Genomic DNA, 43043 nt, shown 5'->3' with positions numbered 1-43043 from the left:
ACGCCACGCTTCTCCGCGACCGACACAACACATCCCCTTCAGATCTGTTGCACTCACCCCCTGAACTCGCGCGCAAAACCGGCCGTGAGCCAATCCAATTGCTCACGGCCGGCAGCGGCGTTGACGCGGCGCTCAGTCCTCGGCGAGGGTGACCTCGAGGCCACCCATGACGGTGGCGGCCAAGTTGTACAGGAATGCGAACAGCGTGGCCAGCGCAGTGATGATCACCACGTTGATGGCCGCGACGATCGCGGAGAAGCCCAGGATGCGGTTCACGCTCAGGATCTGGGTGACGTCGAACTCGGTGTCCTGATCCCCCAGCAGCTGGTTCAGCAGAGTGTTGACGTACTCCAACGTGCCGACACCGGCCAGGACCGACCAGATCACGAAAGTCGCCACCACGAGCATGATCCCGAACGCGATCGCGAACAGGAACGTGGTCTTCATCACCGACCACGGGTCGATGCGCGCCAACCGCAACCGCGCCTTGCGCGTGCGGCGCGGGCGTCGGGTGGTGCGCACGGGAGCAACGGCGCCCTTGTCGACCTTTCGTTCGGCCACCTCGTTGAGGGGGAGCGGGTCCACGTCCTCGAGTTCGGCGGCGCTACGGCGCCCGGCGGGCGCGACGGTGGCCCCACCGACCGCAGGGCCGCCCAAGGGTGCAGGAGCCGAGCCACCCGTCGTCGGCACCTTCGTGCTGCCGGTCTTGGCGCCAGGCGGAGGCACTGGGACGGGGCGCGACGACGCGGGGCCGGCGCCGAAGCCGGGCGTCACCGGCATCGAGGCCCACTCCTGGGCGGTACGCGCCGCGCGCTCTGCCACGCGGGGCGCCACGGGGCCGGGCTTGCCGTCGTCGCCGTGCTTCACCGGCTCCGACGCCGAACCCACCGGCCGCTGGGCCCGCGTGTCCTGCTCGGGCGCCGACTCAGCCGACTTCGTCGGCTCGGCCGGCTTGTCAGACCCGCGGTACGGGGAGAAGTCCAGGCCTGGGCGGCCGTCGGCTCCGGGCCAGCGCGGCGCATCACTCATCGGCGGTCTCCTCAGGGCTCACTTCTTCCACGGCGTCCTCCGCCGCAGTTTCCCCTACGGTATCGTCTGCCGACTCCTCCGCGGCCTCGTCCTCTTCCGCAGCCTCGGATTCGGGGTACAGCGCGATCACGCTGACCTCGTCGTCGCCACGGACGCCGACGAACTTCACGCCCATGGTGTCGCGGCCCTTGGCCGGCACGTCAGAGACGGCGGAACGGGTCACCTGGCCGGAGACCTTGATGGCGATGACCTCGTCGTGCTCGCCGACGATGAGGCCACCGACGAGCTTGCCGCGGTCCTCGTTGAGCTTCATCGCCTTGATGCCCAGGCCGCCACGGCCCTGGACGCGGTACTCGTCGACGGCGGTGCGCTTGCCGTACCCACCGTCGGTGACGGTGAAGACGAACTGGTCGGACTGGTCCTCGTCGGCGCGGAGCACCGCCATGGACAGCAACTCGTCGCCGGCGCGGAACTTCATGCCCGTCACGCCCGACGTGGCGCGGCCCATCGGGCGCAGCTGCTCGTCGTCGGCGGTGAAGCGGATGGCCTGGCCCTTGCGCGAGATCAGCAGGACGTCGTCGTACTGCGACACCAGCGCGGCGCCGATCAGCTCGTCGTCCTCCTCACGGAAGTTGATCGCGATGACCCCGGCCTGGCGCGGCGAGTCGTACGCCTTCAGGTCGGTCTTCTTGACCAGGCCGTTCTTCGTGGCCAGCACCAGGTACGGCGCGTCCTCGTACGAATCGATCGTCAACACCTGGGCGATCCTCTCGTCGGGCAGGAAGCTCATCAGGCCGGCCACGTGGCCGCCCTTGGCGTCACGGCCCGCCTCCGGGAGGTGCCACACCTTGGCGCGGTACACGCGCCCGAAGTTGGTGAAGAACAAGATCCACTGGTGGTTCGTCGAGGTGAACAGGTGCTGCACCTCGTCGTCGGCACGCAGCGACGCGCCACGCACGCCCTTGCCGCCACGCTTCTGCACGCGGTACTGGTCTGCCCGGGTGCGCTTGGCGTAGCCGCCGTGCGTGATGGTGACCACCACGTCGTCATTGGGGATGAAGTCCTCTTCCGAGAAGTCGCCGTCGGCCGCGACGATCCGGGTGCGGCGGTCGTCGCCGTACTTGTCGACGATCTCCTGCAGCTCGGTGGCGATGATGCGGCGCTGGCGTGCCTCGTCGGCCAGGATGTCCTTCAGGTCGGCGATCCGACGCTCGAGCTCCGCGAGCCGGTCGATGATCTTCTGGATCTCCATCGACGCGAGGCGGCGCAGCTGCGTGTCGAGGATGAAGCGGGCCTGGACCTCGTCGATGTCGAGGAGCTCCTGCAGCCCGTGGTTCGCCTCGTCGGCGGTGCGGCTGGCACGGATGAGCGCGATGACCTCGTCGAGCATGTTGAGGGCCTTGACCAGACCGCGGTCGAGGTGCGCGGCCCGCTCGGCCTCCTCCAGCTGCCACTGGGTGCGGCGGCGGATGACCTCGAGCTGGTGCTTGATCCACAGCGAGATGAACTGGTCGAGGCGCAGGGTGCGCGGCACCTCGTCGACGATGGCCAGCATGTTGCAGCCGAATGTGTCCTGCAGCGCGGTGTGCTTGTACAGGTTGTTCATCACGACGCGGGGCTGGGCGTCGCGCTTCAACACGATGACCAGCCGCTGGCCGGTGCGCGCCGACGTGTCGTCGCGGATGTCGGCGATGCCGGTGAGGCGGCCGGAGTTCACCAGGTCGGCGATCCGCTGCGCCAGCGTGTCGGGGTTGCACATGTAGGGAAGCTCGGTGATCACCAGCATCTGGCGACCCTTGGCGTCCTCCTCCATGTTGATCACCGCGCGCATCGTGACCGAGCCGCGACCGGTGCGGTAGGCCTCCTCGATGCCGGAGCGGCCGACGATCAGTGCGCCACCCGGGAAGTCGGGGCCCTGGATGCGCTGCATCGCGGCCTCGAGCAGCTCCTCGCGCGACGCCTCCGGGTTCTCCAGCGCCCACTGGACGGCGTCGTTGACCTCGCGCAGGTTGTGGGTGGGGATGTTGGTGGCCATGCCGACGGCGATGCCGGTCGAGCCGTTCACCAGCAGGTTCGGGAAACGCGACGGGAGCACCGTCGGCTCGAGCTCACGGTTGTCGTAGTTGGGGCGGAAGTCGACGGTGTTCTGCTCGATCTCGCGCACCATCTCGACGGCGGGGTTGGCCATCTTGCACTCGGTGTACCGCATGGCCGCGGCCTTGTCGTTGCCCTGGCTGCCGAAGTTGCCCTGGCCGGCGACCAGCGGCAGGCGCATGGCCCACGGCTGCGCGAGGCGCACGAGGGCGTCGTAGATCGCGGAGTCGCCGTGGGGGTGGTACAGGCCCATGACCTCGCCCACGACGCGGGAGCACTTGTTCCAGCCACGATCCGGCCGGTAGCCGCCGTCCCACATCGCGTAGAGCACACGACGGTGCACCGGCTTGAGCCCGTCACGCACGTCGGGCAGCGCACGCCCGACGATGACGCTCATCGCGTAGTCGAGGTAGGAGTTCTGGATCTCGACCTGCAGGTCGATGGGGTCGATGCGGCCCAGCGCGGGTGCCTTGAGTTCGTCCTTGTCGACGTCGTCAGCCATGCGTCAGTGAACCTTTCGGTGGGATGGGGAGGAGTGTTGAGATGTGGGGCCCTTCGACCGATCGCGCTCCTCGTTCCTCGGAGGCGTCCGGCTCAGGGAACGCGCAGGCGCTAGATGTCGAGGAAGCGGACGTCCTTGGCGTTGCGCTGGATGAACGTGCGGCGCTGCTCCACGTCCTCGCCCATCAGGATCGAGAACATCTGGTCTGCCATCGCGGCGTCGTCGAGGGTGACCTGGAGCAGGATCCGGTTCTCCGGGTCCATGGTGGTCTCCCACAGGTCGTCGGCGTTCATCTCGCCGAGGCCCTTGTAACGCTGGATGGGGTTGACCTGCGGCAGCTTCTTGCCGTTGGCGAGGCCCTCCTCACGCAGCGCGTCACGTTCGGCGTCGTTGTAGGCGAGCTCGTGCGCGGCGTTGGTCCAGCGGATCCGGAACAGCGGCGGCTGCGCGAGGAACACGTGGCCGGCGTCGATCATGGGGCGCAGGAAGCGGAAGCAGAGCGTCAGCAGCAGCGTGCGGATGTGCGCGCCGTCGACGTCGGCGTCGGCCATGAGGACGAGCTTGTGGTACCGCAGCTTGTTGAGGTCGAAGTCCTCCTGCATGCCGGCGCCGAGCGCGTTGATGATCGCCTCGACCTCCTTGTTGGCGAGGATGCGGTCGATGCGCGCCTTCTCGACGTTGAGGATCTTGCCGCGGATGGGGAGGATCGCCTGGGTCCGGGGGTCACGGCCGCCTCGGGCCGAACCGCCTGCCGAGTCACCCTCGACGATGAACAGTTCGCATTCTGCGGGGTCCGTCGACTGGCAGTCGACCAGCTTGCCGGGCAGGCCGGAGCCGCCGAGCAGGCCCTTGCGGGAGCGGGCCATGTCGCGCGCCTTGCGGGCAGCGATGCGGGCGGCCGCGGCGGCCTGCGACTTGCGGACGATGTCCTTGCCCTCTGCCGGGTTGCGCTCGAACCAGTCGCCGAGGCGGTCGTTGAGGACCCGCTGGACGAAGGTGCGGGCCTCGGTGTTGCCCAGCTTGGTCTTGGTCTGGCCCTCGAACTGCGGCTCGGAGACCTTGATCGACACGATGGCGGTGAGGCCCTCGCGGATGTCGTCGCCGGAGACGCGGTCCTCGCGCTTCTTGATCAGGCCCCACGTCTCGCCCCAACGGTTGACCGTGCCGGTCAGCGCGGCGCGGAAGCCCTCTTCGTGCGTGCCGCCCTCGTGGGTGTTGATGGTGTTGGCGAAGGTGTAGACGCTGCTGGCGTAGGAGGTGTTCCACTGCATGGCGATCTCGACGCCCATGCCCTGCTCGGGCGCGTGCGCCTCGACGGCGATCACCGTGGGGTGGATGGCCTCCTTGCTGCCCGAGAGGTACTTCACGTAGTCGATGAGGCCCTCGGTGTAGAGGAACTCGTCGTACGGCGTGTCCACCTCGCCCTCGTCGCCCGTGGCGACCTGGCGCTCGGGGCGCAGGTCCATCAGCGACAGGCGCAGGCCCTTGGTGAGGAACGCCATCTCACGGAAGCGGGTGGCCAGCGTCTCGTAGTTGAAGACGGTGGTCTCGAAGATGTCGCGGCCGGGGAAGAACGTGATGGTGGTGCCGGTCTCCTCGGTGGCCTCCATCCGCTCCAGTTCGGTCACGGGCACGCCGTACTCGAACTCCTGGTGCCAGCGGTGGCCGTCCCGGCGCACGTCGACGATCATGCGCTCCGACAGCGCGTTGACGACGGAGGAGCCGACGCCGTGGAGGCCGCCGGAGACCTTGTAGCCACCGTCGCCGAACTTGCCGCCGGCGTGCAGCACCGTGAGCACCAGGGTGACTGTGGGGATCTTCTCGACCGGGTGCTCCTTGACCGGGATGCCGCGGCCGTTGTCCTTGACGCGGACGCCGCCGCCCTCGAGGAGTTCGACCTCGATGGAGTCGCAGTAACCGGCGAGGGCCTCGTCGACGGAGTTGTCCACGATCTCGTAGACGAGGTGGTGGAGGCCGCGCTCACCGGTGGAACCGATGTACATGCCGGGGCGCTTGCGCACCGCTTCGAGTCCTTCGAGGACGGAGATCTGATCGGCGTCGTAGGATCCGGAGACGGTGATGTCCGCTGAATCCTGGAGTCCCTCCATCCGTTCCTGGGGGGTGAGGTCCTCGTCGATGGTCACTTCGTCCGACACAATGCTCCTGTCCACACAAAGTGGCGCCGGGGTGTCCCAGCGCCGTTGAACGTGCCAATACTACCGCGACGGCGCGCAAAACCACGTATCTCCGATGGGTGGAATGCCGTTCATTCGCTTGTTTTGCACGTTTGGGCGTGACGACGGGGGCCGAGCCATGGTCCCCTATCCCTCCGGGGGCCTCAGGGCCGCAAATCGCCACGCGGCCGGCCGTCGAACTGGGCGAGGGGCACAATCGGGGCATGCGAGATTTCCCCCTTCCTGCGGCCGAGTTCTACCGCGAGCTCGAAGAGGACAACAGCCGCGAGTTCTGGCTGGCCAACAAGCACCGCTACGACACCGAGGTGCGCGGCCCGCTGGTCGAGGTGGTGGCGGCGCTGGCCGAGGAGTTCGGCGAGGCCAAGGTGTTCCGCCCCCACAAGGACGTGCGGTTCTCGAAGGACAAGGCGCCGTACAAGACTCACCAGGGCGCCTACGTCGCCATGGCGCCGGCCTGCGGCTTCTACGTCGAGGTCAACGCCGAGGAGGCGTTCGCGGGCGGCGGCTTCTACCGCGCGGAGCCGGACGCCCTCGCCAGGTTCCGGGCGGCGATCGACGACGAGCGCTCCGGCCGGCAGTGCCAGGGCCTCGTCGAGGGGCTCGAGGCCGACGGTTGGCTGATCGTCGGCGACGCGCTCCGCACGGCGCCGCGGGGCTTCCCCAGGACGCACCCGCGCATCGGGCTGCTGCGTCACAGGTCGCTGACCGCGATGCGTGAGGTCACCGCGACCGGCGTGGAGGCGTTCGCGGAGCAGGTGCGCGAGATCTGGCGGGGGTCTGCCCCGTTGGTCGACTGGCTCGCGGCCCGGCTGGACGACAGGTCCTAGAGGAGGGTTTGCGTCTTCGCCTCGATGCCGCCGAATGCGACGGCATCGACACACAAGCCCAAGGTGGGAAAAGCGCCTCAGGCCGACTCGACCACGGTGGGCGAGGGAGACGGCTCAGCCGACGGGCTCTCGGGTGCCGCGCTCAGCGACTCCGTCATGGTCTGGACCGGCGACGGCGGCTCGGACGGTGACGGCGACGGCGACGGCGAAGGACTGGGTGAGGCCGACGGGGTCGGCGACTGGGTCGGCGTGGGCGACGGGCTCGGCGACGGCGGCTTCGTCGTCGGCGCGACCGACGGACTGGGCGCGGGGCTTGTCGTGCTCTTCGTGGGCGACGGCGAAGGCGAGGTGCCGGGCACGCTGGGCAGGTCGACGGGGCCGGTGCCGGGTTCGGGCGCCGCGGGCGGGTTCGTGTCCGTGCCCGTCGGTGGCCGCGAGGGCCCCGGTCCGGCCGCGGAGGTGTCGCCCGGCTCAGGCGCGGCCGGCGGCTCCGTGGTGCCCCGTGACGGCGACTGCCCCACCGTGGGCGAACCGGTGACGCTCGGCGAGGCCGACGGCGACAGGCCGGGCGACGACGGGCCGGTGGGCACCACCGACATCATCTTCGACAGGTCGACGATGCCCGGCTTGCCGTTGAGCCAGGGGAGGGGATCTGTGAACTGCCCGTTCACGATCACCTCGAAGTGCAGGTGACAACCCGTGGAGTACCCGGTGCTGCCCACGCGGCCGACGCCCTGCAGCGCCGAGACCTTCTGGCCCACCTTCACGCCGATCGACGACAGGTGGTTGTAGGTGGTCACCACGCGGTAGCCGCCCAGCGTGCCGTGGTCGATCTTGACCTGCACCCCGTTGCCGCCCGCCCAGCCCGTGCCGACGACGGTGCCGGCCGCCGCAGCGCCGACGGCCGTGCCACAGGGGGCCGCCCAGTCGTGGCCGGTGTGGAGCTTGTAGACGCGCAGCACCGGGTGGAACCGCATGCCGAACTTCGACGACGACCGCCCCCGCACCGGCTGCGACAGCAGGGCGCCGGGCTTCTCCCTGCCCACGGATTCGACGGTGGTCACGGGGATGCTGGCGGGCGCCAGCGGCAGCGGCACGACGACGGGCTGCAGCGCCTCTTGGCCGTCGGGCTGGATCACCTCGGGCGTGGGGGCGTTGTACGGGTCGAAGCCGAGGTCCTCGTCGCCGGGCACCACCCAGGTCTCGTAGCCGCCCGTCATGGAGTAGACGCCCAGCGGATCAGCGAAGTCCTCGCCGAACGCCTCGCGCATGGCGTTGCGGGCGTGGCCGATGCCGGGGGCGGGCGCTGGGGGACTCTTCACCACTGCGGGAGCGGGAACCGCCTCGATGACCTGCTCCTCGCTGCTCGCGCCGACCATGGCGACGAGACCGACTGCAACGGCGGCGGCCAACACCGAAGTGGTGCCTCGCAGTTTCATCTTGCTCCCAGCCCCCCAAGCTGTCATCAATGACTTACCAACCCATCGAATCACGTTCCCGGGCCAATTGATAGGGGAAGGTGAGAATGCCTCCTGTGTGATTCGGCGCATTTCCAGCGCGCGCGTCCGAGATGTGGTCATAATGCTGGCCCCAAGCGGCCCGCTCGGCCCGCCCGACGTCGTCGCCGCCCGTCATTCCGGTTGCGCGAGTGCGCTCCAACGTCTCCCAGCGAGCATCCCACGAAGGGAGCGAGCATCCCACGAAGGGAGCGAGCATCCCACGAAGGGCCGGCACGAACGGAGGCGGGTCGTGCAGCGTTGCGCTGCACGACCCGCATCCATGTTCACGCGCGCCCACCTAGGCTGGCCCCATGCCGGTCTCGCTGGTGATCATCGCCGACACGCACCTGCCCAAGCGCGCCCGCGACCTGCCGCCCGCGCTCTGGGCCGACGTCGAGGCCGCCGACGTCGTCATCCACGCCGGCGACTGGGTCGACCCCCGCCTCCTCGACGAACTCGAGCGCCGCACCGGTGGGCGCTGCATCGGCGTGTGGGGCAACAACGACGGCGACGAGCTCCGGCGGCGACTCCCCGAGGTCGCCCGCGAGGTCATCGACGGCGTGCGCATCGCCGTCGTCCACGAAACCGGCGCGGCGGCGCGGCGCGAGCGGCGGATGGCCGCCGCGTTTCCCGACACCGACGTGCTGGTCTTCGGCCACAGCCACATCCCCTGGGACACCGTCTCGCCGGGCGGCCTGCGGCTGCTGAACCCCGGCTCCCCCACGGACCGGCGGCGACAACCAGTGGGCACCTACCTCACAGCCCGCATCGACGACGGCGAACTGCGCGACGTCACCCTCGTGCCGGTCGACCCCGCTTGGCGCGCCGCGCCTCAGCCGTAGGTGTCGCGCGGGCCGAGCCCCTGCACGGAGCGCAGGCCCTTCTTCCAACTGGGCGGCTTCGGACCGCGGAACTCCACGCGCAGCACCGTCTGGTCTCCCAGTGCCGCGTTGAGCTTGGCCACCAGCTGCGAGGCCGCGTAGCGCATCGCGGTGGCCCAGGCCGTGGAGTCGCAGTCGACGACGAGCACGCCCGCGTCGTAGTGCACCGGCCTGGAGTGCTCGGCGTTGGCCTCGCCCACCAGTTCGGGCCAGCGGCGCAACACCGTCGACAGGTTGATCCGGCGCTTCCAGCCGCGCTGGCGCACCACCTCGTTGAGCACGTCGCCGATCTGCTGCGGGTCGCGCTCGTCGGGGTGCGCGCCGCTGCGCTGCTGCTCGAAGACCCGCTTCGGGCGGCGCGGTGTGCGCGGTGGCGCGGGCTCGGGCAGCACGACGCCATACTCTGAGGCCTCGACGGTGGCGCGGGCGATCTCCGACGCCAGCTCGAGCCCCGTGGGATCGTGCGGCTCGGACATGGGGCCAGCCTAGTCCAGCGTGTTCTCCGCCAGGCCGGCGAGCCAGTTCGGCTGCGGCACGGCATCCGCCGCGGAGCCCGCGGACTGCAGGACCAGCACCCGGATCTTCTCAGGGCCCTCGACATAGAACGACAGGCCCAGTTCGCCGGGGGCCGAGCCGCCCTTGAAGCCGATGTACACCGCGCCCGGTACCTCGATGCCCGGGTAGGCGGCCATGATGCCGCGCACCGGCTGGCCGGCCTCGGTGCCGGCGCGCTGCTGCAGGGCCACCTGCGCGGCGCACAGGTCCCGGGCGGTGGCGTACCAGTCGAGGCCCTCGTCCCACGCGGGGTCGGCCAGCGTCTGCTCGTCGTAGCCGAGGTCCCACTCGGGGAGCCCCTCGAGGACCGCCCGCTGCGCGTCGGAGGCCTCGGCGGTGGCGTCGTCGAAGCCCTCCGAGGCATCGGCGAACTTGGCCCGGAGGCCGGCGTCGGCGGCCATCTGGAACGCCTCGCGCGTGGTCAGGAACGGCCGGTTCAGCTCGGGCGCGTGGTGGCCCATCGCCTCGAGTTCCTCCTCGACCGCCTCGCGGCCCACCGCCCCGATCAGCAGGTCCGCCGCCGTGTTGTCGCTGTTCGAGATCATCTTCAGCGCGGCCTCCTCGACGGTGACCTTCGTACCGTCGGGCTCGTTGCGCAGGTCCCCGCTGGGCAGGGAGCGCACGGCGTCGGTGATCGTCAGTTCCTGGTCCCAGGTGAGCCGGCCGTCCTCGACGGCGGTGACCACTGCGCCGAGCACGTAGAGCTTGAACATCGAGCCGATGGGCAGCACGGTGTCGGCGTCGCGCTCCTCGATGGGCGTGCACTCGGGCACCCCTGCGTTGCGCGTTACCTCGGCCAGCAGGAACGACGACCGCTCGGCCGCGCCGGCCAGCGCCCGGGCGGCGTCCGCCGGCGCATCGACCTCGGGGGCCTTCTCGTTGGGCACGAACATCAGCCCGTCGATCCTGTCGTCCTTGAGCGCCAGCATCATCAGCACCGGCGTGCCGGGCGAATCCAGCTCCGCGGTGCCCTGCGTCTCGGTGCCGTCCCAACTCACGACGGTGAACGGGCCCTCCCTGCGGAGCTGGTCGAAGACCTGGACAACCTGGTCGGCGGGCACCTGGCTGAGGAACTCCTCACCGAACCGCGCCTGGGCCTCCTCTGCGGTGGGGCCGGAATCAGCGGCCAGCAGGTCCAGCACCCAACGGGCAGCATCGCCGACGGCGGTGTCGGGCAGCTCGACTGGCGCCGCGTCCGTGGGTGTCGCGTCAGCTGCGGTGGCCGCGGTCTCCGTGGGTTCGGGCGCGGGTGCCGGCGTCCCCGAACAGCCGGCCAGTGCGAGGGCGAGGACGGCGGCGAGTGCGATGCGGCGGCGGGGCATACGTCATGAATACCACGGGCCCATCCGGGCATCGGCCCCGCCCCGTGGGGGTGGGCCGAGAGTGTGCAGGCTACTTGGCCGAGTCCTTGCGGCCCCAGCGGAAGTAGGCCAACGGCAGCAGGCCCATCGAGTTCACGGCGCCCAACGCGGGCATCCAGACCACCTTCGGGCCGTTGAGCTCGTCGTCGTCGCGCTTCGCGAGGTCGATGAGGGCCGCTGCCCGCAGCACCACGTCTGCCGCGCCGCCCACGACGGTGAGGGCCCTCACCCAACCGGGGAGATCTTCAAACTTCTTCTTGGCCATGTCGCTGCCTCCTGACCACAGGCTAACCCCCGGCACAGTCACCGGGGGCGGCTTCAGGTGGTCAGGCCACGCGCAACTTGCCGACGGCCTTCAGCACGCGGCTGGGGCCCTCGCTCCACACGCCGGGGAGGTGGGCGTCGCTCGGGAACGCAACCACGAACCAGCCCGGCTTCAGGGTGACGGTGACGGTGGCCGGGCCCTCGTGGAGCCCGAAGTCGGTCTCCTCGTCGAACTCGGTGGCCGGGGTCAACGCATCGAGCGCCGCGAGCTTGATGACCTCCTCACCCTGGAGCACCACGTGCACGTCGGCGAAGACGCGGTGGGCCTCGAACTGGGTCTTCACCTCGGGGTCAGCGGCATCGTAGGAGAAGATGTTCACGGCGCCGACCTCCTCCTCAAGGTCGATCTGGCCGGGCTCCACGTCGGTGCCGAGGCCGATGATGGTGTCGAGGATCGTCGCCAGGCCGGGGATGTCCGCGTAGCGGTCCCGCTGGTCGAGGGTGTCGATGATCATCGTGTCTGCCTTCCCGCTGGGCGCCCGCCCAACACTGCGAAAAAGTTACTCCCGGGTCTCGGCTCGGCACGATTCCTCAGGCCATACAGACAATCCGGACTGCGCACGGCGGGCTCCACGCGCCCGGGGCCGGGCCGCAGATCAGGGTTGCGGCCGTGTCTGCTGAGGACGGCAGACTTATCTCTACCCAGGCAGCGGTGAGATGTGGATTATCCACATCTGTTGCTCTATTTCGGTAGGGATAAATTCAGACGTCGGCGGGGCCGACGGTGCCGGAGTTGACCGTGAAGCGGCGCTCCGCCGGGAAATCCGGCACGTCCGCGCCCACGGCTGCCGTGATGAGCACCTGCTCGGCGTCGGCGATCGCGGCCCCGAGTCGGTCGCGGCGCGCGACGTCCAGTTCGGCGAACACGTCGTCGAGGACCAGGACCGGCTCCGTGCCGTCGTCACGCACCAGCTGGAAACCCCCGAGCCGCAACGCCAACGCCAAGGACCACGACTCGCCGTGCGACGCGTAGCCCTTCGCCGGCAGCGCGCCGATCGACAGCTCCACGTCGTCGCGTTGCGGCCCCACCAGCGTCATGCCCCGCTGGAGTTCGTCCCTGCGGAGGCCCTCCATCGCGTCGAGCAGCCTGCGTTGCAGTTCGCCGCGCACGTCTGCCGCGGCGGCCACGCCGTCGAGGTCCAGGCCGCTGCGGTAGACGGCGTCGATCTGGTTGTTCTTCGGCGCGATCGTCTCGTAGGCGCCCTGGGCGTAGGGCAGCACGTCGGCCAACGTGTCGAGCCGGGCGTGCAGCAGTTCGGCGCCCAGCGCCGCCAACTGCTCGTTCCACACGGCCAGCGTGACGTCCTCGTCCCCGCCCTGCGGCACCTGCGAGCGGCCCGACATCGACTTCAGCAGCGCGTTGCGCTGCCGCAGCACCCGGTCGAAGTCCTGCTTCACGCCCGCCATCCGCGGCCACCGCGTCACCACCAGCGAGTCGAGCCACCCGCGGCGGTCCGACGGGTCGCCCCGCACGATCGAGATGTCCATGGGCGAGAACACCACGGTGCGCAGCGCGCCCACGAGGTCGCGCGGGCGCTGCAGCGGCGCCCTGTTGAGCCTTGCCACGTTGGACTTGCCCGGCACCACCTCGAGCTCGAGCCAGATCAGCCGGTCGTCGTCGCGGGCGGCTTGGACCCTGGCCCGGATGATCGCGGATGCGGCACCCGCCCGGATCAGCGGCCCCGTCGTCGACACCCGGTGCGACGACATGGTCGACAGGTACTCGATGGCCTCGACCAAGTTGGTCTTGCCCTGCCCGTTGGCGCCGACGAAGACGGTGACGCCGGAGGTCAGCTCGAGGTGGGCCTCGTGGTAGTTCCGGAAATCAGCAAGCGTGAGCTCAGTGACGAACACGTCAGCTGGGCAGGCGCATCAACATGATCACGTGGCGGTAGTCCGCCAGCGGGTCGCCGTCGATGCTGGACAGGCCCATGATCAGGCAGGGCTTGCCGGGCAGCGTGAACGAGAAGTGCGCGTACGGGGCGTCGAGCGCGGTGAGGGCATCGAGCAGGTAGTGCGGGTTGAAGCCCGCGTCCGTGATGGACTGCTCGTCGCCGACGATGTCGACCTGGGCGTCGATGGCCTCGACCGCCTGCGCCTGGTCACCAGTGGCGGCCTCGAGCGTGATGTGGTCGTCGTTGATGCGCATCCGCAGCGGGGTGTTGCGCTCTGCCACCAGGGCGACGCGCTTGACCGCGGCCAGCAGGTCTGCGGTGTCGACGCGGACACTGACGGAGGCCTGGACGTCCATCAGGTGTCGCACCTTGGGGAACGCCTGGCTCAGCAGGCGCGTGGTGGCCTCGCGGGAACCCTTCGAGCCCTCGCCGACGAAGCCGGCGAGGCCCTCGCCCTCCGCCTCGGTGGTGGACAGCGAGATCGTGACGGTGTCGCCGGAGGTCATCGACTTGGCGGTGTCCGCCAGCACCTTGCCGGGGACGAGCACGTTGCCCTCGAGGCCCGGGCTGGCCGGGTTCCACGTGAGCTCCTTGAGGGCCATGCGGTAGCGGTCGGTGGCCAGCAGCGAGAGGTTCTCGCCGTCGATCTCGACCTTGACGCCGGTGAACACGTTGAGCAACTCGTCGCGGCCCGCGGCGACGAACACCTGGCCGACGGCCTTCTCGAACGCGGCGGCATCGACCGTGCCGGTCTGGGTGGGCATGTCAGGCAGCGTGGGGTATTCGTCGACGGGCAGGGTCTGCAGCGTGAAGCGGGCAGAACCGCAGGTCAACTCGACCTTGCTGTGGTCGGCGTTGAGGTCCACGGGCTTGTTCGGCAGCGAACGCGCGATGTCGGACAGCAGGCGGCCGGAGACGAGCACCTGGCCCTCGTCGCTGACCTGCGCGGGGAGCGTGACCTTGGCGGACGTGGTGGAGTCGAAACTGCTCAGCGTCAGGCCGTCGGCGTCCGCCTCCAGCAGCATGCCTGCCAGGATCGGAGCGGTGGGGCGGTTGGGGAGGCTGCGTGCCACCCATGCCACGGCGTCGGCAAGCGCCTCGCGTTCAACTCGAATCTTCACGTGTCACACCCTTGTCGTTTCTGCCCAAAAGGCTCGTCGCCAGCATCATACCCAGACGGCGGTTAGGCCCGCGACGATAGGAGTGGGCCGAGGTGGAGGTTGCCCGCCCCAGCCACCCAACGCCCCGGTCCCTGATCGTGACGCGTGCCGGTCCCTGATCGTGACGCGTGCCGGTCCCTGAGCGTGACGCGTGCGAGGAACGAGCACCGTGTCACGACGAAGGGCCCCCGCAGCCCTGCATCCCTGGGCGATTTCGACACGACCGCGCTCCTCGTTCCTCGGATGCGGTCGGCTCAATCAGCGTCGGAGGTGGCCGGCTCAATCAACGTCAGTCGGTGGCGATCGACTCCAAGACGGGGAGGCGGGAGGCACGCCGCGCCGGGGCCACTGCGGCCAACACTCCGACGGCGGCCGCGACCACCACGAACACCACCAGCTGCACCCACGGTAGGACCAAGGTGTCGATGCCCTGGTCGCGCAGCAACGTCACGAGCGCGGAACCGAACACGACGCCCAGCACCACGCCGAGCACGGCGCCGAGGGTGGCCACCAGCACTGCCTCGAGCGTCACCATCCGCCGTACCTGGCGCCGGGTCATGCCCACCGCCCGCAGCAGGCCCACCTCACGCACCCGCTCCATCACCGACAGGCCCAGCGTGTTGACGATGCCCAGCACCGAGATCACCACCGCCAGCGCCAGCAGCGCGTAGAGCACCGCGAACACCTGGTCGAACTGTGCCACGCGGCTCTCGACAAACTCGTGCACGTCCGAGACCACGACGGTGGGCACCTCCTTCGTCGCCTCCTGCAGCCCGGCCTCGACCTGCGCAGGGTCCGCGCCGTCGTCGGTGAACACCACCAGCTGCTGCACCATCGACGCGTCGGTCAGCGCCGCGAACGTCTCCTCGGTGACCACCACGTCGCCGGCGGGGATGGCGGCGCCCTCGTCGTGCAGGCCGGTCACGAGCACCGGCACCGTGCCGTTGGGCCCCACCAGGTCGATGACCTCGCCGAGCGTGAACCCGTGCTCGCGCGCATAGTCGGCCGCGAGCACCACCGGCGCCTCGCCGCCCTGTTCGTTCAGCGACCCGACCACCACGTCCAGGTTCATGCCCCGCTCGAGGCCCTCCTTCGAGACGCCGAACATCGACGCCGGCTCGTCGCGGCCCTCGACCTGCACGGCGCCGCGGTACATCGCGTACACCTCGGCCACGCCCTCGACACCCCTGGCGGAATCCGCCAGCTTGGCGTCGAACGGCTGGTACGACACGGGCGAGACCACGAAGTCGCCGCGCTGGTCCTCGGTGAGTTGGTTGCGCACCGACGTGGTGGTGCTGGCCGCCAGGATCGCGACGGTGGACACCAGCGCCAGGCCGATCATCAGCGTGGCGGCGGTGGCGGCGGTGCGGCGGGGCTGGCGGGCCGCGTTGAGCTGTGCGAGCTTGCCCACCTCGCCGAACAGCGCCCGGAACACGCGGCCGAAGGCCCAGTTCAGCGGCGACCCGACCACCGCCGCCGCGATCACCATGCCCACCAGCACGGCCGCCGCCCCGGCACCCAGCCAGACCAGCGGCTGCGGCACGTCGAGCCACACCGCGATCACCATGGCCGCAACGCCGACCTCGACCATCGCGATGCCCACCAGGGGCAGCCCACCGAGGCGTTCGGGCCCCGATTGCGCGGCGCTAGCCAGCGCCTCCACCGGCCGGGTCTGCGAGGCGCGCCGGGCCGGCAGCCACGCGGCGATCAGCGTGATGACGATGCCGATCCCGTACGACGCCACCACCGCGGGCAGGGTGATCGACGGCGTCACATCGCCGGGGTCGATCCCGACTGCCCGCATCGCACCGAGGATGCCCCAGGCCAGGCCGTAGCCGACGGCCAGGCCCAGCGTCGCCCCGATCAGGCCGATGAACAGCGCCTCCAGCAGCACCGCGCCGCTGACCTGACGGCGGGTCGCGCCGATCGCCCGGAACAGGGCCAGTTCGCGCTGCCGCTGGGCCACGAGGATCGAGAAGGTGTTGAGGATCAGCAGGGCCGCGACGAGCAGCGCGATGCCGGCGAACACCAACAGGAAGATGTTGACGAAGCCCAGGCCGACGCCCAGTTGCTCCTCGATGCCGGCGGCCAACTCGTCACCGGTCTCGGCGACGAAACCGTCGGGCAGCACGTCCTGCACCTGGGTGGCCACGGCGTCGGGATCGGCCTGGGGCGTGGTCTGGATCCACAGGCCGTACGAGCCCGGCCGGCCCTCCTGCACGATCTCCTGGATCTCCGGCAGCGTGAAGAACAGGTAGCTCGCGCCCACCGTCGCCCCTGTGCCGTAGGTGCCGGTGCCCACCAGCGTGTAGGGCCGGACGCCGGAACGGGGCGTGGCCACGTCGACGGTGTCGCCCAGCTCGTAGCCGCCCCGCGCCACCGTCGACGGGTCGAGCACCAGCTCGTCGTCGGCGGTGGGGGCGCGGCCCTCGATGATGCGGGCGCCCGCGGTGCCGTCGGCCGACGTGGCGTCGTGCCAGTTCATCCCGATGCCGGGCGCGCCGGCGAAGGCGAACACCCTGCCGTCGTCGTCCAGCGGGAACACCTGCGTGTTCGACACCACGGCCTCGACGCGCGCCACCCCGTCGATGGCCTCCACGGCGGCCACGTCGTCGTCGGTCAGCAGCGCGGCGGGGATGCCCGGGTTGTTCTCGAACCCGGAGATGCCCGTCGCCTCAGGCGACACGTTCACGTCGGCGAGGGAGCCCTTCACCAGCGAGTCGAAGCTCGACGACAACATGCTGGTGAAGATCAGCGACCCGGCGACGAACGCCACGCCCAACACGATGGACAGGGCACTCATGAACAGGCGCACCTTGCGCGCCCAGACGGATTTCAGCGTGGCCCGCAGCATGGGTCAGTCCAGGAGGGCGCGGCGGGCGATCGAACGCTCCGCCGTCGACTCTTCGGCGATCTCGTCACCGACGACGGGTGCCCGGTTCGGCGCAGTGCCGCCGTCGCGGTAGACGACGGGCCCGGCCCCGTCGAGGTCGTGGCGCGGGTACAGCTGGGCCATGGCGCCGAGGAGCTGGTCCTGCGTGGCGCCGCGCATCTCGTGCACGATGCGGCCGTCGGAGAGGAAGACGGTGCGGTCGGCGTAGCTGGCCGCATGCGCGTCGTGGGTGACCATGACCACCGTCTGGCCGAACTCGTCGACCGAGCGGCGCAGGAAGGTGAGCACCTCCGCCGCCGACGTGGAGTCGAGGTTGCCGGTGGGCTCGTCTCCGAAGACGATGTGGGGCCGGTTCATCAGGGCCCGCGCGCAGGCCACCCGCTGCTGCTGGCCGCCCGACAACTGCGAGGGCTTATGGCTGAGCCGGTCCGCCAGGCCGAGCACGTCGACGATGCGGCTGAACCACTCCCTGTCCACCCTGCGGCCGGCGATCGACAGCGGCAGCGTGATGTTCTCGCGTGCCGTGAGGGTGGGCACCAGGTTGAACGCTTGGAAGATGAACCCGATGCGGTCGCGCCGCATCTCGGTGAGCGGGGTGTCGGCGAGGGTGCCGACGGCGGTGTCGCCGATCCAGACCTCCCCCGCGGTGGGCGTGTCCAGGGCCGCCAGCAGGTGCATGAGCGTCGACTTGCCCGAGCCCGACGGCCCCATGATGGCGGTGAACTCGCCCTCGTGGACCTCGAAGTCGACGTCGTCGAGGGCCGTCACGACGGCAGAGCCCGACCCGTAGATCTTGGTGAGGCCCTCGGCCCGCGCTGCGATGGTCACTCGTCGAGGTTAGCGCGGATGGCCGTGATCCCCGAGGGCGAGGGCGAGTGCCGCGATCTCCTCCGGGGACTCGGCGCCGCTGAGCACCGCGTCGGCCTGCATCCGCCAGCCTGCGGTGTCGTAGGCGACCTGGGCCTGCTCGGCCTCCGACGGGTACACCTGGGTGGCCTCGGTGCTGTCGATGATGCGCGCGTACCAGCGGCGCTTGGCGTACAGGGCGAAGTCTGCCGCCACGTACTGCTCGCCGGTCAGCCACACCACGTCGTACTCGTCTGCGCGCTGGTCGAAGTGGTCCTCCAGCCGCCAGCGCCAGTAGCCGCCGATGTGGTCCGACGCCGCCACCGGCCGGTCCCGGTCACCGGCCAACGCGACGGCGGCCCAGGCCGGAAGGGCACCCGGGCCCGTCGTCGTGCCAGGGGCGCCGAGGTCGGCCACGAAGTGCTCGCGGGGCCCCGCCCCGGGCCGCCGCACCGCCGTGACGAGGTCGACGGCCAGCCCGGCCGTGTCGGGCAGCGTCGGCTCCTTGTGGTGGCTCACGATGAGCACGCGGGTGACCCCCGGCTCCCGCCGCGCGTCCGTGGGTTGTTGCGGGGCCACGACGTCGATCAGTGGCGTGGCCGGGAGTTCCCCGAACGGCTCCTTCCAGCGGTTCGCCAGGTCTGTGAGGGCCTCCGGGTGCGGGGCGAACAGGCCCTCGTTGGACAGCATGCAGGCGGCCGCGGAGGGGGTGTGCAGCGGCGGTGCACCGTCGATCCAGACGCCGAACGGCCAGCCGCGCGAGGCCTTGGCCCACAGCGCCAGCTCCGCGGCCCATTCGTCTGGCGCGACGACGAGCATGGGCTGGTGGATATGCTTCTGCAGCCAGTTGAGGAGGTTGTCCCAGCCGCCGACGGTGGCGGCGTCGAGCGAGCCGTCACCCACGCTGAACGGCAGGGGCGGCAGCGCCAGCGTCTGTGCGTGGTCCAGGCCGGCGAACCGCAGGAGCTGGCCGTCGCGGCGCAGCACCTTCCAGCCGCGGGCACCGGCCAGGTGGCCGGCGACCGGGTCGTCGGAGATGAGGACCGGGGTGCGGTAGGTCATGCGGCCAGGCCTCCGATGAGGTCGATTTCGAGGTCGATGGTGGCAGCCCGGCCGCACTGTTCGCGGACGCGTTCGGCGGCGGCGGCCGAGAGGCCGGGCATCAGGTCGCGGTGCTCCAGCAGGTGTCGGATCGCGCCGGCGAAGGCCCACGGGTCCTCGGCGCGGGGCAGCAGGCTGCACGACTCGTCGGTGAACTCGGGGATGGCCGCCACGGGGTTGGTGACGGTCACCATGCCGCTGGCCATGGCCTCACCGAGCATCACGCCCTGCGTGTCGAACCGGGTGGGGCACAGGAACACGCCGTGGCGGTGGTGCGCGGCGGCCATCTCGATGGGCGAGGAGTAGCGCTCCTCGATGACGACGTTGCGCAGCCCCCGCAGGCTAGCCGTCTCCGTGGCGAAGTGCCGCCCGAAGCCGCGGATGGTCACGGTGAGCTCGTCGAACCCGGGCTCACCGGCGAGCAGTTCCAGGGCACGCAGGGCGATGTCGTTGCCGTAGTTGCGTTCGGAGAAGCTGCGCAGCAGCAGCAGGCGGGTGGCCTCCTCCGGCCCGCGGACGCGTGCCAGGAAGGTGTCGCCGTCGATGTGGTTGGGGATCACCCTGGCGTTGCGGGCAGCCACGCCCACGTCCTGCGCGGCCAGGTCGCGCTGGAACTGCGACACGAACACGACGGTGGCCGCGTCGTCGTCGAACAGCCGGCCGGCCGCCTCGAAGCGGGCCCGGTTGAGCTCGTCGCGCGACGTCCGGATGGAGGCCAGCTCGCGCGAATCGTGGTTGCCCGCCAGACGGCGGTAGTCGCGCACCTCGTAGCCGTGGAACCACACCGCCAACCGGTTGGTGGGCACGCGGTCGAGCAGCGCGTCGATGGTGGTGGGTTCCGGTGAGTGGGCCAGCACCGGCAGGCCGGCGTCGGCCGCGACGTCGAGCACCCCCGGCAACCACTCCGGCGCGATGGCGAGCACCGGGATGTCGCCGTCGGCTCCCTGTTCGGGGCCGGCCCCCGCACGCAGCGAGGTCTCGACGACGGCGACGCCCAGCCCGGCCGCTGCGTAGGCCCGGGCGCGGGTGCGCACGAATTCCCGGCCGGGACGCCAGGGCTTGGGGTAGGACGGGGTGAGGAGGACGAAGTCGGCGTCGGGGAGGATGGCCGTCGCGTCCGTCATCGCTTCACCCGGCGCACGACCTTGCGGACCGCGCGTTCCGTGAAGCTGGCCTGGCCCTCGAGCTTGGCGATGCGCGCCGTGAGCGTGGCCACCTGCGCCTGACTCTCCTCGAGTCCGTTGCGGGCTTCGAACAGCTCGTCGCGCATCTTGGCCAGCGCCGCCAGCGCCGACTCGTGTTCGGCCTCCTTCGCCGTGAGACGCTGGGCCACGGCGAACAGCTCTGCCTCCACGCGGGCGGCGTGCGCCGCCGCCCTGGTCAGTTCGTCGCGGGTCGAGGCGAGTTCGGCCTCCATCCCCCGCTGGAGATGGTCGTCGATGCGGGCACGGTCGTCGTCGGTCACGCAGGTGAGTGTAACCGCGGGTGCCGGATTGTTCCGGTGGTTCGGAGGACTGGTGCCCGACCTGTCCACACCCCGTGCTTTGAAGATCTTCTTGTAGTTACATCCCAGATGTACTCATAGCGCCTGTGGAAGCTGTGGACAACAACCATCGTGGCTTGTCATCGGCCCAACTCTCATGTGGACCGGCTGTGGGCGAATCCCAAATTACACGTGGAGTATTTGTTGATGAATCGGGGGTGTGGAGTTATCCACACCCCCGTCCACAGCCTTGGACAGCGTGGCGTCAACAGGTTGTCCCCAGCCAACGGGAGGCTGCGGAACACGCCGCCTCAGCGGCCGAGGAGGCGACCCAGGAGGCCGGTGCGCTGTTCGCCCGGGTGCTGTCCGTCGCACCACTGGGCGGCCGGGACGCCGCGCTTGACGTCGGCGACGTGCTGGCCGCACCCGGCCCAGGTGGTCTTGCCGCAGACCTTGCAGTTGACAGGTCGACACATGGTTGGAAGTCCTTTCGAGGAGGGGTGATCGCCGTCCGGTCGATCACGTCCCCTGAACGGTAGCACATACCCCCGGGGGTATTGGTGTAGAGTGGTCCACCGTGAGAACTGTGATTGTTGGAGGGGTCGCCGGCGGCATGAGCGCGGCGACGAGGTTGCGACGGCTCGACGAGGCCATGGAGATCGTCGTCCTGGAGCGCAGTGGATACGTGTCGTTCGCGAACTGCGGACTGCCGTACCACGTGAGCGGAGTGATCGAGCAGCGCTCGGCGCTGTTGCTGCAGACGCCGGAGTCGCTGTGGGAGCGGTTCCGCATCGACGTGCGGGTCGCGAGCGAGGCGGTGCGGATCGACCGCAGCCGCAAGTCCGTGGTGGTGCGTGACGTGGCCACCGGCGAGGAGTCCGAACTCGGCTACGACAGGCTGGTGCTCTCCCCCGGTGCCCGTCCCGTGCAGCCGCCCATTCCGGGCATCGAGCGCGCGTTGACGCTGCGCAACGTCGAGGACACCGACGCGATGGTGGCGGCCGTGCGTGACGCCCGAACCGCCGTCGTCATCGGGGGCGGGTTCATCGGGCTCGAGGTGGCGGAGAACCTGCTGCACCGCGGCATGTCGGTCGCCCTCGTCGAGGCCACCGACCAGGTGATGGCCCCGCTCGACCCCGAGATGGTGGCGCCCGTGCACGACAGGTTGCGTGAGCACGGCGTCGACCTGCGGCTCGGCTCGGCGGTCACGGCCATCGGCGAGCATGACGTGACCCTGGCGGACGGCTCGACGCTGCCCGCCGACGTGGTGGTCGCCGCCATCGGCGTGCGCCCGGACGTGGCCCTGGCGCGCGAGGCGGGCCTGCAGATCGGCCCGCTGGGCGGCATCGCGGTGGACTCGCGCAACGTCACCTCGGACCCGTCGATCTACGCCGTCGGGGATGCCGTGGAGAAGGACGACGCGCTCGGCGACGGCGACCTCCTCGTCCCCCTGGCCAACACGGCGAACCTGCAGGGCCGGCGCGTGGCCGACGACATCGCGGGGCGCGGCGTGCCGACCCGCCCGGTCATGGGGACGGCCATCGTGGGCGTGCTGGGGCTCCAGGTGGCCGCCGTCGGGTGGAACGAGAAGCGCCTGCGGGCGATGGGCAGGGACTACCTGGCCGTCCACACGCACCCTGCGTCGCACGCCACGTACTACCCCGGCGCCGCCGCGATGGCGCTGAAGCTGCTGGTGGACCCGACCGACGGCACCATCCTCGGCGCGCAGGGCGTCGGCGAATCCGGCATCGACAAGCGCATCGACGTCATCGCCACCGCGATGGCGGGTGGGCTGAAGGCGCCGGATCTCGCGGAGCTCGAGTTGGCCTATGCCCCGCAGTTCGGCTCGGCCAAGGATGCCGTCAACATGCTGGGCTTCGTCGCGGAGAACCGGTTGAGCGGCCTGGAGCGCTCCGTCCAGTGGCACGAGGTGGAGGCGATGCAGGACGCCGGGGTGACCGTCGTCGACGTGCGCACGCCCGCCGAGTTCGAGGCCGGGGCCATTCCCGGGGCGATCAACCTGCCGCTCGACGAGCTGCGCGACCGCTCAGCGGAGATTCCCGACGGCGAACTCATCGTCCACTGCGGCGTCGGCATCCGCAGCCATGCGGCGGTGTTCATCCTGGGTGACCGCAGGGTCCACAACCTCGACGGCGGCTACACCACCTGGAGGGCCGGGACGGCGGCCTGACGCAATGCGAAGAGCCGGGCGCTGGGCGCCCGGCTCTGGTGTCCTCAGGCCAGGGAGAGGAAGAGCTTCTCCATCTGCGCCTGGTCCATGCCCCCGTCGGGCTGTTCCATGCACTGGCGCAGGCCCACCGCGATCGTCGAGAAACCGGCCCGGTCCACGGCCTTCGAGACGGCGGCCAGCTGCGTGACGATGTCGTCACAGTCGCGGCCCTCCTCGATCATCCTGATGATGCCGCCCAGCTGCCCTTGGGCACGCTTGAGCCTGCGGACGACGGATTCCATCTCTTCGGGGTTCAACTGCACGGCGGCCTCCTGGTTCGGCGCCCAGTATACCCCCAGAGGTATGGATCAGGCCTGCTTGATCTGGTTGGTCAGTTCGGTGACCTGGTTGTACAGGTCACGGTCGACGCCGATCTTCTCGCTGATCTTTCGAACGGCGTGCAGCACCGTCGAATGGTCGCGGCCGCCGAACTTCGAGCCGATCTTCGGCAGCGACAGCTCCGTCATCTCGCGGCACAGGTACATCGCCACCTGACGGGCCGAGGCGATGGTCGCCACCCGGCTGGCGCCCGTGAGGTCGTCGTGGGTGATGCCGTAGTAGCCGGCGGTGGCCGCCATGATCGTCTGGGCGTCGACCGGTGCCGCGTCCTCCGGCATCAGGTCGTTGAGGACCTGCTGCGTGAGCTCCTCAGTGATCTCCTGCGCGTTGAGGCTGGCCAGGGCCGCGACGCGGGTCAGTGCCCCCTCGAGCTCGCGGATGTTGGTGGGGATGCGCGAGGCGATCAGCTCCAGCACCTGCGTGCCGGCCGTGAGCCGCTGCTGGACCACCTTCTTGCGGAGGATGGCGATGCGGGTCTCGAGGTCCGGCGGCTGGATGTCGGTCATGAGGCCCCACTCGAACCGCGAGCGCAGCCGCGGCTCCAACGCCTCCAGCAGCTTCGGGGGCCGGTCCGACGTCATCACGATCTGCTTCTGCGCGTTGTGCAGCGTGTTGAACGTGTGGAAGAACTCCTCCTGCGTCTGGATCTTCGACTCCAGGAACTGGATGTCGTCGACCAGGAGGACGTCGACGTCGCGGTAGGACGAACGGAACTCCGCCGTGCGGTTGTTCGAGATGGCGTTGATGAAGTCGTTGGTGAGTTCCTCGGTGGAGACGTACTTCACGCGGAGGTTCTCGTAGTAGCTGGTGACGTAGTGCCCGATGGCGTGGAGCAGGTGCGTCTTGCCCAGGCCGGAGGGGCCGTAGATCATCAGCGGGTTGTAGGACTTGCCGGGGGTCTCCGCGACGGCGGCCGCAGCGGCGTGCGCGAAGCGGTTGGAGGAGCCGGCGACGAAGGACTCGAACGTGTAGCGCGGGTTGAGGCGCACCTCCTGGGGCTTCGAGCGCGGCAGCATCGGCTGCGGCGGGAGCTCCTCTGGCACGGCCGGTGCGGGCGCCGGTTCGTCGGGGACCAGCTCAGGGCTGATCATCACCGCGAGGTGGGTGGGTTGGCCGAACAACTCGCTGAGCCGGTCCTCGATCTGGGGGCGCAGCTTCGTCTCGAGGCGCTCACGGGTGGGTTCGTCGCCGACGGCGAGCATCAGGGTCGAGCCGTGCATGTCGACGGGCCGGGTGCGACGCAACCAGGCGCGGGTCGGGAAATCCGCGGACGTGATCACGTCCTCCCACAGCACCGCCAGGTCCGGCGTCGGTGATTGAGTCACCTCACCCACTTCCCGGCGGTCCGCCCGCCTCACGTAGCCTTCATCCACAGGGTTGTCCACAAGAGGGTATAAGTCACCCCGAGCCGAACCCAATGGTGCCTCACCTGTGGATAACCGGGAGGCAGAGATATGAAACTAGTGCCCCGACAAGGATCTCGCAAGGAGAATCGGCGTGTTGCTGGTGTGTCGGATGGACTACAATCATGTAGTTTGCTTGGTTGCCTTGGCGGGCTGCCCCGGTTTGGCTAACCGGGGGTTGTCCACGTATCGTTGACCAGTCGCCATCTCGGCGGCCACTTCCCCCTGCCCGGGCCACGGGCAGCGTCAACCTTCGAACCTGAGGGAGTAATCCCATGAGCAAGCGCACGTTCCAGCCGAGCAACCGTCGTCGCAGCCGCAACCACGGCTTCCGCGCCCGCATGCGTACCCGCGCCGGCCGCGCCATCCTGAGCGCCCGTCGCCGCAAGGGTCGCGTCGAGCTCTCGGCCTGACCCTGTGCTGCCGAAATCGCAGCGCCTCAAGAGGCCCGGCGACTTTGGCATCACCGTCAGACACGGCTCGAGAGCGGCAACGCCGACAGTAGTGGTGCACGTGAGGCACCCCCAGCAGAATCCACCCGAGTGCACCCGGGTGGGTTTTGTTGTCTCCAAGAAGGTGGGCAACGCCGTCACCCGCAACCGCGTGAAGCGACGGCTGCGCCACCTCGCCATGGGGCTGACCAGCCCGTTCCCCACCGACGTCGTGGTCCGGGCGCTGCCCGGGGCCGCCGTCGACGAGGAGCGGCTGGGCGCTGACCTCGCCGACGCCTGGCGTCGCGCGTTCCGGAAGGCCGCCCCATGCTGAAGTACCCGCTGATCTGGTTCGTGAAGGGCTGGCGACGGTTCGTCTCCCCCATGTACGGCGATGTCTGCAAATTCCATCCGACGTGCTCGGCCTACGGGCTGACCGCGTTGGAGACCCACGGTGCCCTCAAGGGCTCCTACCTGACCATCCGTCGGATCTTGCGCTGCCACCCCTGGTCGCAGGGCGGAGTCGACTACGTTCCCGGCACGCCACAGGCAGCCGCATGGGAACACGAGAATTCGCGTAGCACGGCGCCCGGTGGGGCGTCGCATGTAGCTGAGGTGGCTTGATGCTCGAACTGTTCGTCTCACTGAACCTGTGGGACAGCTTCTATGGCCTGTTGTCGGCGATGATGCAGCCCATCTACTGGGTGGTGTCCGGCATCGTGGTGTTGTTCCACCAGCTGCTGGCACCCGTCTTCGGCGCCAACTCCGGCGTCACGTGGACGCTGGCCATCGTGGCGCTGACCGTGGTGATCCGTACCCTGCTGATCCCGCTGTTCGTCAAGCAGATCAACTCCGCGCGGAACATGCAGCTGTTGCAGCCGAAGGCGGCGGAGCTGCAGAAGAAGTACGGCCACGACCGGGAGCGGCTCGGCCAGGAGACGATGAAGCTCTACAAGGAGGAGGGCGTCAACCCGATGGCGTCGTGCCTGCCGCTCCTGCTGCAGATGCCGATCTTCCTGGCGCTGTTCCGCGTGCTCCAGGGGGTCGCCGACGACACCCCCCGCGGCTACTGGTTCACCAGTCGCCCCGACCTGGTCACGTCACTGCAGGAGTCGAGCATCTTCGGGGCCGGCTTGGCGGAGCGCATCTTCCCCATCGAGAACTTCGGTGCCACGCAGATCATCGGCATCCTGCTCGTGGTGGCCATGGTGGCCGTCTTCTTCGTGACGCAGCTCCAGCTGATGCGCAAGAACATGCCCCCGGAGTCGCAGACCGGCCAGGCCGCGCAGATGCAGAAGATGATGCTGTACTTCTTCCCCATCGTCTACGCCATGTCGGCCACCTTCATCCCGATCGGCGTGCTCGTGTACTGGCTCACCTCGAACCTGTGGACGATGGTGCAGCAGGCAATCCTCATCCACAACAACCCCGCGCCGAACACGCCGGCCTACATCGACTGGGAAGAGCGCATGAAGGCCAAGGGCCTGGACCCGGCAGAGGTCGTGCGCCAGAAGGCGGAGAAGCGTCGCAAGAACAATCCCGCGTCCACCTCGCGCGTGGTGGGCAAGCCCGCGGCCGAGGGCGCCGACGACGGCGAGGGCGCGGAGGAGACTCCGAAGGTCACCCGGCAGCAGGTGACGCGCCAGACCGTGCGCACCACCGATGACGGACGTCGCGTCGTGCAGCGGCAGCAGCCGCGCCAACAGCCCCGCTCCAGCCGGAAGAAGAAGTAGCCCGGTCCCCGCCCACCCCTCGGCCCGGAGCCGCTGGGGAGGGGCGGGGTCCTCAATCCCTGAGCCGGCCGTCCGCGGCGGGTCGAAGGGCCAGCAAGTTTTCCACGAACACAGATAGGAACCGCGGATGGCAGACAACGACGCCGACCTGTTGGCTGAGGGTGACCTCGTCGCTGACTACCTCGAGGAGCTCCTCGACATCGCAGACCTCGATGGCGACATCGAGAACTCGATCCAGGAAGGCCGCGCGTTCGTGGCCATCGACACGGACTCCGATCAGCTGGTTGGCAAGGACGGCGAGGTCCTCGATGCCCTGCAGGAGTTGGCGCGCCTGGTGGTGATGACCGAGACCGGTCACCGCTCGCGCCTCATGGTCGACGTGGCGGGCTACCGCGCCCGTCGTCGGGCCGAGCTGACCGCTCTGGCCAAGGACGCCATCGCCGAGGTGCAGGAGACCGGTGAGCCGGCCCGCCTGGCGCCGATGAACGCCTACGAGCGCAAGATCGTCCACGACGAGGTGGCAGCCGCCGGCCTGGTGAGCGAGTCCGAGGGCGAGGCCCCGAACCGCCGGGTCGTGGTCCAGAAGGCCTGAGCAGCCAGCACGACGGCGGGTCCGGCAACGCGCCGGGCCCGCCGTCGTCTGGTCTCTGGCATCGGTGGGAGGATGGAGCCCATGGAATATCAGCCGTCCGAGGCGGAGCAGATTGTGGCGGAGCGGCTCTTCGCGGCGTTCCCCGCGAGCGATGAAGCGTTAAAGCGATATGTCGATATAGTGGCTTCACGTGGCATGGCGTGGGGCCTGATGGGCCCGCGCGAGGGCGACAGGCTGTGGCAGCGGCACATCGCCAACTCCTTGGCCCTGGTGGACGCGGTCCCGCACGGCTTGGACGTGGCCGACATCGGTAGCGGTGCAGGGCTGCCGGGCATCCCCCTCGCCATCGTCCGGCCAGACCTACGGGTGACGCTCATCGAGTCACTGCAGCGGCGCAGTGAGTTCCTGGATCTCGCCATCGAGGAACTTGGCCTTGGAGAGAGGGTTGAGGTCATCCGCGGTCGCGCCGAGGATGTCACCGAGCAGTTCGACATCGTGACGTGCCGCGCCGTCGCCCCCTTGGAGAAGCTGCTGCGGTGGACCTCTCCCCTGTTTGCACCCGATGGAGCGCTCGTGGCACTGAAGGGTGCCTCCGCCGAGGAGGAGATCCGCAAGGCCTCCAAGCTGCTGAAGGCCTCACGGCTGCAGGCCGAGATCCTGGAGCTCAAGGCGGCTCCGGGCGTCGAGGGGACCCGAGCGATCCGCGTCGTCGCCGCCTCCTGAGCACGAGGGGTCGTCAGGTGGGCTGGGCGTGGTGAGGTCCAAGGTTGCCTGCGCGATGGCCGCTGAGTGTTTCACGTGAAACGGCGCGCTGGAATCGTGTTCGTCACGGCGCTTGGGTAGAGTTCTCACGAATCCCCAAGGAGGCCTCTCAATGGCGTTGTTCTTCCGCAAGCGCAAGCAGGTGACGGACGAGAACGAACTGTGGAAGGACCACAGCAATGTTTCACGTGAAACATCTCCCCAACCCCGCCGAGCGCTGAACTCGACTCAGACGATCACTGCTGAGGAGGAGTACGGGGACGAGATGATCGAGTACGCGGCACCGCCCGCGTCGCTACCGAGGCCCTCCGAGCCGCGAATCTTCGTGGTCGCCAATCAGAAGGGCGGGGTCGGCAAGACCACCACGACGGTGAACATCGCCATGGCGCTGGCCCTGGGCGGCCTGAACGTCCTGGTCATCGACATCGACCCGCAGGGCAACGCCTCGACGGCGCTCGGCGTCGACCACCAGGCCGGCACGAAGGGCACGTACGAGGTGCTCACTGAGCAGATCGGCATCATCGAGCACGCGCAGACCTCGCCGCACTCCCCGAACCTGCACGTCCTCCCGGCGGCGATCGACCTCGCGATGGCGGAGTTGGAACTCGTGAACGAGCGCGGCCGCGAGATGCGCATGCGGGACGCCATCCGCACCTACATCCAGGAGTCCGGCGTCGACTACATCTTCTTCGACTGTCCCCCGTCGCTGGGCCTCCTCACCCTGAACGCCCTGGTTGCCGCCACGGAGATCCTCGTGCCGATCCAGACCGAGTACTACGCCCTCGAAGGCGTCTCGCACCTCATGCGCACGATCAACCGCGTCAAGGGCAACCTGAACGACGACCTGCGCCTCAGCACCATCCTGTTGACGATGTACGACCCGCGCACCAACCTCTCGCGCGACGTCGCCGACGAGGTGCGGCGCCACTTCCCACACGAAACCCTGGACGTGGAGATCCCGCGTTCCGTGAAAATCGCGGAGGCCCCCAGCTTCGGCCAGACCGTGATGACCTATCAGCCGAAGAACGTGGGCGCCGTTGCCTACCAGGAGGCTGCAGAAGAGATCGCCAAGCGTGCGGAAAGGGTGGATGCCTGATGGCAGTCAAGAACACCGGCCTCGGGAGGGGCCTCGGCGACCTGTTCGCCCGCACCGACGGGGAGGCGGCGCCCCACCTGAAGGACGGGTCCGTCTACGAGGAGATCCAGATCTCGAAGATCTCCCCCAACCCACAACAGCCCCGCACGGTCTTCGACGAGGACGACCTGACGCAACTGGCAGACTCCATCCGAGAGTTCGGCGTGCTCCAGCCCGTCGTCGTGCGACGCGCCGGCGACGCCTTCGAGTTGATCATGGGGGAGCGGCGCCTCCGCGCGAGCAAGCTCGCCCAGCGCACGACCATCCCGGCGATCATCCGCGGGACGGAGGATCAGGCGCTGCTGCGCGATGCCCTGCTCGAGAACCTGCATCGCGCGAACCTCAACCCGATCGAGGAGGCTCGGGCCTACGGTCAGCTCCTCGACGACTTCGGGTGCACGCAGGAGGAACTCTCCCAGCGGATCCACCGGAGCAGGCCGCAGATCTCCAACACCCTCCGGCTCCTGGGCCTCCCTGAGCGCGTACAGCTCCGCGTCGCCGCAGGGACCATCTCGGCGGGTCACGCGCGGGCGCTGCTCGGCCTGGCGGACGCCGACCAGCAGGAGCGTCTGGCGGAGCGCATCATTGCCGAGGGACTCTCCGTCCGGTCGACCGAGGAGATCGTCGCCCTCGCACGCAACGGCGCTCCGGCAAGGACGTCGGCGCCACGTGGACCCAAGTTGCCCAGCGAGCGCGAGCGCGAGATCTCGGGCCACCTCAGCGACCACTTCGATACCCGGGTCAAGGTCAACATCGGCCGCAACAAGGGCAAGATCACCATCGAGTTCGCGTCCGGAGAGGACCTGGAGCGCATCATGGCCATCATGGAAGGACGCCGCATCTAACGCGGCATAAGGATATAACGATATGTCGATAAATCACCATGGTCAGGACCCGGCCGAGTCGATGGAGGAGGCACCCGTCGGCGACGCCGTCGTGCTCGACGCCGACGACGTTGCGGGCGTCAGGGCCGCGCTGACCCGCTACCGCGTCATGGCGTGGGTGGTCGGGATCCTGCTCGTCATCCTCGTGTGCGTGGGCCTGCCGTTGAAGTACATCTGGGGTGATGACAGGGTGGTGCGCTGGACGGGCATCCCACACGGGTGGCTCTACGCCGTGCTGCTCATCACCGCCTATGACCTCGGCCGTCGGGTGAAGTGGTCCATCAAGTGGTTCCTGGCCATCATGGCTGCCGGCACCGTCCCCTTCCTGAGCTTCGTGGCGGAGCACTTCGCCACCAGGAACGTCAAGGCGACCCTCGCCCACAGCGAGTAGCCGGCACGAGGGTCAGGGCTAGCGCCGCTGCTCCCTCCCGAGCTGGCGCGCGGTGTAGACCCCGAACGCCACCGCCCCCGCCGCGAACACCCACCACTGCAGCGCGTAGCCGCGGTGCGTGGGTGACCCCTCGGCCGCCGGGAGCACCAGCGGGGCCTCGCCCAAACCCTGCGCAGCCGCCTCGGCGGCCGGGAGCGTGACGTAGCCGGCGATCAGCGGCGACGGCCACTCCTGGGCCAGTTCCTGGATGCGGACCGACGTGTGATCAGCAGTGGGGCCATCGCCCGACACGTCCTCCGGGAAGTCAGGGGCCAGGAAGACGCCCTCGACGTCCTGTCGTCCCGTGGGCGGTGCAGGGACAGCCTCGTCCGCGCCCGCGTCGATGGCGCCCCGCACGACGGCGATGTGGCGGCCGTCGTCCAACTGCATCAGCGTGAGCACCCGCCAGGGTGACGACGTGCCGACGGTGGCCTCGTACTCCGGCAGGTAGCGCCCGGTGAACGACACGCGCTTGCCGTAGATGTCCTGCACCTCGCCGTCGGCCGCAACTGCCTCCGCCAGGGGCGTGGGCGCCTCCGCGGCACGCTCGGCGGACACGTCCCGGGTCGACTCCTCGTAGGACGACATCTGCCAGACCCCGAGCCACATCATCACGGCCGCCACGACGAGGCCCGCGCCCAGCGCGAGCCCCTGCTGGAGGCGCAGGCTCACGACAGGCCCGCGCGGTCCACCAGCGAGGCGAACACTTCGCCCAGCTCGCGGCCGGCGGCCTCGAACGCCAGTGGCGCCAGCGAGGTCTCGGTCATGCCCGGCGCCACGTTGCCCTCGAAGAACACGGGGCCCTCTGCCGTGACCATCATGTCGACGCGGGACATGTGGCGGAGCCCCAGCGCCCGGTGGACGGCGACGGCGAGCTCCTGTGCGGCGGAGAGCACGCCGTCGGGCAGTGCAGCAGGCGTCACGAAACGCGTGGCACCTGCCGTGTAGCGGGACTCGTAGTCGTAGACGCCGGACTCCGGCCGGATCTCCACCGGGGGAAGCGCGACGGGGCCCTCGCCCTCGTCCAGGACGGTCACGGCCACCTCCGTGCCAGTGAGGTACTGCTCGATCACCGCAACCGGGCCGTAGGCGTAGGCGGCGACGAGGGCCGACGGGAGGGCGGCGGCGTCGTCGACCTTGGTCACGCCCAGCGCCGAACCCGACCGCGAGGGCTTCACCATGAGGGGGTAGCCCAACTGCTGGCCGATGGACTCCATGAGCGCCTGCGCGCCGAGCTCGCGGAAGATGTCGTGCGGGAGTGCGATCTGCCGGGGTGCGGCCAGGCCGGCCGCCGCCACCACCGGCGTGGCCACGGACTTGTCGAACGTCAACCGCGACGCCGCGCCGGTCGGCCCGACGAACGGCACGCCCAGCACCGACAGCACCTCGCGCAGCGCCCCGTCCTCACCGAGGCCGCCGTGCAGCATCGGCACCACGACGGCGTCCTCGGTGCGCCGGATGAGGGCCACGAGGTCGGCGTTGACGTCGGTCTCGACGACGGTGCGCCCGACGTCGCGCAAGGCCTGCGCCACGCGTCGCCCCGAACGCAGCGACACGTCCCGCTCATGGCTGAGGCCCCCTGCAATCACGATGACGGTCACGACATAACTCCTTGTCAGCTCAGATCTGGCGCGGGCCCGGCGGGCATGCGTGGTTCGATGGGGGAGGTGTGCACGCCGAAGGTGGCCATCACCTCGAGCTCGCGGCGCACGACGTCGGCGAATCGCTTGACGCCCAACTGGATGCGCTCGGCGGGCGGGAAGCAGAACGAGAGCCGCACGTTGCGCGCACCCTGGCCGTCGGCGTAGAACGCGGAGCCCGGCACGAACGCCACCCGGGCGTTGACGCCGCGGGGCAGCATGGCCTGCGCGTCGAGGCCCTCCGGCAGGGTCACCCAGACGAAGAACCCGCCGGCCGGTTGCGTCCATGAGGTGCCTGCGGGCATGGTCTCGTGCAGCGTGCTGAGCATCGCGTCGCGCCGGTCGCGGTACATGTCGCGGAAGACGTCGACCTGGCCCTTCCAGTCGTGGTTGCGCAGGTAGTTGCCGATGGCGAACTGGCTGAACACGGGCGGGCACAGCGTGGCCGATTCCTGCGCCAGCGTCAGCTTCTCGCGCACCGCATGGGGGGCCAGCACCCAGCCCACCCGGAAGCCGGGTGCGAACGTCTTGGAGAACGAGCCGAGGTAGATCACCTCGTCATCGAGGGAACGCATGGCCGGCACCGGGTCCGCATCGAGGGCGAGGAGGCCGTACGGGTTGTCCTCCACCACCAGCACCCCACCGGCGCGGCACACCTCGAGCACCTCGCGACGGCGGTGCAGGGGCTGGGTCACGCCCGAGGGGTTGTTGAAGTTCGGGATCGTGTACAGGAACTTGATCCGCTTGCCCTCGGCCTGCACGCGGGCGATGGTCTCGCGCAGCGCCGTCGGGTTGAGCCCGTCGTCGTCGCACGGCACGTGCACCACCTCGGCCTGGTAGCTGAGGAAGGTGCCCAGGGCACCGACGTACGACGGCGACTCGGCGAGCACCACGTCGCCCGGGTTGCAGAAGATGCGGGTCACCAGGTCGAGGCCCTGCTGGGAACCGGCGGTGACCACCACGTCGTCGGGATGTGCCGTGATGCCCTCGAGCGCCATCACGTCGAGGATCTGTTCCCTGAACTCCGGCTCGCCCTGGCCGGATCCGTACTGCATGATCTGCGTTCCACGCGTGCGCACCATCTCCGCCATGGACTCTGCGATGTCGGGCAGGGGGAGGTCGGCGATGTTGGGCATCCCGCCGGCGAGCGAGACGATCTCCGGCCGGTTCGCCACGGCGAACAGTGCGCGCACGGCCGAGACGCGCATGCCGTTGGTGCGCTCGGAGTAGTTGTCGACGAACCGGTCGAGCCGGGTGTCATGTCGGGTGGGTTCGGTCACTGCCCGATCTCCTCCTTGAAACGGTCCAGGGTCTCACCAATGGCGGTTTCGCTCTGCTCGGAGACCGACACGAGCAGGACGCCCACCTCGTCGATCACCTCACCACACGCCGATTCGCCGGTGTCCTCGGAGATCCCGCAGAACCTACCGCTGCGGGCTTCGGTTTCGGCCGCGGCCTCGATGCCGGCGTTCAGCACGAACTCCGCCACATCGGGCTCTGGCCACGACAGGATGAACACGACGGTGTCCTCGCCGTCGGTGTAGTCGGCCTGGACGATCCGCTGCCCCGCCGAGGGGCCGCTGCTCTCGCTCACCTGCCCGCGGACCAGGTCGTCGACCACCAGTGGCGCATCCAGCGGGAAGGCCGGGGTGGACGTCTCAGGAGCGGCCGGGCCCTCGTCGTCGGGACCGGCACCTGAGCCCAGCACCGCGCCGATGAGCCCACCGGCCAGGAGCAGGACCCCCACGCCGCCGGCCAGCGCAGGCTTGACCCAGCCGGGCATGGGCGGCGCCGATCCCACCGACGGGTCAGGCGTGACGGCCTTCCATCCTTCGGTGGGCTCTGGTTCGCCGCCCGGGCCAAGCATCAGAGGAGCTCGTCGATGGCCTTCGTGAGCGCCTTCTTCGTCTTGGCCCCCGACAGGGAGTTGACGACGCGGCCCTTCTGGAAGAACTGCAGCGTGGGCAGGGACAGGACGCCCTGCTGTGCGGCGAGGTTGGGGTTGGTGTTGGTGTCGACCTTCACGAACTTCACGTCGCCGTACTGGGCGGCCAACTCGTCCAGGATGGGCGACATCTGCTTGCAGGGCGCGCACCAGTCCGCCCAGTAGTCGACGATGACCAGGCCGTCGGCCATCAGCACCTCGTCGGCGAACGTCTTCTCCGTCACGTCGGTCACTGCCACGGGATATCTCCTCAACGTTGGATGGGCCCACGGGCCCTGCGGGCGGTGGGAAACCCTCTCATTTTACAGGCCGCCCCGCAAGGGGAGCCTACGGGGTTTCTGCCGGATTCCCCGTGAAGCCGTCGGCGATCCGCTCAGGCGGCGACGGCGTCCTCGAGCGCCTGGAGGTAACGCTCGGCGTCGAGCGCCGCGGAGCAGCCGGATCCGGCCGCGGTGATGGCCTGACGGTAGGTGTGGTCCACCAGGTCGCCACAGGCGAAGACGCCGGGCAGGTTGGTGGCCGTGCCGCGGCCGTCGACGAGCACGTAGCCCTCGGCGTCGAGGTGCACCTGGCCGGCCACCAGCTGCGAGCGGGGGTCGTGGCCGATGGCGATGAAGACGCCGTTGACCTCGACGTCGCGGTCCTGCCCGGTGACGGTGTCGGTCAGGGTGATCGACTGCACGGAGGTGTCGCCGTTGATGGACTTGACGGTGCTGTTCCACGCGAAGGAGATCTTGGGGTCGCGCAGCGCGCGGTCGGCCATGATCTTGGAGGCACGCAGCTCGTCGCGACGGTGCACCACCACGACGCTGGAGCCGAAGCGTGAGAGGAACGTGGCCTCCTCCATGGCGGAGTCGCCGCCGCCGATGACAGCGATCGGCTTGTCGCGGAAGAAGGCGCCGTCGCACGTGGCGCACCAGGACACGCCGCGGCCGGAGAGGCGGTCCTCGCTGGGCAGGCCCAGGCGACGGTAGCCCGATCCCATGGCCAGGATGACGGCCTTCGCGCGGTACTCGGTGTCGTCGGAGTCCTTGACGATCTTGATCTCGCCGGTCAGGTCGACGGCGGTCACGTCGTCGGTGATCAGTTGCGCGCCGAAGCGTTCGGCCTGCTTGCGCATCTCGATCATCAGGTCGGGGCCGTCGATGCCCTCCGAGAAGCCCGGGTAGTTCTCCACCTCGGTGGTGTTCATCAACGCGCCGCCGGAGTCGAGTGCACCCTCGAAGATGACCGGCCTGAGGTTGGCGCGGGCAGCGTAGATGGCCGCGGTGTAGCCCGCGGGGCCGGAACCGATGATGATGACGTCGTGGATCTCGGACATGCACACTTCCTGGTGGTGGTGGGACTCGGCCCATCCTAGGCGCTACGCGCAAGATCGCCGCGTCGGCTCATCCGCTGGGCGGCCGCCGTGGTCCGGGCTGGTTCAGGGTTGCGCCCCATGTCCACCCGCCGGGCGGAGCGATAGTGTCGAGGCATGTCTGAAGAACTGTCGCGCGAAGACCTGCAGGCCGCACTCGGGGTGCGCCAGGAGATGGGGGCCGAGATCGAGCCCGCGTTGGTGGACTCGCTGGCGCGCAAGATCGAGGCGACGGTGGAGCGGCGCTTCCAGGCCGAGATGGTGGCCAGCAAGGCTGAGGCCGACGCGGCGCGGGCGGGGCAGGGCGGCCGGCTCGCCGTCGGCATCGTCTCCCTCGTGATGGCGATCCCGCTCACCGCCATCGCCGGGGGCATGTCCGGATTCCTCGGCATGCTGCTGGTCTGGGTGGGCATCGTGGCGGTCAACGTGGCCATGGCGATCCGCCGCCCCCACGCCTGAGCCCCGGTGAGACGAAGGAACCGGCCCGTCGACGCGCGACGGGCCGGTTCCATGTTCGCTGGGGTCAGGCGTGCCAGCTCGAGCGGTACGCGAAGACCGCATCGACGGCCTCCTGTGGGACCTCCTCGAGGGTCTTCCAGCGCCACTGGGGGTTGTTGTCCTTGTCGACGAGCAGCGCGCGGACGCCCTCGATGAAGTCGACGGGGAGCACCGAGTCGGCCAGGCGGAGGTCCTGGTCCAGGACCTCAGACAGGCCGAGGCGCCCTGCGCGGTTGAGGGCTCTCAGCGCGACGTGCACGGCGAAGGGGGAGCGGGCCCGCAGCTCACGCCCGGCCTGCTGGGCGGCCTCGTCCGGGTGCGCCTCGAGCGCGCGCGCGATCTCCACCGGGTCGTCGGACTCGTAGCACTCCTGGATCCACGTGGCGTCGAACAGGGGCGCGGGCAGCGGGCCGTCCGCGGATTCGTCTGCCAAGTTCAGCAGCAGGGCATCTCCGCCGGTGAAGGTGGCCGACGTCAGTGCGATGTGGCGGCCGACGGCGCCGGCGCGGGCGAGCTGCATCATGATGCCGACGTCGGGGAAGAAGCCGATCTTGGTCTCGGGCATGGCCATCACCGTGTCCGCGTAGACGATGCGACGGTCCGCGTGGCCGCCGAGGCCGAGGCCGCCGCCCATGGTGATGCCGCGCATGAAGCTGGTCACCGGCTTGGGGTAGTTGGCGATGAGCATGTCGAGGGCGTACTCGGTCTCGAGGAAGGCCAGGTACGGCCCGTCGTCGGCCACGACGGTGGCCAGCGCGCGCACGTCGGCGCCCGCGCAGAAGCCGCGGTCGCCGGCCCCGGCGATCTCGACGGCGGTGACGTTCTCGTCGTGGCGCCACTGGGTGAGGGCGTCGTACATCGCCGTCATCATGTCGTGCGTCAGGGCGTTGATCGCCTTCGGACGGTTCAGGGTGATGCGGGCGATGCCATCGGTCACGTCGGTGAGGATGAAATCGGACATGATGCACAGGGTAACGCTCACGGACCAAAGTGAAGAAAGTTCAGTGAGCGGGAAGCGCGCATGTCAGTGCTATGTCAGCCTGAGCGAGGGGTTCATCCTGAGCAGGGCGGCCCGTGCGGTGTCCTCGTCGATGACGATGTCGGTCGCGACGCCGGCGCGCAGCGCCCCCAACACCGGTGCCGCCTTGGCCAGGCCGCTCACCACGCAGATCCGACGGGGGATGCGTTGCAGTTCGACGGGGCTCATGCCCGTGGCCCGGCGGTTGATCTCGAGGTCGCGGTAGGACCCGTCCTCGCGCAGCATGACGGTGCAGACGTCGCCCACCACGCCGTCGCGTTGCAGTGAGTCGAGGTCTTCCTTGCTCAGGTAGTTGGAGTGGTAGACGTGGCTCTGGAGCTCGGCGTCCAGCCCACCCACCCCGAAGAGCGCGACGTTGCACTCGGCCCGGACGGAGAGGATGTGGCGCGTGGAGCGTTCGCGCCACATGGCTTCGCGGGTGGCCGGGTCGTCGAAGAATGCCGGGAGGGCCATGAGCTGTTCCTGGCCCCGGAAGGCGCTGGCGAAGCGGTGGAGGATGTTGCCGACGTAGGGCAGGCCGGTGGTCTGCGAGTTGGCGCCGCCGTTGAGCCCGATGACGGTGACGCCGCTCACGTCGCGCGGCTTGAGGTGGGCGGCGATGGCGGACGTGGTGGTGCCCCACGCGACGCCGATGATGTCGCCGCTGGTGACTGCGTCGCTGACGACGCTGGCGGCCAGCCTGGCCACCTGGTCGAGGCGGAAGATGTTGCTGGCGCCCGGCCGCACCTGGACGAGGTGCGCATCGACGTTGAAGTGCTTGCGGAAGAGTTCCGCGATGCGGCTCAGCGGGCGGTTGGGATCTGCGATGGTGATGCGGACCAGGCCGCGTTCCCTGGCCTCCTTGAGGAGGCGGGAGACGGTGGAGCGCGACACGCCCATCAGGTGCGCGATGGCGTCCATCGTCTCGGATTGGACGTAGTACATCTGCGCCACCTTCAGCAGCGTCTCCGTTGTCGTGTCACCCATGCGTTCCCCCTTACCAAGCCGGGTTGAGCCACCCTTTCGGTGCAACTCATCCCTCATCCTAGAGGGCCGCGTGCACGAACGTGCACCGATGTTGCAAACATCGTGCAGGCGGGTGAAGCTGCGCAGGAGCAAAGGAGCATCCCATGACCGTGTTGACCCCCCAGCAGCGAGCCGCGTCACTGGCGGCAATGCAGTCCGAGAACTTCGACGTCCTGGTGATCGGCGGGGGTGTGACGGGGGCGGGCATCGCGCTGGACGCAGCCGCGCGGGGCCTGCGCACCGCCGTGGTGGAGGGCCAGGACTGGGCCTCGGGCACGTCGTCGCGGTCCTCACGGCTGGTGCACGGCGGCCTGCGCTACCTCTACAACCTCGACTTCAAGTTGGTGGCCGAGGCGCTGAAGGAGCGGGGTCGGCTGCTGACGCTGATCGCCCCGCACCTGGTGGAGGCGCAGCCGTTCCTGTGGCCGCTGAAGTCGCCGGTGATCGAGCGGGCCTACTCCGCCGTCGGCGTTGGCCTGTACGACGCGCTGGCCGTGGTCGGTGCGGGGTTCAAGAAGACCGTGCCGGTGCAGAAGCACCTGTCGAAGAAGGGCGCCATGCGCCACTTCCCCGACATCAAGCCCTCGGCGCTCAGCGGGGCCATCGAGTTCTACGACGCCCGCGTCGACGACGCGCGCCTGGTCATCACGCTCATCCGCACCGCAACCAAGTACGGGGCGGAGGCCGCCAGCCGCGTGCGGGTCACCGACATCCTCAAGGACGACCGCGGGCACGCCGCGGGAGTCGAGGCCGTGGACCTGGAGACGGGCGAGCAGCTGACGATCAAGGCGAAGCGGATCATCAATGCCACCGGCGTGTGGACCGAGGAGACGCAGGACATGGCCGGTGGCACCGGCGGCCTGAAGGTGCTGGCGTCGAAGGGCATCCACATCGTCATCCCGCGCGAGCGGATCAGGGCCCAGTCCGGCATGTTCCTCCGGACCGAGAAGTCGGTGCTGTTCATCATCCCGTGGCAGCACTACTGGGTCATCGGCACCACCGACACCGCGTGGCACGAGCAGCTCAGGCACCCGGTGCCGACGTCGGCCGACATCGACTACGTGCTGGCCCACGCCAACGAGGTGCTGGAGCGGCCGCTCACCCGCGACGACATCATCGGCACCTACGCCGGCCTTCGCCCGCTGCTGCAGCCGAAGGTCCTGGACGAGTCGAAGTCGACCAAGGTGTCGCGCGAGCACACCGTGACGGAGGTGATCCCGGGCATGGTCGCCATCGCCGGTGGCAAGCTCACGACCTACCGGGTCATGGCCGAGGACGCCGTCGACTTCGCCCTGGGGGAGTCCGACGCCAAGAGCCGCCGCTCCGTGACGTTCGACCTGCCGCTCCTGGGTGCCGACGGCCTCGAGGCCGTGCGCAACCAGGCCGGTCGCCTCGGCGCGAAGTACGGGTTCGACATGGAGCGCATGAAGCACCTCCTGTCCCGCTACGGCTCCGAGCTGCCGGACCTGCTGGCCACCATCGACGACGACCCCAGCCTCGGTGAGCCCCTTGCGGCCGCCCCGCAGTTCCTGAGGGCCGAGGTGCACCGCGCGTGCACCGTCGAGGGCGCGATGCACCTCGAGGACATCTTCATCGCCCGGGTGCGGCTCAACTCCGAGGCTCGCGACCGCGGCGGCGCCGCCGTCGACGAGGTGGCGGAGATCGCGGCCGCAGCCCTGGGCTGGGACGCCGACAAGACCGAGGCTGAGAAGGCGAACTACCGCGCGCGGATCGCGGCTGAACTCGCGGCAGAGGAGCAGGTCACCGACGAGGCCGCTTCGGCTGAGCGGATGAAGGCCGAGGACATCGTCTGACGCATCTCAGTCTTGGGAGGGGTCGGGTCGTCGCGGATGGTCGTGGCGGCCCGGCCCCTTTCCGTGCGTGAGCGTGCAGTTGGGACGTGCCGCGGCCGTGCCCTATACTTGCCACGCACTTCGGGGCATTAACTCAATTGGTAGAGTGCCACCTTTGCAAGGTGGAAGTTAGGGGTTCGAGTCCCCTATGCTCCACAACCGAAACCCCTAGTTAATCGCACTTGACTAGGGGTTTTACTTATTTCACCTTGGACTCGAGTGCCCTCAGAGGGACAAAAATAGGCCGACAAACAGCACGTTCACAGCACGCCATAGGCCCGCGCTGTTGGGGTTCTGTAGTTCATGAAGCGAGAATTCGGGTGGCTGAGGAAGCTGCCGAGCAAGAAGTACCAGGCGTCGTTCCCTCATCCAGACAGGCCTGGGGAGCGGGTGAAGGCACCCGCGACGTTTACGCACAAGGGGGACGCTGAGCACTGGCTCAGGCTCCAGCAGCGTGCCATCGAACGGGGTGAGTGGCTGTCCCCCGAAGAGGCAGTCGCCCAGAGGCCTCAGCTGCGCACCCTGCAGGATCTTTACGACCGCTTCCTGGCTCAGCGGACCAAGCCGTTGGCTCTGTCCACGTTGACGGGCTACGAGCAGGACTGGCGGTTGCGGATCGAGCCGCATTGGGGAGCCGAGCGTGATGTGAAGACCATCACCCACGACGACGTGTGGCAGTGGCGGCAGGGGCCGCTCGGTCAGGAGCGCCGTCGGGATCGGTCCTCATTGGCGCTGTTCCACGAGCTACTGACGAAGGCGGTCCACTGGGGGTGGATCGACAAGAACCCAGCCACTGGGGTGAGCATTCCCCGGCAGACCAAGTCGATGGGGGAGCGGCACGTGTTCGACCTCGAGGATGTGCGGCGCTATCTGGAGGCGGCTGAGCCGCAGCACGTGGCGATGCTCGCGGCGGTGGCGTTGGGTGGTCTCAGATCGGGCGAGGTGCGCGGCCTTCGTCGGATGGACATCGACCTGGAGGGCAAGCAGATTCTCGTGCGCCAGGCGGTGGAGTACGGCAAGGACGGCGACGAGTACAGGGTGGGGATCAAGGAGCCCAAGACGTCTGCCGGCATGCGTGCCCTGCCGATGTCGGGCACGTTGGTGGGCATCCTGCGCGAGTACCTTCGCCTCCATCCGGGGAAGCCTGAGGATCTCGTGTTCACGGTCAGTGACGGGAAGCCGATGGGCCCGGCGGAAGCGGATCGTCGCCACAACCGGGCCCTGGCCAACATGGGGCTGCGGACTCCTGAGACGGAGAGACGGCGGCTGTGGCGTCGAGGGCTGCCGGTGCCGAAAGAGGACCACATCACCTTGCACGACCTGCGTGCGTCGTACGCTGCCTGGCTCTTCAGTGAGGGCTACACGATTGCGGAGGTGATGCTCCTGCTGGGGTGGAGCGACTCGCGCATGGCACTTGAGGTCTACAGCCGGGTGTTCCCACGACGGGTGGAGAGTGTTGGCCCGAAGCAGGACGAGGCACTCAAGGGGTTGTCTGTCACCGTGAGGTAGCGCATTGGGCTTCGGGTTGCGTCTGGTTCCGCTGTGGCGGCGTCCAGGTGGGGTTGATGAGGGGGAGGGCGGAAGCCTCGAGAGGAGATCAATGATGAGGAAGACCACCGTCAAACGAGTCAATCCTGCCGTGCCACGTCGATGGGCGTCGCTCAAGGAGGCGGCTGAGTACATGAGCGTCCATCCCAAGACGATCACCCGGAAGTTCAGCGAGGGTGCGCTGATTCGCTACCGCCTGGGGCGTCGGGTCATGGTTGATCTAGACGAACTCGACGAGTTGGTGCTCTCCAGCGCCGGGGGTCTCAAGACCCTCATCCGTTGAGAAACGGGAATGTAGTACATTGTCTGACGTTGAGGTATGGTGGGCCCGTGGGTGAAGAGCTCAACTGGGATAGAGAGTCTGTTGCCTACATCCGGGCGCGTGGTGAGCGTTATCCGGGCGGAATGGCGATTGAGCCGGTCTGGACCCAGGAGGTGATGGACGATGTCGATCTGGCGGTGTTCGAACCTGATCCGAAGTCTCGGATGGGTGCCTCGCGGTTCATCGGCTTCTCACCGAGTGCGAGACGGGTGTTAGTTGTGATCGCATTCCGAGACGGCGATGGAGACCTCCATGGCATCAATTCCTGGCCGGCTACTGGAGCAGATCTACGTTTCTATAGGGAAGGGGCCAATCATGGCGAAGTCGATTGATCCGACCCTCGCAGCGCGACTGCGGGAAGAGTCCGAACGGATGCGGGAAAGAGAGTTTCCAGCGGAAGCCCGACCCTCTCGGCCCAATCGGAGCAAGGTCTATTCAATTCGGCTCAGCGAGGAGGAACAGGCTCGAGTCCAGGAGGTGGCCGATGCGAAGCATCTGCCGGCATCCACTCTTGTTCGCTCGTGGATCCTGGACCGGCTGAAGCAAGAGAAGACGGCCTGAATTTGGGGGTCGGCAAAAGCGGCCTAGCTTGAGGTGAATCGCTCCCAGGCGGACTGCCGAGTCATGCCCAGAGCCTCGCCGATCCGGGCCCAGCTGAGACCCCTGTCTCGGGCCGCGTCGACCCAGGTCTTGAGGTGCGCCTCGACCTGAAGCCCGGCGGCGGCGACTTCGGGAAGTCGGGCCAGCAGTTCGTCGTCGCGGAGATTCCGCCACGGCACAACCGGGCCCGACAGGTCGGACTCATCTGCTGGCTGCGAGGCGAACATGGAGATGGCGTTCTCCGCGCAGGCCCGGCAGATCGTCGCCAGAGGGCTGGCCATCAGCGGACCTGTCTCGGAGCGTGACCGCAGGCAGTAGCTGCAGAAGACATCGGATGCCATGCGAACAGTATGCACCGTCAGGCTGTTCCTGACATAGAGTGTCAGGTATGGCCTTACATGATGGGGGCGGGTGGTTCTCCGCCTCGGCACTGCTGGAGAGCGTCGGTGACAGCATCAGCCGCACGTTGCTGCCTATCGTCGCGGTGAGCGTGCTGGGTGCGAGCACGGCAGCGGTGGGGTTGCTCAACTCGCTGGGCCTGGTGGCGTTCCTGCTGCTGTCTCTGCCCGTGGGGTTACTGGGCTCATCCGATTTGAGGGTGTAGTTGGGGTCTGAAGCCGCCTGCTTCGAGTAGGCAGCGTGCGATGTAGTG

General features: G+C 69.0%; 44 protein-coding genes, 1 tRNA gene and 2 pseudogenes. 20 read left to right on the top strand and 27 right to left on the bottom strand.

The genetic code is table 11. The annotated features are described in order from the left end of the window. Positions 1–132: 132 nt before the first annotated feature. The 3 genes and pseudogenes from ABEA30_RS15975 to gyrB form a co-directional block, all read right to left on the bottom strand. Positions 133–510 (bottom strand): annotated as a pseudogene (locus tag ABEA30_RS15975) (DUF3566 domain-containing protein); the annotation flags it as partial. Between the two features lie 511 nt (positions 511–1021). Next, positions 1022–3625, bottom strand: coding sequence for a DNA gyrase subunit A (gyrA, locus tag ABEA30_RS14800; protein WP_345584207.1), 2604 nt, complete (start codon positions 3623–3625; stop codon positions 1022–1024). 110 nt (positions 3626–3735) lie between these two features. After that, a complete protein-coding gene (gyrB, locus tag ABEA30_RS14795; RefSeq protein WP_345584213.1) occupies positions 3736–5733 on the bottom strand; it encodes a DNA topoisomerase (ATP-hydrolyzing) subunit B in 1998 nt (665 codons plus the stop codon). 290 nt (positions 5734–6023) lie between these two features. On the opposite strand from gyrB, the gene ABEA30_RS14790 reads away from it, so the two are divergent. Continuing rightward, complete coding sequence (locus ABEA30_RS14790; protein WP_345584205.1) at positions 6024–6647, top strand: DUF2461 domain-containing protein; 624 nt, start codon at positions 6024–6026, stop codon at positions 6645–6647. A 77-nt stretch (positions 6648–6724) separates the two neighbouring features. On the opposite strand, the gene ABEA30_RS14785 is transcribed toward ABEA30_RS14790, so the two are convergent. After that, positions 6725–8086: a M23 family metallopeptidase gene (locus ABEA30_RS14785; RefSeq protein WP_345584203.1), complete on the bottom strand. Its 1362-nt coding sequence runs from the start codon at positions 8084–8086 to the stop codon at positions 6725–6727. Positions 8087–8457: 371 nt separating this feature from the next. Here ABEA30_RS14785 and ABEA30_RS14780 point away from each other — a divergent pair, with 371 nt between their 5' ends. Further along, positions 8458–8988 (top strand): metallophosphoesterase family protein, encoded by a 531-nt coding sequence (locus ABEA30_RS14780; RefSeq protein ID WP_345584201.1) that lies wholly within the window; start codon positions 8458–8460, stop codon positions 8986–8988. Here ABEA30_RS14780 and ABEA30_RS14775 read toward each other — a convergent pair. The 12 genes from ABEA30_RS14775 to ABEA30_RS14720 form a co-directional block, all read right to left on the bottom strand. Continuing rightward, positions 8979–9503, bottom strand: coding sequence for a DciA family protein (locus ABEA30_RS14775; protein WP_345584199.1), 525 nt, complete (start codon positions 9501–9503; stop codon positions 8979–8981). The genes ABEA30_RS14780 and ABEA30_RS14775 overlap by 10 nt on opposite strands. Before the next feature lie 9 nt (positions 9504–9512). Further along, entirely contained in the window at positions 9513–10904 is a 1392-nt protein-coding gene (locus tag ABEA30_RS14770) for a serine hydrolase (protein WP_345584197.1), read from the bottom strand. A 70-nt stretch (positions 10905–10974) separates the two neighbouring features. Then, positions 10975–11208, bottom strand: a complete 234-nt coding sequence (locus ABEA30_RS14765; protein ID WP_345584196.1) for a hypothetical protein — start codon at positions 11206–11208, stop codon at positions 10975–10977. A 61-nt stretch (positions 11209–11269) separates the two neighbouring features. Next, positions 11270–11722, bottom strand: coding sequence for a YhcH/YjgK/YiaL family protein (locus ABEA30_RS14760; protein WP_345584194.1), 453 nt, complete (start codon positions 11720–11722; stop codon positions 11270–11272). 247 nt (positions 11723–11969) lie between these two features. Beyond that, positions 11970–13121 carry a DNA replication/repair protein RecF gene (recF, locus tag ABEA30_RS14755; protein ID WP_345584192.1) on the bottom strand — a complete coding sequence of 384 codons (1152 nt, stop codon included), beginning with the start codon at positions 13119–13121 and terminating at the stop codon, positions 11970–11972. Between the two features lies 1 nt (position 13122). Beyond that, positions 13123–14283: a DNA polymerase III subunit beta gene (gene dnaN / locus ABEA30_RS14750; RefSeq protein ID WP_345584190.1), complete on the bottom strand. Its 1161-nt coding sequence runs from the start codon at positions 14281–14283 to the stop codon at positions 13123–13125. Between the two features lie 328 nt (positions 14284–14611). Then, entirely contained in the window at positions 14612–17176 is a 2565-nt protein-coding gene (locus ABEA30_RS14745) for an ABC transporter permease (RefSeq protein WP_345584188.1), read from the bottom strand. Positions 17177–17179: 3 nt separating this feature from the next. Next, positions 17180–18043: an ABC transporter ATP-binding protein gene (locus ABEA30_RS14740; RefSeq protein WP_345584186.1), complete on the bottom strand. Its 864-nt coding sequence runs from the start codon at positions 18041–18043 to the stop codon at positions 17180–17182. A gap of 9 nt (positions 18044–18052) precedes the next feature. Further along, positions 18053–19123, bottom strand: coding sequence for a hypothetical protein (locus ABEA30_RS14735; RefSeq protein WP_345584184.1), 1071 nt, complete (start codon positions 19121–19123; stop codon positions 18053–18055). Beyond that, complete coding sequence (locus tag ABEA30_RS14730) at positions 19120–20286, bottom strand: glycosyltransferase family 4 protein (protein ID WP_345584182.1); 1167 nt, start codon at positions 20284–20286, stop codon at positions 19120–19122. The genes ABEA30_RS14735 and ABEA30_RS14730 overlap by 4 nt, the downstream gene beginning before the upstream one ends. Beyond that, complete coding sequence (locus ABEA30_RS14725) at positions 20283–20627, bottom strand: hypothetical protein (RefSeq protein ID WP_345584180.1); 345 nt, start codon at positions 20625–20627, stop codon at positions 20283–20285. The genes ABEA30_RS14730 and ABEA30_RS14725 overlap by 4 nt, the downstream gene beginning before the upstream one ends. 329 nt (positions 20628–20956) lie before the next feature. Beyond that, positions 20957–21121, bottom strand: coding sequence for a hypothetical protein (locus ABEA30_RS14720; protein ID WP_345584178.1), 165 nt, complete (start codon positions 21119–21121; stop codon positions 20957–20959). Between the two features lie 101 nt (positions 21122–21222). On the opposite strand from ABEA30_RS14720, the gene ABEA30_RS14715 reads away from it, so the two are divergent. Beyond that, complete coding sequence (locus tag ABEA30_RS14715) at positions 21223–22836, top strand: FAD-dependent oxidoreductase (protein WP_345584176.1); 1614 nt, start codon at positions 21223–21225, stop codon at positions 22834–22836. 44 nt (positions 22837–22880) lie between these two features. Here the strand turns inward: ABEA30_RS14715 and ABEA30_RS14710 are convergent, their stop codons facing one another. Both ABEA30_RS14710 and dnaA read right to left on the bottom strand, forming a co-directional pair. Continuing rightward, the gene (locus tag ABEA30_RS14710) at positions 22881–23138 is read right to left on the bottom strand and encodes a metal-sensitive transcriptional regulator (RefSeq protein ID WP_345584174.1); all 258 of its coding nucleotides are present in this window, start codon (positions 23136–23138) and stop codon (positions 22881–22883) included. 45 nt (positions 23139–23183) lie between these two features. After that, positions 23184–24548 (bottom strand): chromosomal replication initiator protein DnaA, encoded by a 1365-nt coding sequence (gene dnaA, locus ABEA30_RS14705; protein WP_345584211.1) that lies wholly within the window; start codon positions 24546–24548, stop codon positions 23184–23186. 344 nt (positions 24549–24892) lie between these two features. On the opposite strand from dnaA, the gene rpmH reads away from it, so the two are divergent. The 9 genes and pseudogenes from rpmH (at position 24893) to ABEA30_RS14660 (ending at position 30545) form a co-directional block, all read left to right on the top strand. Then, the gene (gene rpmH / locus ABEA30_RS14700) at positions 24893–25030 is read left to right on the top strand and encodes a 50S ribosomal protein L34 (protein WP_345584172.1); all 138 of its coding nucleotides are present in this window, start codon (positions 24893–24895) and stop codon (positions 25028–25030) included. A 4-nt stretch (positions 25031–25034) separates the two neighbouring features. Continuing rightward, positions 25035–25382 (top strand): ribonuclease P protein component, encoded by a 348-nt coding sequence (gene rnpA, locus ABEA30_RS14695; RefSeq protein WP_345584170.1) that lies wholly within the window; start codon positions 25035–25037, stop codon positions 25380–25382. Positions 25383–25387: 5 nt separating this feature from the next. Continuing rightward, positions 25388–25630: pseudogene (gene yidD, locus ABEA30_RS14690) on the top strand (membrane protein insertion efficiency factor YidD); the annotation flags it as partial. Positions 25631–25671: 41 nt separating this feature from the next. Beyond that, a complete protein-coding gene (yidC, locus tag ABEA30_RS14685) occupies positions 25672–26781 on the top strand; it encodes a membrane protein insertase YidC (RefSeq protein WP_345584168.1) in 1110 nt (369 codons plus the stop codon). Between the two features lie 127 nt (positions 26782–26908). Further along, the gene (locus ABEA30_RS14680; RefSeq protein WP_345584166.1) at positions 26909–27373 is read left to right on the top strand and encodes a Jag family protein; all 465 of its coding nucleotides are present in this window, start codon (positions 26909–26911) and stop codon (positions 27371–27373) included. Between the two features lie 81 nt (positions 27374–27454). Beyond that, entirely contained in the window at positions 27455–28096 is a 642-nt protein-coding gene (rsmG, locus tag ABEA30_RS14675; protein WP_345584164.1) for a 16S rRNA (guanine(527)-N(7))-methyltransferase RsmG, read from the top strand. A gap of 151 nt (positions 28097–28247) precedes the next feature. Then, positions 28248–29231: a ParA family protein gene (locus ABEA30_RS14670; RefSeq protein ID WP_345584162.1), complete on the top strand. Its 984-nt coding sequence runs from the start codon at positions 28248–28250 to the stop codon at positions 29229–29231. Beyond that, positions 29231–30115 carry a ParB/RepB/Spo0J family partition protein gene (locus ABEA30_RS14665; RefSeq protein WP_345584160.1) on the top strand — a complete coding sequence of 295 codons (885 nt, stop codon included), beginning with the start codon at positions 29231–29233 and terminating at the stop codon, positions 30113–30115. The genes ABEA30_RS14670 and ABEA30_RS14665 overlap by 1 nt, the downstream gene beginning before the upstream one ends. 22 nt (positions 30116–30137) lie before the next feature. Next, on the top strand, positions 30138–30545 hold the full coding sequence (locus tag ABEA30_RS14660) for a DUF3817 domain-containing protein (protein WP_345584158.1): 408 nt from the start codon (positions 30138–30140) through the stop codon (positions 30543–30545). Between the two features lie 18 nt (positions 30546–30563). Here ABEA30_RS14660 and ABEA30_RS14655 read toward each other — a convergent pair whose 3' ends face one another. From ABEA30_RS14655 to trxB, 6 genes are all read right to left on the bottom strand, one after another. Then, positions 30564–31256 (bottom strand): SURF1 family protein, encoded by a 693-nt coding sequence (locus ABEA30_RS14655; protein ID WP_345584156.1) that lies wholly within the window; start codon positions 31254–31256, stop codon positions 30564–30566. Next, positions 31253–32185: a D-alanine--D-alanine ligase family protein gene (locus ABEA30_RS14650; RefSeq protein WP_345584154.1), complete on the bottom strand. Its 933-nt coding sequence runs from the start codon at positions 32183–32185 to the stop codon at positions 31253–31255. The genes ABEA30_RS14655 and ABEA30_RS14650 overlap by 4 nt, the downstream gene beginning before the upstream one ends. Positions 32186–32199: 14 nt before the next feature. After that, positions 32200–33504 (bottom strand): aminotransferase-like domain-containing protein, encoded by a 1305-nt coding sequence (locus ABEA30_RS14645; RefSeq protein ID WP_345584152.1) that lies wholly within the window; start codon positions 33502–33504, stop codon positions 32200–32202. Further along, positions 33501–34091, bottom strand: a complete 591-nt coding sequence (locus ABEA30_RS14640) for a hypothetical protein (protein WP_345584150.1) — start codon at positions 34089–34091, stop codon at positions 33501–33503. Before ABEA30_RS14640 ends, ABEA30_RS14645 begins: the two co-directional genes overlap by 4 nt. Continuing rightward, the gene (trxA, locus tag ABEA30_RS14635; protein WP_345584148.1) at positions 34091–34408 is read right to left on the bottom strand and encodes a thioredoxin; all 318 of its coding nucleotides are present in this window, start codon (positions 34406–34408) and stop codon (positions 34091–34093) included. The genes ABEA30_RS14640 and trxA overlap by 1 nt, the downstream gene beginning before the upstream one ends. 134 nt (positions 34409–34542) lie before the next feature. After that, positions 34543–35490 (bottom strand): thioredoxin-disulfide reductase, encoded by a 948-nt coding sequence (gene trxB, locus ABEA30_RS14630; RefSeq protein ID WP_345584146.1) that lies wholly within the window; start codon positions 35488–35490, stop codon positions 34543–34545. Positions 35491–35643: 153 nt separating this feature from the next. On the opposite strand from trxB, the gene ABEA30_RS14625 reads away from it, so the two are divergent. Further along, complete coding sequence (locus ABEA30_RS14625) at positions 35644–35985, top strand: hypothetical protein (RefSeq protein WP_345584144.1); 342 nt, start codon at positions 35644–35646, stop codon at positions 35983–35985. 64 nt (positions 35986–36049) lie between these two features. Here the strand turns inward: ABEA30_RS14625 and ABEA30_RS14620 are convergent, their stop codons facing one another. Together ABEA30_RS14620 and ABEA30_RS14615 are read right to left on the bottom strand one after the other, a co-directional pair. Next, positions 36050–36985: an enoyl-CoA hydratase/isomerase family protein gene (locus tag ABEA30_RS14620; RefSeq protein WP_345584142.1), complete on the bottom strand. Its 936-nt coding sequence runs from the start codon at positions 36983–36985 to the stop codon at positions 36050–36052. Positions 36986–37054: 69 nt separating this feature from the next. Next, a complete protein-coding gene (locus ABEA30_RS14615) occupies positions 37055–38029 on the bottom strand; it encodes a sugar-binding transcriptional regulator (protein ID WP_345584140.1) in 975 nt (324 codons plus the stop codon). 143 nt (positions 38030–38172) lie between these two features. Here ABEA30_RS14615 and ABEA30_RS14610 point away from each other — a divergent pair, with 143 nt between their 5' ends. The 6 genes from ABEA30_RS14610 to ABEA30_RS15970 all read left to right on the top strand — a co-directional run bounded on the left by ABEA30_RS14610 (position 38173) and on the right by ABEA30_RS15970 (position 42352). Beyond that, positions 38173–39882 carry a glycerol-3-phosphate dehydrogenase/oxidase gene (locus ABEA30_RS14610; RefSeq protein WP_345584138.1) on the top strand — a complete coding sequence of 570 codons (1710 nt, stop codon included), beginning with the start codon at positions 38173–38175 and terminating at the stop codon, positions 39880–39882. 122 nt (positions 39883–40004) lie between these two features. Continuing rightward, positions 40005–40077, top strand: a tRNA-Ala gene (locus tag ABEA30_RS14605). A 234-nt stretch (positions 40078–40311) separates the two neighbouring features. Then, positions 40312–41430 carry a site-specific integrase gene (locus ABEA30_RS14600; protein WP_345584136.1) on the top strand — a complete coding sequence of 373 codons (1119 nt, stop codon included), beginning with the start codon at positions 40312–40314 and terminating at the stop codon, positions 41428–41430. Positions 41431–41524: 94 nt separating this feature from the next. After that, positions 41525–41752 carry a helix-turn-helix domain-containing protein gene (locus tag ABEA30_RS14595; protein ID WP_345584134.1) on the top strand — a complete coding sequence of 76 codons (228 nt, stop codon included), beginning with the start codon at positions 41525–41527 and terminating at the stop codon, positions 41750–41752. Between the two features lie 47 nt (positions 41753–41799). Then, positions 41800–42123 (top strand): hypothetical protein, encoded by a 324-nt coding sequence (locus ABEA30_RS14590; RefSeq protein WP_345584133.1) that lies wholly within the window; start codon positions 41800–41802, stop codon positions 42121–42123. Continuing rightward, positions 42032–42352, top strand: coding sequence for a DUF6290 family protein (locus ABEA30_RS15970; protein ID WP_425584641.1), 321 nt, complete (start codon positions 42032–42034; stop codon positions 42350–42352). Before ABEA30_RS14590 ends, ABEA30_RS15970 begins: the two co-directional genes overlap by 92 nt. A gap of 23 nt (positions 42353–42375) precedes the next feature. Here ABEA30_RS15970 and ABEA30_RS14585 read toward each other — a convergent pair whose 3' ends face one another. Further along, positions 42376–42732 carry a hypothetical protein gene (locus ABEA30_RS14585; protein WP_345584132.1) on the bottom strand — a complete coding sequence of 119 codons (357 nt, stop codon included), beginning with the start codon at positions 42730–42732 and terminating at the stop codon, positions 42376–42378. 47 nt (positions 42733–42779) lie between these two features. Here ABEA30_RS14585 and ABEA30_RS14580 point away from each other — a divergent pair, with 47 nt between their 5' ends. After that, positions 42780–42995 carry a hypothetical protein gene (locus tag ABEA30_RS14580; protein WP_345584131.1) on the top strand — a complete coding sequence of 72 codons (216 nt, stop codon included), beginning with the start codon at positions 42780–42782 and terminating at the stop codon, positions 42993–42995. The last annotated feature ends 48 nt before the right edge of the window (positions 42996–43043 follow it).

The organism is Tessaracoccus lubricantis (assembly GCF_039544535.1).
Classification (GTDB): domain Bacteria; phylum Actinomycetota; class Actinomycetes; order Propionibacteriales; family Propionibacteriaceae; genus Arachnia; species Arachnia lubricantis.
Note: the sequence above shows the minus strand (reverse complement) of the source record. Positions and strands in the feature narration are given on the sequence as shown.

Bases quoted from the DNA above. Each gene is read 5' to 3' on its own strand.
- ABEA30_RS14770 (WP_345584197.1), bottom strand. From the start codon at position 10,904: ATGCCCCGCCGCCGCATCGCACTCGCCGCCGTCCTCGCCCTCGCACTG.
- ABEA30_RS14620 (WP_345584142.1), bottom strand. From the start codon at position 36,985: ATGTCCGATTTCATCCTCACCGACGTGACCGATGGCATCGCCCGCATC.
- ABEA30_RS14640 (WP_345584150.1), bottom strand. From the start codon at position 34,091: ATGCTTGGCCCGGGCGGCGAACCAGAGCCCACCGAAGGATGGAAGGCC.
- gyrA (WP_345584207.1), bottom strand. From the start codon at position 3,625: ATGGCTGACGACGTCGACAAGGACGAACTCAAGGCACCCGCGCTGGGC.
- ABEA30_RS14670 (WP_345584162.1), top strand. From the start codon at position 28,248: ATGGCGTTGTTCTTCCGCAAGCGCAAGCAGGTGACGGACGAGAACGAA.
- ABEA30_RS14735 (WP_345584184.1), bottom strand. From the start codon at position 19,123: ATGACCTACCGCACCCCGGTCCTCATCTCCGACGACCCGGTCGCCGGC.
- ABEA30_RS14580 (WP_345584131.1), top strand. From the start codon at position 42,780: ATGGCCTTACATGATGGGGGCGGGTGGTTCTCCGCCTCGGCACTGCTG.
- trxB (WP_345584146.1), bottom strand. From the start codon at position 35,490: ATGTCCGAGATCCACGACGTCATCATCATCGGTTCCGGCCCCGCGGGC.
- ABEA30_RS14765 (WP_345584196.1), bottom strand. From the start codon at position 11,208: ATGGCCAAGAAGAAGTTTGAAGATCTCCCCGGTTGGGTGAGGGCCCTC.
- ABEA30_RS14720 (WP_345584178.1), bottom strand. From the start codon at position 21,121: ATGTGTCGACCTGTCAACTGCAAGGTCTGCGGCAAGACCACCTGGGCC.
- ABEA30_RS14780 (WP_345584201.1), top strand. From the start codon at position 8,458: ATGCCGGTCTCGCTGGTGATCATCGCCGACACGCACCTGCCCAAGCGC.
- ABEA30_RS14610 (WP_345584138.1), top strand. From the start codon at position 38,173: ATGACCGTGTTGACCCCCCAGCAGCGAGCCGCGTCACTGGCGGCAATG.
- ABEA30_RS14665 (WP_345584160.1), top strand. From the start codon at position 29,231: ATGGCAGTCAAGAACACCGGCCTCGGGAGGGGCCTCGGCGACCTGTTC.
- ABEA30_RS14730 (WP_345584182.1), bottom strand. From the start codon at position 20,286: ATGACGGACGCGACGGCCATCCTCCCCGACGCCGACTTCGTCCTCCTC.
- yidC (WP_345584168.1), top strand. From the start codon at position 25,672: ATGCTCGAACTGTTCGTCTCACTGAACCTGTGGGACAGCTTCTATGGC.
- ABEA30_RS14775 (WP_345584199.1), bottom strand. From the start codon at position 9,503: ATGTCCGAGCCGCACGATCCCACGGGGCTCGAGCTGGCGTCGGAGATC.
- ABEA30_RS14595 (WP_345584134.1), top strand. From the start codon at position 41,525: ATGAGGAAGACCACCGTCAAACGAGTCAATCCTGCCGTGCCACGTCGA.
- ABEA30_RS14625 (WP_345584144.1), top strand. From the start codon at position 35,644: ATGTCTGAAGAACTGTCGCGCGAAGACCTGCAGGCCGCACTCGGGGTG.
- rsmG (WP_345584164.1), top strand. From the start codon at position 27,455: ATGGAATATCAGCCGTCCGAGGCGGAGCAGATTGTGGCGGAGCGGCTC.
- ABEA30_RS14615 (WP_345584140.1), bottom strand. From the start codon at position 38,029: ATGGGTGACACGACAACGGAGACGCTGCTGAAGGTGGCGCAGATGTAC.
- ABEA30_RS14760 (WP_345584194.1), bottom strand. From the start codon at position 11,722: ATGATCATCGACACCCTCGACCAGCGGGACCGCTACGCGGACATCCCC.
- ABEA30_RS14660 (WP_345584158.1), top strand. From the start codon at position 30,138: ATGTCGATAAATCACCATGGTCAGGACCCGGCCGAGTCGATGGAGGAG.
- rpmH (WP_345584172.1), top strand. From the start codon at position 24,893: ATGAGCAAGCGCACGTTCCAGCCGAGCAACCGTCGTCGCAGCCGCAAC.
- ABEA30_RS14680 (WP_345584166.1), top strand. From the start codon at position 26,909: ATGGCAGACAACGACGCCGACCTGTTGGCTGAGGGTGACCTCGTCGCT.
- gyrB (WP_345584213.1), bottom strand. From the start codon at position 5,733: ATGGAGGGACTCCAGGATTCAGCGGACATCACCGTCTCCGGATCCTAC.
- ABEA30_RS14790 (WP_345584205.1), top strand. From the start codon at position 6,024: ATGCGAGATTTCCCCCTTCCTGCGGCCGAGTTCTACCGCGAGCTCGAA.
- ABEA30_RS14585 (WP_345584132.1), bottom strand. From the start codon at position 42,732: ATGGCATCCGATGTCTTCTGCAGCTACTGCCTGCGGTCACGCTCCGAG.
- ABEA30_RS14745 (WP_345584188.1), bottom strand. From the start codon at position 17,176: ATGCTGCGGGCCACGCTGAAATCCGTCTGGGCGCGCAAGGTGCGCCTG.
- ABEA30_RS15970 (WP_425584641.1), top strand. From the start codon at position 42,032: ATGGAGACCTCCATGGCATCAATTCCTGGCCGGCTACTGGAGCAGATC.
- ABEA30_RS14785 (WP_345584203.1), bottom strand. From the start codon at position 8,086: ATGAAACTGCGAGGCACCACTTCGGTGTTGGCCGCCGCCGTTGCAGTC.